Here is a 52,056-nt window from a genome sequence, read left to right on the forward strand (position 1 = left end):
CGTGGGTACTCCGGCGGTCGGGGATGTGCCTGGGAGTGGTCACGGGCCTGGGGCGTCGTCCTCGGACCGTGGGTACTCCGGCGGTCGGGGATGTGCCTGGGAGTGGTCACGGGCCTGGGGCGTTGTCCTCGGACCGTGCGTACTCGGCGGTCGGGGGTGCGCCTGGGAGTGGTCGCGGGCGTGCGTCCTCGGGCTGCCCGAGGACGCGCCCCGGAGCGGTCACGGGCCTGGGGCGTCGTCCTCGAACCGTACGTACTCCGGCAGCCGGATCCGGGCCTCGGCCCCGCCGTCCTCCGGGGTGCGGGTGAGGTCCAGCTCCGCGCCGATCACCTCCGCCTGGCCCACCGCGATCGTCAGGCCCAGGCCGTGCCCCTTGCCGCCGCTCTCGGTGCGGAAGCGCTGCGGACCGGAGGCGAGCAGGTACTCCGGGAAGCCCGGCCCGTGGTCCCGCACCGTCACCGTCGCCCCGTCCACGGTCACGACCACCGGCGGCCGGCCGTGCCGGTGGGCGTTGGCGACCAGGTTCCCCAGCACCCGTTCGAGCCGCCGCCGGTCCGTCTCGACGGTCGCGTCCCGCACGATCCGCACCTCGGTCGGCGTGCCGGAGGCGCGCACCACCCGCTCGACCAGCGGACCGAGTTCGTGCACGGCCAGGTCGACGGTCTCGTTGCGGGCGTCGAGCCGGGAGATCTCCAGGAGGTCCTCGGTCAGCCCGCGCATGGCCTTCACCCGGTCCCGTACGAGCTCCGCCGGCCGGCCCTCCGGCAGCAGTTCGGCGGCGGCCGACAGGCCCGTCAGCGGGGTGCGCAGCTCATGGGCTACGTCCGCCGTGAAGCGCTGCTCGTTCTGGAGCTTGCGCTGGAGCGAGGAGGCCATCGTGTCGAGCGCCCCGGAGACCGCCGCCACCTCGTCCTGCGGCCGCCGGGGGTCCCTCGTGCGGGGGTCGTCGACCCGCGCGTCCAGGTCGCCGGCGGTGATCCGGCGGGCCACCCGCGCGGTGGCGTGGAGCCGCCGGGTGACCCGGGTGACGGCCACGACGCCGACGGCCAGCGTCGCCGCGATCGCGAGGATCGAGGAGCCGACGATCGACCGGTCCAGGGCGTCGATGGTCCCCGCGCCCACGCTGTGGTCCACGCGGACGGCGAGGGCGTGCCCGTCCGCCGGACCCGCCGCCCACATGGTGGGCCGCCCCTCGTGGTCGGAGGTCATGGTGCCGCGCTCGCCCCGCGCGGTGAGCCGCCGCAGCGGCTCCGGCAGCCCCTCGGGATCGAGCCCGGCGAACGGCGGCAGAGGCTCGCCCGCCTCGTACGCCCGGGTGACGTCGGCGAGCCGGGACAGCGCCTTCTCCCGGGCGTCGCGCACGGTCTGCCCGGTCACGGAGACGTGCACCAGGGTGCCCAGCAGGGCGGCCAGGGCGCAGCACATCACGGCGATGAAGACCGCGGCCTTCCAGGTGAGCGTCGCGGTCCAGGCGGGCGCGCGGGGCCGCCGCGCGCGGCGCGGGCTCACGGAGCCGGCTCCGCGCGGGGGGAGGGCGCGCGCGGGGACTCCGTGGCGGGGCCACCCGTCGGGGGAGGGGCCGTACGAGGAGCGTCCGACGGGGGCCGTACGGGCACGATCTCGTCCCGCGCCGGCAGCATGCTGTGCTGGAGCCGGTCCCACGACCAGGCGGTGCGGTACTCGTACCCCGGGATCCCCGCCGAGGCGGCCCGCACGATCAGGTCCCGCCCCGCCAGCTCCACGCTGATCACCTGGTCGACGGTGGACATCACCCGGGTGAGGCCGCCCCGCTCGGCGAGGTACACCCGCACCGCGACCTGCTGCTCGGGCAGCCGGATGCCGACGATCAGCTCGTCCCGGCCGTTGCCCGTGAGGTCCCGGTAGTACGGCGAGAGCACCGGGCACCGGGCCGGCGCGGTGTCGCAGGCGAGCACCGCCCGCGCGGTCCGCTCGTCCATCCCGTCGCCCCCGGCGTCCGCGGCGACCTCGGCCCGCACCACCGCGACCGGGTCCACGGTCCGCACGTCGGCGCCCCGCACGGTGATCCCCGGCACCCGCTCGGTGTCGGTCTCGCCGTAGTCGGCCGGCGGGTCCGAGGCGGGCGGCAGCTCGGGCCACAGCCGCACGGGCCCCACCGCCGTCTCCGCCGGCCCGTCGCTCTTGAGCCCGCCCTGGCCGCCGCACCCCGCGAGGAGCGCGAAGGCGCCCAGCGCGAGGGCTGCGGCGAGCCGGGCGGTAGGGGGTCTCACGCTGCTCCGCTGCTCCTCGGTGGGTGACCGGTCTTGAGCAGAACGATATGCGCTGTCCCCTATGAGGTGATTGTCGGAGAGGGCGGATGAGGGGGAGGCGGAGAGGGGAGAGGGGAGGAGGGGGCATCGCGATCCGGGCCGGGGGTGCGCGCGGCGCGGCGGTCCGGCCTGCGCCGGTCCTGCTGACATCGGTCCCGCCCACGGCAGTCCTGCCGGCTCCGGTCCCGGCTACGGCAGTCCCGCCGGCTCCGGTTCCGCCCGCGGCGGTCCCCCTACAGCGTGCCGCGCAGCTCCATCCGGGTCAGTGCCGCGCGGCACAGGGTGAGGAGCTTCTCGTCCTGGTGGATGTCGTGGCTGCCGGAGGCTCCCTCGCGGGCGTTGTGCCGGCGGCGGCGGGTCAGCTCGGTGAGGATCGGCAGCTGGGCGGCCGCGGCCTCCGGGCCCATCTCGGCCAGGCACTCGGCGATGTCCACGCGCGCGTGCCGGTTCTCCTCCCAGGCCGCGAGCAGCACCGGCAGCGTCCGGTCCGTCTCCCCGGACACCCGCCACAGCGCCGCCGCGCACCGCACCCGCTCCCACAGGTCCCGGGACGTCAGCCCCGGCCGCAGCGCCCTGGCCGCCCCGGCCGCGGCCGGGCCGATCGCCCCCAGCGCCTGCGCCGCCGCGCACCGGTCGGCGCCCGACGACCCGGGCCGCAGCCACCGCACCAGGACCGGCACCACCGCCTCCGCGTCGCCCTCCACCGCCCACAGGGCGCGCGCCGCCGTCGTCGCGACCGCCGCCGAGTCGGCGCCGAGCAGCTCCCGCAGGTCCGGTACGGCCTCCCGGGCCGCGGGCCCGAACGCGCCGAGGGCCCGCGCCGCGGCCTCCCGCACCCACGCCCGGCGGTGCTCCGGCGCCCCCCGCAGCACCCGCAGCACCTCGGGCAGCGCCTGGGTTCCGCGCACCGCCGCCAGCGCGTACAGCAGCGGCGACGCCCGGTCGTACAGGTCGTCGTCCAGCTCGACGGCCGCCAGCCGTCGCCGCAGCAGGGGCGCGAGGCCCGCCGCGGCGGGGCCCAGCCCGTCGACCGCGTACAGCAGCTCGCGCCGCACCTCGCCCGGGCCCTCCAGCGCCCGCGCGAGCAGCGGCACGGCGCGGGCGTCACCGCTCCGCGCCAGCGCGAGCAGCGCCCCGTCCCGCCCGGTCCGGCCCGTCAGCTCCCCGAGGCCGCCGGAGAGCGCCGCCGTCCGGCCCGTCCCGCCGGGATCCGCGGCGAGGGCGGCCGCGATCCCGTCGGCCGCCGGGGCGCCCAGCTCGAAGAGACGCTCCAGGAAGGAGGTGGCGGCGTCCCGGAGCCGCGCGTCCGGATCGCCCAGCTGTCCGCCGACGAGCCGCACGACCTCCTCGTACCGCCCCCGCCAGAGGCGTATCAGCCCCCCGCACAACCAGATCGCGTCCGCCCGCTGGCCCGGGTCGGGGCTGCGCAGCTGCGCCAGGATCAGCGCGATCCGGTCGTCCACCCGGTCGTCCAGGGCCCCGTGCAGGGTCCGCAGCAGCTCCTCCGTCCACGGGGTCCGCCGCCCCGCCACGTGCTCCTCCAGCAGCTCGCGCACCTGTCCCACCAGCGTCACCGGCATCCGTCCGGCACCCGGCTCGCCGTCCCCTTCGCCGTCCCTGGCGCCGGTCCCGTCGACGTCCCTCGCTCCGGTCCCGTCGCCGCCGGACGGCTCCGGCCGCGGCGCCGTGCGGATCTCCTCCAGGAGCTCCGTCACCCACCGCACGATGTCCTCCGGGATCCGCCCCGGCGAGCAGCGCGCCAGCTGTGCCAGCGCCGCGAGCCGCAGTCCCGGGTCCTGCGCCGCCCTCGCCAGCCAGCCCAGCCAGTCGACCGTCTCCGCACGCAGCGCCGCGTGCCGCAGCGCGATCCGCCCCACCGCGGCGACCAGGGCCAGCCGCACCTCCGTGTCCGGCTCCACGGTCAGCCGCTCCCGCAGCAGGGTCAGCACGCGCGCGGGGTCCGGGTGCAGCGAGGCGAGCGCCACCGGCGCGGCCAGCCGCGCCTCGGGGTCGGCGCCGTCGACCAGCCCGAGGAAGACGTCGGCGCCGGCGGCGACCGCGGCGGCGGCCATCGCGAAGTTCGCGGCCGGGACGAGACAGTCGTAGTCCGTGCCGGGTCCGTCCGGCCCGTCGAGGTCGTCGTCCTCGTCGTCCAGCTCGATCCCGCCGATGCTGGTGAGCAGCTCGACGATGCCGCCGCGGTCCTGGACGGCCGGGTCGGCGACGAGTTCCAGGAGGAAGGGGATGCAGGCGAGCGTGGAGTCGTACACGTCGCCCTGGTGGTGGACCGCCCCGTACATGCCGTCGAGGGCCGTCTCCCGCTCGGCGGGGTCGGCCGAGGCGAGGCCGCGCAGCAGCGCCGGCACGTCGTCCGCGGGGCCGTACGCGTGCCCCAGCGAGGCCCAGTCGACCTCCTCGATCCCCGTCAGCATGGCCAGGCCGCCTTCCCCGTGAGCGCTACCAGGCAGCAAGTGTGCACCACGGGAAGGACAACGAAGCCGAACGAGCGTCACGCACCGTGCGAACGCAGAACGTTGCGCTCGGTTTGCGCCATGTACCGTCGGTGGAGGGTCCGTTGCGCACGGTACGGACCCGCCGCGAGCGCGACGGGGGTACGCGCGCGCGTGCGGAGCACGACGGGACGTCCACGCGCGCGTGGCACCCTTCCGGACCGTCACCTTCGCCCCGACGTCACCGTCTGTCCCCGGCGTCACCCTCTCTCCCTGACGCCATGCTTCCCTCTGTCGTCAGACCCTCGCCCTGACCGACCGACGACCGCGACGCCTCCCTCCCCGACCGTCACCCCGTCCTCCCCGCCTCTCACACCCCCTCCCCCCGCAACCGCACGAACGAGGCCGTCTCGTGCCGCCCGGCCACCTGCCGCAGCTCCACCGCCGGCGGCCGCGCGATCCGCAGCACCGGGCCGTGCTCCGGGTCGGTGTCCGCCGTCAGCGCGCCGCCCGTCTCGGCGATCAGGGCGCCGACCTGCCGCGCCTGCGCAGGGGTGAGCCGGGGCGTGGTCGTCAGGGTGCTTCCGTCCGCCGGCCGGACCAGCAGCGCCCGCGGCCGGGCGGCTGGCCCGATGAGCCCGATCAGCTCCGCGTCCACCGTGTCGGAGTGCCGGACCTTCCGCCAGGACCAGGTGGAGCCGGAGCGGTACGTCGAGCCGGGCGACTTGGCCACGATCCCCTCCACGCCCGCCTCTCGCAGGTCCCGGAACCACGCGCGCGCGGTCTCCTCGTCCTGCGTGGCCGGCACCCGCTGGAGCGGCGGCCCCGCCTCGCCCAGCGCCGTGCCGAGCAGCTCCCACCGGTCCCGCGGCGGCAGCGCCCGTACGTCCCGGCCGGGCACCGCGAGCAGGTCGAAGACGATGTACGAGACGGGCACCCCGGCCTGTACCCGGTCGGCGTGCGAGCGCAGCAGGTCGGTGAAGCTGAGCCGGCCCTCGCGGTACGCGCACAGCTCGCCGTCCAGCACGATCCCGGGCGGCAGCAGCCGCGCCGGCGCCGCCGCGATGTCGGGGAACTCGGGGGAGAGGTCGCGCCGGGAGCGCGACTGGAGCACCACCCGTCCGCCCTCCAGGACGAACGCGAGCGCGCGGAACCCGTCCAGTTCGAGGGAGTACTGGAGCTCCCGCGGCGGCGGCGCCTGCGCGGGAACACCGTCCGCGGACCGCGGCCGCATCACCTCCACGGGCGGCACGAGCACGACCGGCCCCCCGCCGCCGCCCGCGCCCGCGGCGGAATCCGCGCCTCCCGTCCCGTGCGCTCTCCCGCCCCCTCCGCTCCCGCCGCTCACGGCACGTCCCCCGCCCGCCCCGCGTCGAACAGGGGCCCGAGCAGCTCCCCGTACCGCTCCAGACGTGGCGCGATGTCGCCCATCAGGAAAGCGAGATCGGCGGGGGCGGCACACGCCTCCACCTCCTCCCAGGTGACCGGCGCGGAGACGGCCGGCCGCTCGCGGGCCCGGAGGGTGTAGGGGGTGGCGGTGGTCTTGGCGGCGGCGTTCTGGCTGTGGTCGACGAAGACCTTCCCCGCGCGCAGGGCCCTCGTCATCCGGTGCGTGACCAGCCGCGGCAGCTCCGCCCCGGCCTCGACCGCGAGCCGCTTCGCGTAGGCGGAGACCCGCTCGGACGGCGTCGGCACCACGGGCACCAGCAGATGGAGCCCCTTGGAGCCGGAGGTCTTGGCGAAGGACTCCAGCCCGTCCGCGGCGAGCCGTTCCCGCAGGTGGAGCGCGACCCGGCAGCAGTCGACGACCGTAGCGGGCGCTCCTGGGTCCAGGTCGAGGACGAGCCGGTCGGCGACGGCGGGGGCGGCGGCGGTCCACTGCGGGGTGTGGAACTCCACGACCAGGTTGGACGCCCACACCAGCGACGGCAGGTCCTGCACCATCACCTGCCGGGCGCGCGGGTCCTCGGTGCGGGGCACGGGCGTGGTGGCGACCCAGGCGGGCGTGCCGGGGGGCGGGTTCTTGGTGAAGAACAGCTGCCCGTCGGGCCCGTCCGGATAGCGCAGGAAGGAGACGGGCCGGTCGCGCAGATGCGGCAGGAGCGCGGCCTCGACGGTGGCGTAGTAGTGCAGCAGCTCGTCCTTGGTGGTGCCCGTGGCGGGGTGGATGACCTTGCCGAGGTTGCTGAGCGTGATGCGCCGTCCCGCCACCTCTGTGATGGGCGTCATACGATGAGATTCCCACGTTTCCCGTCAAACAGGTACGAAGGGAATGAAGCGTGCGATCTATCTGGAACGGCGCCATATCCTTCGGTCTGGTCAGCATTCCGATCAAGCTCGTCAACGCCACCGAGAGCCGGTCCGTCTCCTTCCGTCAGGTCCACGTCGAGGACGGCGGCCGGATCCGCTACCGCAAGGTCTGCGAGCTGGACGGCGAGGAGGTCGCGCCGGCCGAGATCGGGAAGGCGTACGAGGACGCCGACGGGACCATGATCCCGATCGCCGACGAGGACCTGGCCGCGCTGCCGCTGCCCACGGCCAAGACGATCGAGATCGTCGCCTTCGTCCCGGCGGGCGGGATCGACCCGCTCCAGATGGACGCCGCGTACTACCTCTCGGCCAACGGCGTGCCGGCCGCGAAGCCGTACACCCTCCTGCGCGAGGCCCTGAAGCGCAGCGACCGGGTGGCCGTGGCGAAGTACGCCCTGCGGGGCCGCGAGCGCCTGGGCATGCTCCGCGTCGTCGACGACGTCATCGCGATGCACGGCCTGCTCTGGCCCGACGAGATCCGCGCCCCCGAGGGCGTGGCCCCCGAGACCCCGGTGACCGTCCGTGACGCCGAACTCGACCTGGCGGACGCCCTGATGGCCACGCTCGGCGAGGTCGACATCGACACCCTCCACGACGACTACCGCGAGGCGGTCGAGGAGATGATCGCGGCGAAGGCGGCCGGCGGCGAGGGCGTGGCGCCCCCGGAGCCGGGCGAGGAGGACGGCGGCGGCCAGGTGATCGACCTGATGGCGGCCCTGGAGAAGAGCGTCCGCGAGGCGAAGGAGACCCGGGGCGAAACGGCCAAGGTCACGGACATCACGAGCCGCCGCCCGGCGAAGAAGACCGCCGCGAAGAAGACCGCTCCCGCGAAGAAGACGACGACGAAGAAGACCACGGCGGCGAAGACGACCGCGACGAAGAAGACGACCGCAGCGAAGAAGACGCCGACCAAGAAGGCGACCCCGAAGAAGCGCACCGCCTGACCCCCGCCCTCCGAACTCCCCCGCATCCGAGGGCCTCTCCCTCCCCGCCCGCCCCCCCCCGCATCCGAAGGCCCCGCTCGCCCCCCCCGCATCCGAAGGCCCCTCCCACCCCCTCCCGAACTCTCCCCACACCCACGGGCCCCTTCCTCCCCCTCCCGGAGGAAGAGGCCCGAACTCATGCCCGTACAGGCCCGGTTGGGCTGCCGGATAGCGGACACGGATCCCCGTCCTTCGGACAACAGTTGGTCAAATCCTTGTTGCATACCTGTCAAAAACCCGGTGCTCCTGACACGCTCCCCTCCGCGTCACCCCCCACATCACCCCCACGCGTTTCAGCGAAGGAGCCCGCGTGATCCGCCAGCAGTCCTCGCACCGCCGGACCGTCGTCCGCACCGCCGCCCTCGTCGCCTCGGCCGCCATGGTCGTCGTCGGAGTCCAGACCGGAACCGCCGGAGCCGAGACCCGCGCCGCGTCCGCCACCGAGTCCGCGACCGGGGCCGCCACCCTCGCCCTCGCCGCCCCCCAGCGAGCCGCCGCCATCCGGGACGCCCAGGCGTCGGCCGCCGACACCGCGCGCGCGATCGGCCTCGCCGACCGCGAGGAGCTCGTCGCCCGCGACGTCGTCAAGGACGCGGACGGCACCGTCCACACCCGCTACGAGCGCACCTACGACGGCCTCCCCGTCCTCGGCGGCGACCTCGTCGTCCACCAGCGGAAGAACGGCGCCCGCTCCACCACCAAGGCGACCTCCGCCCGCATCGCGGTCCCGACCACGACCGCCGAGCGGGCCCGCGAAGGCGCCCGCAAGGTGATCTGGGCGGCCGGCGGCAAGCCCGTCCTCGCCTGGGAGACCGTCGAGAAGGGCCTCCAGCACGACGGCACGCCGAGCGAGCGCCACGTCGTCACGGACGCCGCCACGGGCAAGGAGCTCCACTCCTACGAGGCGATCGAGACGGGCGTCGGCAACACCCAGTACAGCGGCCAGGTCACCCTCGGCACCGCCCCCGGCTTCACCCTCACGGACACCGCGCGCGGCGGCCACAAGACGTACGACCTGGCCGGCGGCACCAACGGCACCGGCACCCTCTTCACCAACTCCACCGACACCTGGGGCAACGGCCTCGCGGGCAACCGCGAGACCGCCGCCGCCGACGCCCACTACGGCGCGGCCGTCACCTGGGACTTCTACAAGAACGAGCTCGGCCGCAACGGCATCCGCGGCGACGGCGTCGCCGCCTACTCCCGCGTCCACTACGGCAACGCGTACGTCAACGCCTTCTGGTCCGACTCCTGCTTCTGCATGACGTACGGCGACGGCACCGGCAACGCCAAGCCGCTGACCTCCCTCGACGTCGCCGGCCACGAGATGTCCCACGGCCTCACCGCCTCCACGGCGAACCTCCGCTACAGCAAGGAGTCCGGCGGCCTCAACGAGGCCACCTCCGACATCCTCGGCACCTCCGTCGAGTTCTACGCCGCGAACGCCTCCGACACCGGCGACTACCTCATCGGCGAGAAGATCGACATCCGCGGCAACGGCACCCCGCTCCGCTACATGGACAAGCCCAGCAAGGACGGCAACTCCGCCGACTACTGGTCCAGCAGCGTCGGCCGCCTCGACGTCCACTACTCCTCGGGCCCGGCGAACCACTTCTTCTACCTCCTCGCGGAGGGCAGCGGCACCAAGACGATCAACGGAGTCACCTACAACTCCCCGACCTACGACAGCTCCACCCTCGCCGGCATAGGCCGACAGAAGGCCTACAAGATCTGGTACAAGGCCCTCACCACCTACATGACCTCCTCCACCACCTACGCCGGCGCCCGCACCGCCACCCTCGCGGCCGCCACCGACCTCTACGGCGCGACCTCCCCCGAGTACAACGCGGTCAACGCCGCCTGGAAGGCCGTGAACGTCAAGTAGTCACCAGGCTCCGCCTCCCGGCCCCCGGACCCGTCCGGGGGCCTCTGGCGTCCGGCCCCCGAGACCTCGCACGGACGCCCTCCGGAACGGGACCCATCGGCGCCCGGTTCGTTTCGTATCCGGACGGGGGTGCGCATGCCCCCGCCGTTGCACGCCCGCACATACAACAAGACCCCGCGTTCAGCGTTTCCGCTGATCACGGGGTCTGTGTGGCACTTCCTGCGAAGTGCCCCCGGCAGGATTCGAACCTGCGCACACGGCTCCGGAGGGCATGGCTGGGACGAGGTGGACGGAGTCTCTGACCTGCACGTTCTCTCGGGCTGAGTTGCGGGGGAGGTGGCCTCACTCGCCACTCACTCGCAGAGGGTGCAGCCGAGGGGGAGATGGGTCTCGGTTGGCTGACCGATCTTCGAGCGCAAACGGAAGCGATGAGCACGGTCCCTCGGCCGGCTTCACTGGCAGAAGGCGACGGAGGCGTCATCTCCCGACTTGTATCGCGGCCACCGGCGGCCGGTCGGGTCCGTGGCCTCAACCTCCCGGACGTTGCTGATCAGCGCGCGCGGGCCACCGGCCCGTAGTGTCGCGAACACCTCGGCCCAAGTCGCCATGCCGTACTCCGTAACGAGACGTGAGGTGCCATCGGACAGCACTGCTGCTGAGCGGACGTTCTCTGCAGCGGTGGTGCCGACGATTGCGTGCGCCGCTGCTGTTGGGCTTCCGGCCGCCACCCAGTAGCCGCTCGGTGTGTTCCGGGTCTGGCGCTGAGCGGTCACGAATCGCTGTAGAGCCTCTTTGTGTTCTTCCGTATGGGTCTCGTACTGCTCGACCTCTGCGCGAAGATCCGGAAGTACGTCGTCGACGCGCAGGTCTGTGATCACGGTGAAGTCCTGGGGGCCTTCAAGAATGATCGGTGAGTCCGCCAATACGAGGTGGTCGTAGAACCCTTCCCGCTGGCGCAGGATGGCTACAGTCGCGGACGGGGTTCCGGGATTGGCCAAGTCGCACTCGGGGTGCAGCGTCGCCACTTGTTCTAGGGCAGTGGCCAGGCCGTCTGGGAGCGATTCCTTCGGGTCGGCCAGTGCAGTGACAAGGCGACTGCCGAGCTGAGAGACGTACCACGGGACGCCATGGCGGCATCCCGTGTCGAGACCTGCGGTGCTCACTCCGTCCAGCACGAGGGCGAGGGAAGCCGTGGCCGCCACCCAATCTTCGTTGGGGGCGGTTCCGCCGGGTTCGGTGTCGATGGCGACGCGCATGATCAGCCTTCGTGTCGGTAGAGAGGGGTGACGCGTCGACTCTCCAGCACTTCGAGCGTCTTCGGGTCGTAGCGGCAGGAGATCAGAGTGGAGAATCGACGAGTGCGGACCTCTCGGTAGAGCTCTGCCAGGTTGTTCTCCAAGAAGTGGATGACTCCGTTGGCTCCGATGGAGTGGATGCCGGCGACATAGAGGAAAGTCCCCTTGCCGTCCAAGCGAGGCAGGCGTCCCAGGTACCCGATGTCACCGGCCGATCCGTCCTCATCCTGAGGAGACCTGAATTCCTTGCCCGCGGTCTTGTCCAGCAGATGCCACGCGGTGTCCTTAGCGAACCGAAGGTTGTCGTCTCCTTCGAGTACCTGCGCGATGAGCGGAGAGAGCCGAGGGCCGCAGATGACGACGTGGTTGTCTCGGTTGAGGTTCACCATCCCCGAGGGCGGAATCACTTCGTACTGAGCGTCCAACTTCATCCCACCCAGCAGCTTCCTGAGGTGCTCGAAGTTGCCGAAGTCCTCCCGGGTGATCACCTCGCTGGGGAACTCGTCAGGCGCCTTCCCGGCCTCGTACTTGCCACCAAGCGAGACCGTGACCAGGTCCGTGCCGAAGAACGCGCGTTCCGGCGGCGGGCCGGCTGACGCGAGCTGTCCCACCCGCCCACGGCTGACGCCGAGGCGCTTGGCGATCTCTGCCTGCGTCATGCCCTTGGCCTGAGCTTCCTCGATGGCCTCTCGGCGGACGCGGGACAGCTCATTGACGTGGCTCTGGTACCGGGCCATCAGGTCGATTGCGGCTTTGGCGCGGTCGACGGGGTCCGCTACCCCAGCAACCTTCTCCATCTCGTGCTGCACGACTCTCCTTCGCCTAGGGGGGCTATCAGACTCTATCGCGAGAGGGGGTTGCGCGCAGTCCCGAGTTTGCCTACCGTACCTATCAAGCAAGACGGCAACCCCCCCTAGGCAACACTTCAGGTGGGCGTCTTCTTTGGTTTGACCTGCACTTATGTCGCCCGGAGAGGCCCGTGAAACGGCAGCGAAGGAAGCGATTGTCCCGGTTGAGAACTGAACAGTGGATCCAGGCATCTGCGACAAGCCGTAGGCCCTGCCGCACGCGAACAGCAAGCACCTTGCTCCGGCCGCCCTTCGGGGGCGACCACGGAGTCTTCTGCGTCGGTGAGACAGGGGCAAAGATCGCGAACTGCCATTACGCCATGTCCGCCCCTATGGAGGCCGGCGTGAAGCGATTAAGACCCTGGGCGCCCCTCCCGCTGGACCGGCGGAGTGGCCACGCCCACCGCGTCACCTGACTGCCGCAGCCGATCGGCTGCGGCCGGTTGCCTCCCTCGCCCGTCCGGGCCCCATGCGGGGTGCCGTACGGGCGGGGTCGAGGGGAGCCGGATGGTTCCAAACGGCGAGACCCCCCGGTGCTGGAACACCGGGGGGTCGGTTCGGGCCGTTCCTGTGTGAGAGGAACACACCCAATGAAGTCCATCGCTGCACTTCAGGCCGTTGTTACGGCCATCGGGTTCGACGGTGAACCGTCGGACGCGGAGCTGGACGCGATCGAGCGGGAGATGCCGCTGATCGTGGCGGAGCTCGACCTGCTGGACGTGGAGATCTGGATGCTGGACCGCCCGGCCACGGTGCTGGACGAGCGGCGGATCCGCCGGGCCCGTAACCGGGTCCTGGACGAGCGCCGCACCCTGACCAACCGCGCCGGCGTGGCGCAGTCGGGCGGTGCCGCATGACCCGCCTGACCGACCTCCCGGGCGAGGTCACCACCCTGGTGGCCGCAATCCTGGAAGCCCTCGACCTCCCGCTCCCCTCCATCGAGGACGCCGACGAGCGCAAGCACTACCGGGTCCTGGAGAAGCGGGCGCAGGACGTGAGCATCGGCCTGTCGATGCTGCTGAAGTACTCCGACGAGATGCCGGTCGAGGAGGCCGTCGTCTACGTCCGGGACTGGACGAAGCGGCACCCGGCCACCTACACCCCCTTCGACGTCACGAAGACGGAGGAGAAGGGGTGAGCGCCGCCGGCAGGGAGCTGGGAACGCTCCAGCGGGTGGTGCTGGGGGCGGCGTTCGTGCCGATGCTCGTCACCGGCGGCGCCGGCGGGTTCGGCACCTACACCAACATCAAGGCCGCCTACGGCTCCGGCACCGCCGTCGGAGCGGTCGCGGCCGGCGAGGGCGCCACCGCCGTCCTGGCGATCGTGCTGCTCGGGCTGACGCTGCTGGGCCAGTCCTCGCCCCGCGTGATCCGAGCGGGGCTGTGGGCTCTTCCCGCAGCCGCCGCCGCCATGTCGGCCACCGCCGCGAAGACCCCCGGTGAGATGGTCATCTACGCCCTCACCCCCATGGGCATGACCGCCTCCGCCGAGGGCGCCGCCTTTCTCGCTCGCCGGATCGTGGTCTACCGAGACGGCCGGGACGCCGAGGCCGAAGCCCACGCCGCGAACCTGGTGCAGGCGATCGCCTACCAGCGGGCCATGTCCGAGCGGCACCCCGACCCCAAGGTCCGCAAGAAGGCGGAGCTGGAGTACTGGAAGCTCGCGAAGAAGGTCGGCGCCGGGGACATCGTCCTGGGTACCCGACTGGTCGACGTCCAGCGTGAGAAGGTCACCGACGGCGCCCACGCCGCCCTCACCGCGATGTTCGGCGCCACCACCCTCGCCCCGGTTCTCACCGGACCGGTCGAGCCCGATGGCACGGTCACGGTGGAGCTGGAGGTCGACCGGTCCACCCGACCGATCCACCCCGCTAATGCGGAGGAATCGGAACGGACCGGTACGGAACGGTCTACCTCTGACCAGCCTCTTCCCGCTCTCGAACCTGCCCTGGTCGACCCCAGCCAGGCGGAGGAAGAGCCCACCCCGCCCGCTCCTGTCGAGTCGACCGGTCGGGCGGCCATGCGGGTCGTCGCGGCCGAACAGTCGACCCGGCCCGAACGGGTGACCCGCCGGGTGCCAGACGCGGCGAAGACGCCGGTGCCGCGCCGCACGCGAGATGAACTCCTCTCCGAGGCTCGGCAGTTGACCGAGTCGTGGCCGGTGGAGAACCTGACGGCCGACCGGATCCGGCGGGCGGTTCGTACGTCGGCGGAGAAGGGCCGGTGGCTGCGCGAGACCCTGCGCGCCGAGCGCGGTGAGGCCGCGTGAGCACGCTCCCGGTCTACCGTTGGCGCCTCGCCCCCGAGGGGCTGGCCACCTTCCGGCAGCTTCGGGCTCTGGGGCTGCGGCCGGGCGGTGCCCCGGTCGTGGCCCAGCTCGAACGCCCCCGCCGCCGGCGCGACCCGCTGATCGCCTACCTCTACCGCGTTGACACCGCCGTCCCCGTCCGGCCGATGACCCCCGCCAAGCGGGCGGCCCTCGCCGCGGCGAACGCCGCCCGGCAGATCTGCCCCGCCTGTGGGCGGGACGCCGGATACCGCATCCCCACCTCGCTCGGCATGTGCGTCCCCTGCGCGGACGCTCCCACTGAACTCGCCGCCTGAGCGGCACCGAGGAGACTCCCGTGTTCGCGACCGTGTTCGTGCTGCTCTACCTCGGTCACCTGCTGGCCGACTACCCCTTCCAGACCGATCACCAGGCCGCCCATAAGGCCGAGGGCGGCGCCGCTGGGTGGCGGGCCAACCTCACCCACGCAGCCACCCACGTGACCGCCTGCGGCATCGCCCTCGCGGCCGGCGCCGTCGTCCTCGACGTCACCCTGTCCGCGCCGGTCGCGCTGGCCGCCCTCGCATGGATCGGGTCGACGCACGCGTTCATCGACCGCCGCTGGCCGGTGCGCTGGTGGATGACCCGCATGCGCCAGACGTCCTGGGCCGACCACGGCGGGGCCGCGCACGTCGACCAGACCGCCCACATCCTCGCCCTCGCCCTCGCCGCCGTCGCTCTCGCGGTCTGACGACTGCCCGCCCGCCCCCGACCCGACCGGTCCGGGGGCGGAAGGGGAGCCGGGACAGCCCCGCCCTCACCAATCCAGGAGGAACCCCCATGGCGATCTTCAACTTCGGCGGCGTCTCCATCGACACCACGCAGACCGACAGCGCCGACCTCACCCAGGCCCTCAAGGACGCCGGCGTCACCATCAACGGCTCGATCGTCGGCGGCAACACCTACGGCGTCAGCGGCGGCACCCACCACGGCGACGTGTACGGCACCGAGCGCAAGAACGACTGACCCCACCCCTGCCGCCTTCACTCACCATCTGACCTGGGAGAACCCCATGAGCACCCTCCCCGAACCGGTCCGGGTCGTGCAGCTCCCGGACGGCACCTACACCTACGCCGACCACCTCCCCACCCCCCTCCACCCCGCACCGGGTGCGGCGCCGCAGGTAGTTCACCAGCACATCCACCAGGCCCCGCCGGACCGCACGGTGCAGCGGGTCGCGCTCGGCTCCGGGATCGGCGCCGGGACCGTCGCCGCCGGGGTCTACTTCGGCCCCCTGCTCGTCGGCGCGCTGACCGCGATCGCGGCGAACCTGGCGCTGCTCGCGTTCCTCGCCGCGGTCCTGGTCTGGGGCGTCCATACCGTCGTCCGCTCGGTCGGCGGCCCGGACGGGCAGCAGGCCGCGAAGGCCATCGGCAAGGCGCGCCGTTCCCGGAAGGGGAAGTGAGCCCATGTTCCGAGGCGGACAGAAGGTCCTGATCGTCGCCTGCGAGGACGACCCCCGCGCCGTCGGCAAGACCGGCCGCGTCCTGGACGAAGTACCCCCGGGCCCCCTCACCGAGGGCCGGTGGACCGTCGACCGGATCAGCATCTGGATCGCCCCGGTGCTGTGCCACACCCACGAACTCAGGGCCCTCGACTGACGACTGCCCGCCCACCCCCAGCCCTGCTGGTCGGGGGTGGAAGGGGAGCCGGGACAGCCCCGCGCCCACATCAATCACCGAGGAGCCGTTCATGGCCCGCTCTCGCTTCTTCGACTTCAACCACTGCCCCGGCTGCCGCCGCTCCGTGCCCAAGCCCAACCCCCGCGTCTGCCCCTACCCGCGCTGCGGGATGCCACTGAACCCCCACGCCGGCCGCTGACCCACACCAACCACTCGGAGGAGTCCTGATGGCCCGCAAGAACGACGCTTACGACCCCGACCACCCGCCGCTCACCGCCGGTGAGAAGGCCAAGTTCGCCTGGTACGTCGGCCGCATGTGCAAGCGCGGAATCGCCGGCGAGAACGTCTACCAGGGCGACCTGGAGAAGAAGGTCGACCGCATCCTCGACGGCGCCCGCGACCGCGCCGAGAAGAACGCGAAGAAGAAGTAGCTGTGCCCGGGGGCGGTCGTCCCGGCCAAGGAATCAGGCCGCCCCCGGGCCCTCCCTCCCACTCTTACGAGCAGCAGGAGACACTCAGCATGACGGAGAACGTGGTCCCCCTCTTCAAGGACCCCACCCAGGAACAGCCCGCCCTTGCCTCTGTGCCGCTCACGGTCGTCACGGACAAGCCCGAACCGGCGCGACCGGTCCGAGTGTTCGCCCGAGGCCGCCGCGCCGTCGTGGGCGCGGTGAAGCATGAGCGGACCCGCACGGTCGCGCGGGTCACCGTCCGGCACGGCGCCTACCTGGTCGGCGGTACGCGGATCACCGCCCGCCGGGCGTGGGACGGTCGGACCGGTGCCCGCTACCAGCGGATGATGCGGGCCGCCGAGGCGGGCGGGAACCACGAAGCCGCGGGCGAGTGGGAGGAGCGGCTGCACCGCTTCCGCGCCGAGCGGCACAAGCGGCGCATGGACCTGCTCAAGGCCCCCCAGGACATGGCCCGCAGCGCCGCTTATGGCGCCGGGACCGGGATAGGCGCGCTGATCGCCGTCGGTATCGCCCTCGCGGTCGCGACCAAGGACCCGGCGGACGTCTTCACCCCGCTGATGGCCCTGGTCGAGCTGGTGCGGCTGTTGGTCGTCTTCGTGGCCGTGGTGTGGGGTCCGCTGGTCGCCGTCGGGCCCTGGCTCGCGGTGGCCGGTCTGTGGGCTGTCGGCCGTCACCAGGCCGCCGCCCCGCAGTGGGCCCTTCCCGCGACCGCCCGCACCAGCGACGCCGGCGCGCCGATCACCCCGTCCATCGTGGTCACCGCGATGCGCGACCTGGGCATCCCCGCCCTGCGCAAGGCCATCAAGGAGATGGGCGACTCCGGGGCGGCGATGCTCGGGCCGATCCGGATCGCCGGATGCGGCGTGGAAGTCGACGTCACCCTCCCCTCCGGTGTCTCCACCAACGAGGTGCAGGCACGGCGGAAGAAGCTCGCCGAGAACCTGTCTCGCCACGAGCACGAAGTCTTCATCACCATCCCGGAAGCCGCCCGTACCGTGCGGCTGTGGATCGCCGACTCCGGCGCCCTGGACCAGCCGATCGGCCCGTCCCCGCTGGTCACCGACGAGACGATGACCGCCGACTACGCCAAGGGCCGCGCCCCCTGGGGCCAGGACCTGCGCGGGGACGCCGCCACCCTCAGCCTCTACCAGCGCCACATGCTCATCACCGGCCTGTCCAACCAGGGCAAGACCGCGTCCCTGCGCGCGCTCGCCCTGTGGCTCGCCCTGGACCGCCGGGTGGAGTTCCGGATCGCGGACCTCAAGGGTGTCGGCGACTGGGGCATGTTCGACGGCATCGCCACCGTCCTCATCCAGGGCCCCACCGACGACCACGTCATCGACGCCACCGAGATGGTCGAGGGCCTGGTCGAGGAGATGGAGCACCGCATCCAGGCCCCGCCCGGCACGAAGTTCGCCCCGCTCATCGGCATCGTCGACGAAGCACAGGTCGCGTTCATGTGCCCTGCGGTCGGCGACGACAAGCGCCCCTACGGCGGCTCCAAGGCCACCTCCCGCTACTTCATGGCCGTCCGCAAGATCCACAACCAGGGCCGGGCCGTGGACGTGCTGCTGTGGGAGGGCACCCAGGACCCCACCGACCAGAACCTGCCCAAGCTGGTCCGCGAGGGCGCCCACACCCGCGCCTCCCTCGTCCTGGGCACCGAGTCCCAGGCCCGCATGGCCCTGGGCGACAAGGCCATCGACGGCGGCGCCGCCCCGCACCTGCTGCGCCAGGGCATGGACAAGGGCACCGTCGTCGTCGCGTCCGACGGCATCAAGATCCCCGCCGGACAGGCATCCATCACCGTCCGCACCCACTTCATCGACGACACCGCCGCCGCCCAGATCGCCGACCGCGCCCGCGCCCTGCGCGACGGCGTCACCACCCTCACCGCCGTGGCCGACGACGAGGAGGAGCGCGACGCGCTCGCCGACATCGCCACCGCGATCGGCGACGAGCCGAAGATGCTCACCCAGGACGTCCTCAAGCGACTCGCCGCCCTCGCCCCGGCCGCCTACAACGCGTGGACGAACGGCGACCTGAAGCGGGTGCTGGAAGACGCCGGCGAGGAGCCGAAGAAGTCCCACGGCCGCATGGTCGTCCACCGCGACCACGTCCACCGCGCCCTCGCCAACCGCGACGCCGACGGTTCCGCTTCCGCGATCTGACCAGGGGAGGCGAACCCGCCCCGCCCGGGGAGGCGGGGAGAACTCCCCAACCCTCTCCCCAACCCGCATCCCCCGCGCTGATCAGCACAAACACCCATCCAGGGAGGCGGGGAGGCGCACCCCCGCCACCTGCGAAAACCCCCTCCAGGACATCCCCGACAGAGGGTGCCCCCGCCTCCCCGAGCGCCAGCCATGATCCGTTCCGCTTCACCTCAGGAACGCCGAAAGCGGCCCCCTGCATCCGCCAAGATCCGGGGCCGCTCTCGTCACCAGCAAACGAACTGGAGACATTCAGCATGACGCATCTCTTCCCCATCCGGCGAGACGGCGACCGGCCGTGGCTGCTGGACCTGTACTCCTGCGCCGGCGGCGCAGGAACCGGCTACCGGCGCGCCGGGTTCCACGTCGTCGGCGTGGACATCGCCCCGCGCCCGAACTACCCCTTCGCCTTCCACCAGGCCGACGCCCTTTCGTTCCTGGCGGACCTCATCGCCACCGGGGAGATCGAGCGGTTCTCGTTCGTCCACTCCTCGCCGCCCTGCCAGGACAAGTGCGCCCTGACCGTGGGTACCAACCGGGCCATGGGCTGGGGCGGCACCCACGTCGATCTCGTCGCCCCCACGCGGGTCCTGCTGGAGGCGTCCGGCCTGCCGTACGTCATCGAGCAGCCCAACGGGCGGGCGGAGATCCGCAAGGACCTCACCCTGTGCGGCGAGATGTTCGGCCTCGGCGTCCTGCGGCACCGCAACTTCGAACTCGGCCGCTGGAGCGTCACCCGGCCCGCCCACCCCAAGCACCGGGGACGGGTCCGGGGCTGGAGGCACGGAGAGTTCTTCGACGGCCCCTATGTGGCCGCTTACGGCAACGGCGGCGGCAAGCCCACCGTGGCCGAGTTGCAGGCCGCCATGGGCATCGACTGGACCGACGTCCGCGAGGAACTGACGGAGGCCATCCCGCCCGCGTACTCCCAGTGGATCGGCACCGCGTTCCTCTCCCAGGCCCGGGCGGGGGTGGCCGCGTGAACAGCCTCGCCATCAACGCCATGGCCCTCGCCGACGGCCACCTCCCGGTCCTGCCCCTCGGCGCCGACAAGCGGCCCCTCGGGAACTGCCGCGACTGCGCCGACCTCGCCTGTGGCGGCCGGCCGAACATGAAGACCCCCGGGCCGTGCGTGTGCCCGTGGCCGTGCCACGGCTGGGCCGCCGCCACCACCAACCCCCACGTCCTCGCCTCCCGCCAGTGGGGCATGGCCTGGCGACGGGCACGGGCCATCGGCTACCACCCCGGCGGCGCCCTGGTCACCGTCGTCGACCTCGACAACCCCGACGCCGTCGCCTGGGCCCGCACCACCCTCCCGCCGACCAAGACCGTGGCCACGACCCGCGGGGAGCACTGGATCTACCGGGGTGCCATGCGCTCCGCCAACAAGGTCCGGCCCGGCGTGGACATCAAGTCCCTCATGTCCTACGCCCGCTGGCTCGGCCCCGGCACCGGCCCGATCGCCGCTCTGCCGCCGGCCGTCCTCGCCCTGGTCGAGAGGGAAGAGTCCACCCCCGCCCGCGCGGCCGTGGACTCTTCCACCCCGCCCCGGTGGGACCGCAGCGTCGCCACCGGCTGCCGCCACACCCCCACCTTCGTCCAGACCGGCCTGGAACGCGGACTCGACAACATCAGGGCCCACCCCGAGCAGGGCGCCGGCACCGCCGCCTACGGGGCCGCCCGCTTCCTCGCCACCCGGCACACCGCCTGCCCCGGCCCCTGCGGCCTCGACCGCATCGCCGAGGAACTGATCACCGCCGCCATCGCCGTCGGCGTCCCCGCCCCATACGCCCGCCGGTGCGTCACCAACGGCATGAACGCCGCCCTGGGGGCCGTCGCGTGACCGCCGGATCCACCAGCACCGGCCAGCCCCAGATCGTCGCCTTGCTGCGGATCTCCGCCCCGGGACGGGACACGACACCCTCCGCGCGGTCCTGGTGCTCCTGCGGGCGGAACCTGGCCGCGTTCGGACAGCGGAAGGTCACCGCGCTCATCGAGGACCACACCCGCCACCGCACCGCCTGCCCGCTGCTGACCGAGGGGAAGGAAGCCGCGTGACCGGCACCGAGGAACTGCCCTCGCCGTCCAACCCGATGGCCGTCGCCCGCAAGCTCGTGCCTGCCTGGCACACCGAGGACGGACACCTGCGGCTGCGCCGCTGGCGCGGGTCGTGGATGCGGTGGACCGGGACCTGCTGGCGGGAGTACGACGAGCAGCAGATGCGCGCCGGGCTGTACAAGCGGCTGGAGCACACCACCTTTTTCGCCGGCGTCGACAAGAACGGCGAGCCGGAGGTGCGGGAGTGGGCACCGACGAAGACGAAGATCAGCAACCTCCTCGACGCGCTCGGGGCCATCACCCTCCTGCCCACCGACACTGACGCGCCGTCCTGGATTGACGGCGAGCGTGGCAAGCACGACACGAGCCCGATCGTCGCTTGCCAGAACGGTCTTCTGCGCATCCGGGACCGGAAGCTACTTCCGCACGGCCCCGGCTTCTTCAACCTCGTCTCCGTCCCGTACGACTACGACCGGACCGCGACTGCCCCCGCCTGGGAGGCTTTCCTCCAGGGCATCTGGCCCGACGACCCCGACTCCATCGCAGCGCTCCAGGAGTGGTTCGGATACGTGCTCTCCGGCCGGACCGACCAACAGAAGATCCTGCTTGTGAAAGGTCCGTCCCGTTCCGGGAAGGGAACCATCGCCCGCGTCCTGAAAGAGCTGGTCGGCAAGGAGAACCTCGCCGGGCCGACACTCGCCGGCCTGGGCACGAACTTCGGGCTCTCCACCCTCATCGGCAAGCCGCTCGCAGTCATTTCCGACGCCCGTCTCTCCAACAAGGACGGAGGCGGACAGGTGGTCGAGCGGTTGCTCACCATCTCCGGCGAGGACACCATCGACATTGATCGCAAGTACCGCGAGCCCTGGACCGGGAAGCTCCCGACCCGGCTCATGGTGCTGACTAACGAGCTGCCGAACTTCGGCGACTCCTCCGGCGTCATCGCCCGCCGCTTCGTCGTGCTCAACATGACCGTCTCCTGGCTCGGCAAAGAGGACACCGCCCTCACAGGCAAGCTCTCCGCCGAGATGCCCGGCATCATCAACTGGGCCCTCGACGGTCTCGCCCGCCTGGAGCGCACCGGCCGGATCACCGAGCCTGCCTCCTCTCAGGACGCGGTCATCACCATGCAGGACACCGCCTCGCCCACGAGCGCGTTCGTCCGCGAACGCTGCACCACCGGGCCGACCCGCGAAGTGCCGGTGGACATCCTGTGGGCCGCGTGGCGGGAGTGGGCCGAGGACAACGGCGTCAAGGCCATCGGCACGAAGCAGATGTTCGGCCGCAATCTCCTGTCCGTCGTCCCCCAGCTTCACCGCTCGCGCCCCCGCGACGAGTACGGCCGACAGGTCACCACCTACACCGGCATCACCCTCAACCTCACAGATCCACATTCGTGAGAGTCGCGACTCAGCGCGCACACGCCCTCGAAAAGCGGCCTCTGTGCGCGCTGAGTCGCGACTCACAGCAATGTGAACCGGACTTCCCTGCGCAGGAGGCACTGTGCCCGCGACGCGTGACGAGATGCTCACCATCCCCCAGGTGGTGAAGGAGATCGGAGTTCCCCGAGCCACCTTCTACCGGTGGCGGCAGCTCAAGAAGGGGCCGAAGGCCATCAAACTCCCGAACGGTGCGGTCCGTATCCGCCGCTCGGACCTGGAGCGCTGGATCGAGACCCTGGAGGAAGCCGCGTGACCTACCGCAAGACCAGCAACACCTCGGGCGCCCGCAACAGCGGGCGCCCGCCCGTTTCCGGGGACGTGACCCTCTCCACGGACGTACGGGTCTGGAAGGTCAACCAGGTACGAAGCAAGAAGGCTCCTTACCAGATTCGCTGGACTGTCTCAGGAAAGGTGAAGGCTGCCAGCTTCGCCACCGTGGCCCTCGCGGAGAGCCGCCGCTCCGAGCTTTGGCAGGCGATGCGGAAGGGTGAGGCGTTCGATGTGGCGTCCGGCCTGCCGGAGTCGGAACTCCGGGCGGCTGCCGCGAAGGAGAGCCAGAAGCCTGATCCCTCGTGGTGGGATTTCAGCCGCGAATACATGGCGAGCCGGTGGCGTATGGCGGCGGCTAAGACTCGCGAGGGGCTGGCCGACAGCCTGGCCACGGTGGCGCTTGCGATGGTGGAGGGCGGTAAGAAGGCGCCTACTCCGGAGGAGACGCGGCTCGCGATGCGGTGGGCGGTCGTACCGGCACATCAGGATGAGGAGCCTCCGCCGGATCTCGTGGCGGCGTGCACATGGCTCAGCACCCGGTCGTTGGCGCTCTCAGCGCTCACAGACCCCAAGGTGGTGCGGGACGTCCAGTACCGGCTCTCGTTCAAGCTGGACGACACCCCGGCAGCGGGGGAGACCTACAAGCGCCGGCGCCGAGGCTTCAACACGGCCATGGAGTACGCCATCGAGTGCGGGTACTTGGAGGAGAACCCGCTCGTGGGAGTGAAGCGCGCAGGGGCCACCAAGGGCGACGTCGTGGACCCCCGGGTCTTGGTCAACGCCGTCCAGGGCGAACAACTCCTCACAGCCGTCTCCTACGTGGGATCCATCCACCGGAACCGAGGGCGCCGACTTGTCGCCTTCTTCGCCTGCCAGATGTATGCAGCGATGCGGCCGGCCGAGGCGGTGGGGCTAAGGAAGAAAGACTGCTACCTCCCTGAGAAGGGATGGGGGACCCTCACCCTCAAGGAGACCCGCCCCGTATCCGGCAAGCGGTGGACGGACTCGGGACAGCGTCACGACAAGCGCGGGCTCAAGTCCAGGGAACCCAAGGCAGATCGCCCCGTCCCGATCCCTCCGATGCTGGTCGCCATGCTCCGCGCGCACATGGCGGAGTTCGGCACGGCGAGGGACGGCCGGCTTTTCGCCAACGAGCGCGGCGCTGTGCTCGGGACCTCCAGCTACTGGAGGGTCTGGCAAGAAGCTCGACCGATCGCCCTCCCGCCGGACAGGGTGGAATCCCCGCTCGCCCACAGACCGTACGACCTCCGCCACACCTGCATCACCAACTGGTTGAACGCGGGAGTCCCTGTCGCCGAGGTGGCCCGCCGGGCGGGCAACTCGCCTGAGGTCATCCATCGCCGCTACGAGGGCTGCATCGATGGGCATGAGGAGCTAAATAACAGGAAGATCGAGAAGGCCATGGGCTGGTAGTCACAGCAAGCAAAAGCAACTACGCAGGGTGACTGATGCGTGGAGTGCTCCTGACTCCCCTGGATACGCTCCGTCGCTACGCTGATCTTCGATCACGGAGCGTATCCAGGGGAGTCACTAAACATCTACATCCACAGCAAAGATTGACCAAGTCTTTACCTTTTGGGGGATCCTTGCGTGTTCCCTCTCGCAGTCGAGAGGTTTGACGCAAGTCGCTGGGGAGGCGACACTAGTTGCGTGTTCTCTCTCGCTTTCGAGAGGGAAGTCGCAAGGAGGTGAGAACGTGGAATACGTATCTGTGAGGCAGGCCGCCGCAGGCTTGGGGGTACACGACTCGCGCGTGCGTCAGCTACTCCAGGCTGGCAAGCTGCAGGGTTCTCGGGTGGGCGGCCGATGGCTCGTCGAGGCTGACAGCTTGCAAGATCGCAAACGAGTGGCCTCCGACCCGGGGCGACCGCTGTCTGCGCGCAATGCTTGGGGTGCTTTGGCGATCTTGTCTGGCTGCCGCCCGTCAGGCTTGTCGCATCCGGAACGTTCCCGTCTTCTTGCGCGACTGCGGAGCCTTGCCGAGAGTGGCGAAGTTCCCGCGTCGCGGATCCAGAAGCTCCTTGCTTCAAGGGCTGATGTGAGGCGTTACAGGGTTCACCGTTCCTTGCTGCCAGCCTTGATCGAGAATGCGGACGTTGTGCGTGCTGGCGTGAGTGCAGCGCCGCGGGTGGGGGCTGACTACGTAGCCCCAGGCCGCGCCGAGGTCTACGTCCACCCGGAGCGGATTCAAAAGCTAGAGGAGACCTTCGGCCTAGTGCTCGACGCTAAGCGGGGAAACCTGATCGTTCGAGTGCCGCCGGCCAGCGCTTGGCCGTTCCTAGCGCCAGAGTCTCAAGCGTCGCGTGAGGGGCATGACGCTCCCGCCTCTGTGGTGGCGGCGGACTTGCTTGATGCCCATGAAGATCGGGCCAGCGTCGCGGCCGAAGCCATCTTGGAGCCGTTGCTGGCCTCCTCGGCGTGGGGCGGTCGGCGCAGCAGTGAGTGAGCCGAGAGTTCGCATCACGTCGGACTTGCTGACAGGGACGGTATCGGGGCTTTGGGGCACGCTCCTAGACCTGTCTGAGAGGGTGCAGGGCGACTGGACCCTGATCGGCGGGCAGATGGTGCTCCTTCACGGGTTGGAGCACGACAGGACTCCTCCCGGCGTGAGCCTTGATCTCGACGTGTTGGCCAACTTGCTTTCCAATCAAAGAAGCCTGCAAATACTGGTTTCCGCGCTGGAGGCGTTGGGTTTCGAGTCTGCGGGGTTGTCGCCTGAAGGTAAGGCGCACAGGTACAAGCGAGGTGATGGCGAAGGGGTGCTCGTGGTTGACCTCCTTGCTCCAGACAACCTCGGAGGGCGAGTCGATCTGACAACCACACCGCCAGGTTCGACTTTGGAAGTGCCCGGTGGCCGGCAGGCGGTGCATCGGACTGAAGCTGTGAAGGTGCAGCTGGATGACCGGGTCGGGGTTATCTATCGCCCTAACTTGCTGGGGGCGATCGTGGGGAAGGCTGCTGCCTTGACCATCCCTACTGCTCCGAAGGACAAGCACTACCGGGACTTGGCGTTTTTGCTCTCGCTCCCTGGTGACCCGATCGCAATGAGGGACGAGCTGGAGAAGGGGGACCGTAGGAAGCTAGCGGTGGCCCGGGCGCTGCACGACCCTACTCATGCTGCGTGGCGGCAACTGGGTGACCCCGAGGCTGAAGCCGACGGCCAGGCCATGTATCGCTTGCTGTCCCCTGCCTGAGTGTCAGCCGCCGCTCACTCGCCACTCACTCGCGATCAGCGACACACAACGACAAAGACCCGGACTCAGTAGGACTGAGTCCGGGTCTTTGTGCTTGGCACTCTCGCTGGTCAGCGCCTTGACCACGCTGTCCGAGCTGGAGTGCCCCCGGCAGGATTCGAACCTGCGCACACGGCTCCGGAGGCCGTTGCTCTATCCCCTGAGCTACGGGGGCTTCGTCGCTGCTTGGCGGCGACGGGTGAAACCTTACCAGCTGTCGCGGGGTGCCTGTGAACAGGTATTTCCGGGGCGTCACCAGGGGGGTGTTCGCTCGCACGGGTCGGAAGTGGGCAAAACCCGGACGCAGCCCCTCGGGGCGGCCTACTCTCGTTCACGTGTCAGGCGTGTCCGGGCGGGTGCTCGTTGTCGACGACAACAAGGTCATCCGGCAGTTGATCAGGGTCAATCTCGAACTCGAGGGGTTCGAGGTCGTGACCGCGGCCGATGGTGCCGAGTGTCTGGACGTGGTGCATCGCGTGCGGCCCGACGTCGTCACCCTCGACGTCGTCATGCCGCGGCTCGACGGCATCAAGACCGCTCAGCGGCTCCGGGAGGATCCGCGGACGCGGCATCTGCCCGTGGCGATCATCAGTGCCTGCGGCGAGGGCGAGGGGGCTCAGGCGGCGGACGCGTTCCTCGCGAAGCCCTTCGAGCCGGCGGAGCTCGTACGGGTCGTCCGGCAGCTGCTGCACCGGGAGCCCCGGCAGCGGCGTCAGGCCGGCGGGCCCGACGCGGGAGAGGAGCCGTCCGCAGGGGACGGTTCCCCGGGCAGACCAGCCGCCGGGAGCGTCTGCCCGGGGCGGTGAGCCCCCGCACGCTTCCCCGGCATCTAGCGTTCCCCCCGGGATCCCCGGCCGACCCGTGCGGTGAGTCCCGTCCCGCGCGCGCTTCCTCAGCATCTCGCGCTTCACCTGGGATCCCCGGCCCACCTGCGCTTTCCCCGCCCCTGCCGCCGCGGGTGCCCGGATGGCGAAACCGGTTCGCGTTTCGACCCCCCTCCTCCCCTAGGCTGGGACCGTGACCCCCGCGGACCTCTCCCTCACCGTGCAGCACGCCGTGCGCCGTGCGGTCGACGACGGTGCGCTGCGGGTCGACGTCCCTCCGCGCGTGAAGGTCGAGAAGGCCCGGCCGGGGGGCGTGGGGGAGTACGCCAGCAGTGTCGCCCTCACGCTGGCCCGGCCCGCGGGGCGGGCCGCACTCGATGTCGCCTCCGTGCTGAAGGAGCGGCTGGAGGGGGCCCGGGGGATCCTCGCCGTGGACATCACCGGGCCCGGGTTCCTGAACTTCACCCTGCGGCGCGACAGCGGCGCCGCGCTCGTCGAGGCCGTTCGTACCGCCGGACCGGGCTACGGGCGCGGTGACGGGCTGGCCGGGGACCTCGTGCGGTTCGAGCCGCCGGTCGAGGCACGCGCCCGCGTGGTCGTCGACTGTCTGACCGGGCTGCTGCTCGGGCAGGGGGCCGAGGTCCGCGTCGAGGCCGGCGGCGAGCGGCCGCACGTCCACCCCGGCGCGTACGACACCGAGCGGCTCGGCACCGACGCCGCCCGGTGGCGGCTGCTGCGGGCCGCGCCGCACGACCGGCCCCTCGACGGGCCCCCGCTCCTCGTACCGCACGAGCGCAACGCGCTCTTCCGCGTCCAGTACGCCCACTCCCGCGCCCGGCGGCTCCTCGTCAACGGCCGGCAGCTCCACGTCGCCCCCGCGTACGAGACCGAGGTCCACGACCCGCTCCTCGGGCTGCTCCGCGACCACCCCGACGTCCTCCTCGCCGCCGCCCGCCACCGCGCCCCCGACCGGGTCGCGCGGCACCTCGAAGCCGTCGCCGACGCGCTGCTCGGCTTCCAGCACACCGTTCTGCCGCTCGGCGACGAGAAACCCTCGGCCGCCCACCGCTCCCGGCTCGCGCTCGCCGAAGCCGCCGGGACGGTGCTCGCCGGTGGCCTCTCCGTGCTCGGCATCAGCGCACCCGACCGGATCTGAAAGAGCTGACCAGACATGAGCCGTTCCGCCCACCCCGCAGGCCCCCGCCACGCCGACGTGCTCCCCGAGGGCCACTACACCGCGCCGCCCGCCGACCTGAACACGCTCGACCCCAAGGTGTGGGCGCGGACCGTGGCGCGCGACGAGCAGGGCATCGCGACCATCGGCGGACTGCGCGTCACCGACCTCGCCGAGGAGTTCGGGACCCCCGCCTACTTCCTCGACGAGACCGACTTCCGCGCCCGCTGCCGCGCCTGGGCCGAGGCCTTCGGCGCCGACGCCGACGTCTTCTACGCCGGCAAGGCGTTCCTCTCCCGCGCGATCGTCCGCTGGCTGCACGAGGAGGGCCTCAACCTCGACGTCTGCTCCGGCGGCGAGCTGGCCACCGCCCTGTCCGCCGGGATGCCCGCCGAGCGGATCGCCTTCCACGGCAACAACAAGAGCGAGGAGGAGATCCGGCGGGCCGTCGAGGTCGGCGTCGGACGGATCGTCCTCGACTCCTTCCAGGAGATCGTCCGGGTCGCCCACGTCGCCCAGTCCCTCGGCAAGCGGCAGCGCGTGCAGATCCGCGTCACGGTCGGCGTCGAGGCGCACACCCACGAGTTCATCGCCACCGCCCACGAGGACCAGAAGTTCGGCATCGCGCTGGCCGGCGGGCAGGCCGCCGAGGCCGTGCGCCGGGCGCTGAGGCTGGACGGCCTGGAGCTCATCGGCATCCACTCGCACATCGGCTCGCAGATCTTCGACATGGCCGGCTTCGAGGTGTCCGCGCGGCGCGTCGTCCAGCTCCTCGCCGAGGTGCGCGACGAGCACGGCGTCGAACTGCCCGAGATCGACCTCGGCGGCGGCCTCGGCATCGCGTACACCTCCGAGGACGACCCGCGCGAGCCGTACGAGATCGCCAAGGCGCTCGGCGAGATCGTGACGCGCGAGTGCGAGGCCGCCGGGCTGCGCACCCCCCGGATCTCGGTCGAGCCCGGCCGCGCCATCGTCGGGCCGACGGCCTTCACGCTCTACCGGGTCGGCACCATCAAGCCGCTCGACGGGCTGCGCACGTACGTGAGCGTCGACGGCGGCATGTCGGACAACATCCGCACCGCCCTGTACGACGCCGAGTACAGCGTCAGCCTGGTCTCCCGCGTCAGCGACGCCGAGCCGATGCTCTCCCGGGTCGTCGGCAAGCACTGCGAGAGCGGCGACATCGTCGTCCGCGACGCCTTCCTCCCGGCCGACCTGGCGCCCGGCGACCTGATCGCCGTGCCCGCCACCGGCGCCTACTGCCGCTCCATGGCGAGCAACTACAACCACGCCCTCCGGCCGCCCGTGGTGGCGGTCCGGGACGGCGAAGCAAGGGTCATCGTCCGGCGTGAGACGGAGGAAGATCTCCTGCGTCTCGACGTCGGCTGATGAAATAGTCGGGTGGTGGAATAGATGTCTCAGGATCCGGACGGGCGGCTGAAACCTCCGTCCGGTGAGTGAGACTTGGTCCCCATCCCGTCAGAACCGTAGAGATACGAATCAGAAGTACGAGAAACGAGGTCGGATGATGCGTACGCGTCCGCTGAAGGTGGCGCTGCTGGGCTGTGGAGTTGTCGGCTCCGAGGTGGCGCGCATCATGACGACGCACGCCGACGACCTCGCCGCGCGCATCGGCGCGCCGGTCGAGCTCGCCGGCGTGGCCGTCCGCCGGCCCGACAAGGTCCGCGGCGGCATCGACCCGGCGCTGATCACCACCGACGCCACCGCCCTGGTCAAACGCGGGGACATCGACGTCGTCGTCGAGGTCATCGGCGGGATCGAGCCGGCCCGGGCCCTCATCACCACCGCCTTCGAGCACGGCGCCTCCGTGGTCTCCGCCAACAAGGCGCTGCTCGCCCAGGACGGCGCGACCCTGTACGCCGCCGCCGAGCAGCACGGGCAGGACCTGTACTACGAGGCCGCCGTCGCCGGCGCCATCCCGCTGATCCGCCCGCTGCGCGAGTCCCTCGCCGGCGACAAGATCAACCGCGTGATGGGCATCGTCAACGGCACCACGAACTTCATCCTCGACAAGATGGACTCGACCGGCGCCGGCTACCAGGAGGCCCTGGACGAGGCCACCGCGCTCGGGTACGCCGAGGCCGACCCGACCGCCGACGTCGAGGGCTTCGACGCCGCCGCCAAGGCCGCCATCCTCGCCGGGATCGCCTTCCACACGCGCGTGCGCCTGGACGACGTCTACCGCGAGGGCATGACCGAGGTCACCGCCGCCGACTTCGCCTCGGCCCGCCAGATGGGCTGCACCATCAAGCTGCTCGCGATCTGCGAGCGGGCCGCCGACGGCGAGTCCGTCACCGCGCGCGTGCACCCGGCGATGATCCCGCTGAGCCACCCGCTGGCTTCGGTCCGCGAGGCGTACAACGCGGTCTTCGTCGAGGCGGAGGCCGCCGGGCAGCTCATGTTCTACGGTCCGGGCGCGGGCGGTTCGCCGACCGCCTCGGCCGTCCTCGGCGACGTCGTCGCCGTCTGCCGCAACCGTCTCAACGAGGCGACGGGCCCCGGCGAGTCCGCGTACACCCAGCTGCCCGTGAGTCCCATGGGCGACGTGGTGACGCGGTACCACATCAGTCTCGACGTGGCCGACAAGCCGGGCGTCCTCGCCCAGGTCGCGACGGTCTTCGCCGAGCACGGCGTATCGATCGACACTGTGCGCCAGCACGGTCGACAGGACGGAGGCGGCGAGGCGAGCCTCGTCGTCGTCACCCACCGCGCGCCCGACGCCGCCCTCTCCGGGACCGTCGAGGCGCTGCGCAAGCTCGACACCGTGCGCGGTGTCGCCAGCATCATGCGTGTTGAAGGGGAGTAAGGACCCATGACCAACCAGGGCACCCACCAGTGGCGCGGCATCATCGAGGAGTACCGGGACCGCCTTCCGGTCACGGACACGACGCCGGTCGTCACGCTCCGTGAGGGCGGCACGCCGCTCGTTCCCGCTCAGGTCCTCTCCGAGCGCACGGGCTGCGAGGTGCACCTCAAGGTCGAGGGCGCCAACCCCACCGGCTCCTTCAAGGACCGGGGCATGACCATGGCCATCACCCGGGCCAAGGAGGAGGGCGCGAAGGCGGTCATCTGCGCCTCCACCGGCAACACCTCCGCCTCCGCCGCCGCGTACGCGGTGCGGGCCGGGATGGTCTCCGCGGTGCTGGTGCCGCAGGGCAAGATCGCGCTCGGCAAGATGGGCCAGGCCCTCGTGCACGGCGCGAAGATCCTCCAGGTCGACGGAAACTTCGACGACTGCCTGACGCTGGCCCGCAGCCTCTCGGAGAACTACCCGGTGGCGCTGGTCAATTCGGTCAACCCGGTCCGCATCGAGGGCCAGAAGACCGCCGCGTTCGAGATCGTGGACATGCTGGGCGACGCCCCCGACATCCACGTCCTCCCGGTGGGCAACGCGGGCAACATCACCGCGTACTGGAAGGGGTACCGCGAGTACGCCGAGGACGGCCTCGCCACCCACCGCCCCCGCATGTGGGGCTTCCAGGCGTCCGGTTCCGCCCCGCTGGTGCGCGGCGAGGTCGTCAAGGACCCGTCGACCATCGCGACCGCGATCCGCATCGGCAACCCGGCCTCCTGGGAGTACGCGATCGCCGCGCGCGACGAGTCGGGCGGCTTCATCGACGAGGTGACGGACCGTGAGATCCTGCGCGCCTACCGCCTGTTGGCCGCGCAGGAGGGCGTCTTCGTGGAGCCCGCCTCGGCCGCCTCGGTCGCCGGTCTGCTGAAGGCCGCCGAGCAGGGCAAGGTCGACCCGGGCCAGCGGATCGTCTGCACCGTGACCGGAAACGGTCTGAAGGACCCCGACTGGGCCGTCGCCGGCGCCCCGCAGCCGGTCACCGTCCCGGTGGACGCCGCGACCGCCGCGGAGCGGCTCGGACTGGCCTGATCCCGATGCCCCGGACGGGGGAACGGATGCTCGGGAACGAGCGGAAAGTTCCCCCGCCGGGGTGAGGGCCCTGGTCGAAACCCGATCAGGAACGTACATAGGCGCACAGGTTGGCTCGCGACACGCATCGTGCGCCTCCCGTGCGCCCTATGTCGCCACAGAACCTTCCTTCGATAGGCTGTACCGAACCCGCCCCGACGCATATGCGTGGTGTCGTTGCCGTTGTCGCCTCCCCGCGACCGAAGCGGCCGAAACGGTACTCCGGGTTCCCCAGCACTTCTCTTGAACACCACGTCGCCGCAGTCAAGGAGAGTCATCGAGCGATGGCCGGTCCCGCGTTCCGCGCCGCCGCCGTACGGGTGCGCGTCCCCGCCACCAGCGCCAACCTCGGCCCGGGCTTCGACGCCTTCGGCCTGTCGCTGGGCCTCTACGACGACGTGGTCGTCCGGGTCGCCGACTCCGGACTGCACGTCGACATCGCCGGAGAGGGCGCCGAGACGCTCCCGCGCGACGAGCGCCACCTGCTCGTACGCTCCCTGCGCACGGCCTTCGACCTGCTCGGCGGGCAGCCGCGCGGCCTCGAGGTCGTCTGCGCCAACCGCATCCCGCACGGCCGCGGCCTCGGCTCCTCCTCCGCCGCCATCTGCGCCGGCATCGTCGCCGCCCGCGCCGTGACCATAGGCGGGGACGCCAAGCTCGACGAGGCCGCCCTGCTGGAGCTGGCCACCGAGATCGAGGGCCACCCCGACAACGTCGCCGCCTGTCTGCTCGGCGGCTTCACCCTCGCGTGGACCGAGGCCGGCGCCGCGCGGGCGATCCGGATGGATCCCTCGGACTCCATCGTTCCGGTGGTCTTCGTCCCCGGGAAGCCGGTGCTGACCGAGACCGCCCGCGGCCTGCTGCCGCGCACCGTCCCGCACGTGGACGCCGCGGCCAACGCCGGGCGCGCCGCCCTCCTCGTCGAGGCCCTGACCCGTCGCCCCGAGCTGCTGCTCGCGGCCACCGAGGACCGGCTGCACCAGGAGTACCGGGCCCCCGCGATGCCGGAGAGCCTCGCCCTCGTGAACCGGCTGCGGGCCGACGGCGTGCCCGCGGTCATCTCCGGCGCGGGCCCCACGGTCCTCGCGCTGGCCGACAACGGGACGGCCGACAAGGTCGCCCTGCTCGCGGGCGAGGGCTGGGCCGCCAACCGGCTCGACCTCGACGCGCACGGAGCGAGCGTGCTGCCGCTGGCGCCCTGACGGCGCGGCGGCGGACGCCGTACGGGACGCCGGGCAGCGTCCTGGACACGCGATTGCCGGTGAGTGAGAGGGGGAATGTTTGTTGGAGCCGGTAGTGTTAACCTCAAGTCTGCACCCGACCTCTTTGTGGAGCGGTGCGGAGTGTCCCCTCAGGGACCACACATTCTTCCGGGAGCCTCCCCAACTGCCTGAGCAGCCTGCCTGAGCAGTTTCGAGCACGCTCCGGAACCGGCACGACACCCCTCGCTCATCGCACGCGAGGGCCGAGCAGGGGGCGCTCGGGCCGGACCCACAGCACGTTTTTCTCTCCTCTCGCCGCATCCCGGCGGGACCACCGCCCCGGACACGGTCCACCAACCAGGACCGCTGCCGGACAGCACAACCGGTCGCCGAGCCACAGGGCCGACGTCCGCTCCAGGGAAGGACCCTTCGTGAGCGACACCACCGATCTGATGGGCGTGACTGCCGACAGCACTGTCGACGCCGCCGCGCCCGCCGCAGGTGCTGCCAGTGGCGGCACCGCACGGCGCCGCCGCTCCGGCACCGGCCTCGAGGGCATGGTCCTGGCCGAGCTGCAGCAGGTCGCGTCCGGCCTCGGCATCAGGGGCACCGCGCGGATGCGCAAGAGCCAGCTGATCGAGGTCATCAAGGAGGCGCAGGCCGGTGGCGGTTCCGCCGCCCCCGCCCCCGCCAAGGCCGAGGCCGCCGAGACCAAGCCGAAGCGCCGCGCCACCTCCAAGGCCCGTACGGGCGAGTCCGCCGAGGCCGCCGAGCCGAAGGCGGAGAAGGCCGAGCAGGCCCCCGCCCAGCAGCAGATCGACATCCCGGGCCAGCCGTCGAAGTCGCCCGCCGCCGAGCAGGGCGACGAGCAGCCGGCCGGCGAGCGCCGCCGCCGCCGCGCCACCGCCCCCGCCGGTTCGCCGGAGGGCGCCGAGGGCGCGCAGGCCGTCAAGGCCGAGACCCGTACCGAGGTCAAGGGCGAGCCGCAGGGCGACAAGGCCGAGGCCGCCGTGGACGGCGCCGAGGGCCGCACCCGCCGGGACCGCCGTGACCGTCGCGACCGCCAGCGCGAGCGCGGCAAGGGCGACGACCAGCAGCAGGGCGGCGGTCAGCGCAAGGACCAGCAGCGCCAGGGCCAGGGCCAGGGTCAGGGCCAGCAGCAGGGCCAGGGCCAGGGTCAGGGTCCGCAAGGCGGTCCGCAGGACGACGACGACTTCGACGGTGGCCGTCGCGGCCGTCGCGGGCGCTACCGCGACCGTCGCGGCCGTCGCGGGCGTGACGAGTTCGCCGCCGCCGGCGAGCCGCAGGTCTCCGACGACGACGTCCTGATCCCCGTCGCGGGCATCCTCGACATCCTCGACAACTACGCGTTCATCCGGACCTCCGGCTACCTGCCCGGTCCGAACGACGTGTACGTCTCCCTCGCCCAGGTCCGCAAGAGCGGTCTGCGCAAGGGCGACCACCTCACCGGCGCGGTCCGCCAGCCGAAGGAGGGCGAGCGCCGCGAGAAGTTCAACGCGCTGGTCCGCCTCGACTCGACCAACGGCATGGCGCCGGACTCCGGCCGCGGCCGCCCCGAGTTCAACAAGCTGACCCCGCTCTACCCCCAGGACCGGCTCCGTCTGGAGTCCGACCCGGGCGTGCTGACCACGCGGATCATCGACCTCGTGTCGCCGATCGGCAAGGGCCAGCGCGGTCTGATCGTGGCCCCGCCGAAGACCGGCAAGACCATGATCATGCAGGCGATCGCCAACGCGATCACCCACAACAACCCCGAGTGCCACCTGATGGTCGTCCTGGTCGACGAGCGTCCGGAAGAGGTCACCGACATGCAGCGGTCGGTGAAGGGCGAGGTCATCTCCTCGACCTTCGACCGCCCGGCCGAGGACCACACCACCGTCGCCGAGCTGGCCATCGAGCGCGCCAAGCGCCTCGTCGAGCTGGGTCACGACGTGGTCGTCCTGCTGGACTCCATCACCCGCCTGGGCCGCGCGTACAACCTCGCGGCGCCCGCCTCCGGCCGCATCCTGTCCGGTGGTGTCGACTCGACCGCGCTCTACCCGCCGAAGCGCTTCTTCGGTGCCGCGCGCAACATCGAGGACGGCGGCTCGCTGACCATCCTGGCCACCGCGCTGGTCGACACCGGCTCGCGCATGGACGAGGTGATCTTCGAGGAGTTCAAGGGCACCGGCAACATGGAGCTCAAGCTCGACCGGAAGCTCGCCGACAAGCGGATCTTCCCGGCCGTCGACGTCGACGCCTCGGGCACCCGCAAGGAGGAGATCCTCCTCGGCAGCGACGAGCTCGCCATCACCTGGAAGCTCCGTCGCGTGCTGCACGCGCTCGACCAGCAGCAGGCCATCGAGCTGCTCCTGGACAAGCTCAAGCAGACGAAGTCGAACGCCGAGTTCCTGCTGCAGATCCAGAAGACGACGCCGGGAGGCGGCAACAACGACTGACGTCGTCGGTGACGCGGGGAGACCCTCGTCACACGGCGGGTGACGGCCTCGGAGCCGTGATCCGTTCGTGACCTGCGCAAACACCGTGCCCGCCACTCCCGAGTGGCGGGCACGGTGCGTTGTCGGCAGCTCGCTCACCGAAACCTCACAGGTCCCTATGCAACCCTTTCGGGTGCTTCGCCGTCACAAAAGGTGAACCATAGGCCCGAGGGAAGACGATGACCGAGCAGACCAGCAGCGGGCGCGCACGCGCGGGCGCCACCGGACGCCGCCGAAAACCGCCCGCCAAGCGCCGGCGCCGCGTCGCCATAGCCGTGTCCGGCGCCACCGCCGTGCTCGTCCTGGCCGGCGCCGGACTCGGCTACGTGTACCTCAAGCTCGACGGCAACATCCAGGGCGTCGACATCAACGCCCAGCTGGGCACCGACCGCCCCAAGAACATCGACAACGGCTCGATGGACATCCTCGTCCTCGGCTCCGACTCCCGCTCCGGCGACAACGGCGCCTACGGCAAGGACGAGGGCGGAGCCCGCTCCGACACCGCGATGGTCCTGCACGTCTACGAGGGCCACAAGAAGGCGAGCGTCGTCTCCATCCCGCGCGACACCCTCGTCGACCGCCCCGCCTGCACCGACGGCCAGGGCGCCGAGACGCCCGGCGAGACCCGCGCCATGTTCAACACCGCGTACGAGGTCGGCGGCCCCGCCTGCGCCGTCAAGACCGTCGAGGCCATGTCCGGCATCCGCATGGACCACTACGTCGAGGTCGACTTCACCGGCTTCAAGAAGCTCATCGACACCCTCGGCGGCGTCGAGATCACCACTACCCGGGCCATCAAGGACCCCAAGAGCCACCTCGACCTGGAGCCCGGCACCCACACCCTCGACGGCGAGCAGTCCCTCGGCCTGGTCCGCACCCGCAAGAGCGTCGGCGACGGCAGCGACCTCGGCCGCATCCAGCTCCAGCAGGCCTTCATGAAGGCCTTCATCGAGCAGATCAAGGACGTCGGCGTCGGCACCAACCCGAAGAAGCTCCTCGACCTCGCGGACGCCGCCACCAAGGCCATCACCCCGGACTCCGAGCTCGACTCCGTGCAGGAGCTGATGGGCTTCGCCCAGGGCCTCACCGGCATCCAGGCGCAGAACGTCCACATGGTGACACTCCCCGTCCAGTACGACCCCCGGGACCCCAACCGGGTCGTCCCCGTCGAGGAGAAGGCCCGGCAGGTCTGGAGCGCCCTGGAGCGCGACCTGCCGATCCCCGCCGCCGCCACCGAGGACACCGCCACCGGCCAGGCCGACGGCGTCGTGAAGTAGCCCCGGGACCCCCGGCGGGGCCCGGGGGAATACCGGCGGTCCCACCCCGGTTTGGGGAGATGCGGCCAGTCCTGGCAGACTGGTACGTCGGCCCCGGTTCACGTCCGCCGCAACCCGCGGCGACGACCCGGCGCCCTCCCGGAACTAGGAGACACCTTGAAGCGCGAGATCCACCCCGAGTACGTCGAGACCCAGGTCAGCTGCACCTGTGGCGCGTCGTTCACCACCCGCAGCACCCTGACCGAGGGCACCATCCGTGCCGAGGTCTGCTCCGAGTGCCACCCGTTCTACACGGGCAAGCAGAAGATCCTCGACACCGGCGGCCGCGTGGCCCGCTTCGAGGCCCGCTTCGGCAAGGCCGCCGGCTCCGCCAACAAGTAGCGAGCCCCCGCGCCGGTCATCGGCCGCCCCCGCGCGGGGCGGCCGGGACCGGCGCTTTGGCGTCCCCGTAGCACCCACGAAACCAGGAGCCCGAAGATGTTCGAGGCCGTCGAGGAACTGGTCGGCGAGCACGCCGACCTCGAGAAGAAGCTCGCGGATCCGTCGGTCCACGCCGACCAGGCCAACGCGCGCAAGCTGAACAAGCGCTACGCCGAGCTGACCCCGATCGTCGGCACGTACCGCTCCTGGAAGCAGACCGGGGACGACATCGAGACCGCGCGCGAGTTCGCGCACGACGATCCCGACTTCGCCGCCGAGGTCAAGGAGCTGGAGAAGCAGCGCGAGGAGCTCACCGAGAAGCTCCGCCTCCTGCTGATCCCGCGCGACCCCAGCGACGACAAGGACGTCATCCTGGAGATCAAGGCCGGCGCCGGCGGCGACGAGTCCGCCCTGTTCGCCGGGGACCTGCTCCGCATGTACCTCCGCTACGCCGAGCGCGTCGGCTGGAAGACCGAGCTCATCGACGCCACCGAGTCCGAGCTCGGCGGCTACAAGGACGTCCAGGTCGCCGTGAAGACCAAGGGCGGCAACGGCGCCACCGAGCCCGGCCAGGGCGTCTGGGCCCGCCTCAAGTACGAGGGCGGCGTCCACCGCGTGCAGCGCGTGCCCGCCACCGAGTCCCAGGGCCGCATCCACACCTCCGCCGCCGGCGTGCTCGTCACCCCGGAGGCCGAGGAGGTCGACGTCGAGATCCACGCCAACGACCTGCGCATCGACGTCTACCGCTCCTCCGGCCCCGGCGGCCAGTCGGTCAACACCACCGACTCCGCGGTCCGCATCACCCACCTGCCGACCGGCATCGTCGCCTCCTGCCAGAACGAGAAGAGCCAGCTCCAGAACAAGGAGCAGGCGATGCGCATCCTGCGCTCCCGGCTCCTCGCCGCCGCCCAGGAGAAGGCCGAGGCCGAGGCCGCCGACGCCCGCCGCAGCCAGGTCCGCACGGTCGACCGCTCCGAGAAGATCCGCACGTACAACTTCCCGGAGAACCGCCTCTCCGACCACCGCGTCGGCTTCAAGGCGTACAACCTCGACCAGGTCCTCGACGGCGAGCTCGACGCCGTCATCCAGGCCTGCGTCGACGCCGACTCGGCGGCGAAGCTCGCCGCGACCTGAGACGGCCCGGGACGCCGGTGCCGGCCGCCCGGCACCGGCGCTCCGGCACCCGCGTAAGGCACCTCTCCCGCCCCACCCCGCACCACGGAGGACCAGCGTGAACCTGCTGCTTGCCGAGGTGGCCCAGGCCACCCAGCGGCTGGCCGACGCCGGCGTTCCCTCACCGCGTTTCGACGCCGAGGAGCTCGCCGCGTTCGTGCACGGCGTCAAGCGGGGGGAGCTGCACAACGTCAAGGACGCCGACTTCGACGCCCGCTACTGGGAGGCCATCGCCCGCCGCGAGGCGCGCGAACCGCTCCAGCACATCACCGGCCGGGCGTTCTTCCGCTACCTGGAGCTCCAGGTCGGCCCCGGCGTCTTCGTGCCCCGCCCGGAGACCGAGTCCGTGGTGGGCTGGGCCATAGACGCCGTCCGCGCGATGGACGTCGTCGAGCCGCTGATCGTCGACCTCTGCACCGGCTCCGGCGCCATCGCCCTCGCGATGGCCCAGGAGGTGCCGCGCTCACGCGTCCACGCCGTCGAACTCTCCGACGACGCCCTCGTCTGGACCCGCAAGAACGCCGAGGGCTCCCGCGTCACCGTCCACCAGGGCGACGCGCTCACCGCGCTCCCGGAGCTCAACGGCCAGGTCGACCTCGTCATCTCCAACCCGCCCTACATCCCGCTCACCGAGTGGGAGTACGTGGCGCCCGAGGCCCGCGACCACGACCCCGAGATGGCGCTCTTCTCCGGCGAGGACGGCCTCGACACCATCCGCGGCATCGAGCGCACCGCCCACCGGCTGCTGCGCCCCGGCGGCCTCGTCGTCATCGAGCACGCGGACACCCAGGGCGGCCAGGTCCCGTGGATCTTCAACGAGGAGGCCGGCTGGTCGGACGCCGCCGACCACCCCGACCTCAACAACCGGCCGCGCTTCGCGACCGCCCGCAAGGCGATGCCGTGAGCCGGCACCGCACCACCACGACTGAGGAGGAGCGCGACTGATGGCACGCCGATACGACTGCAACGAGGCGACCGACCGCGCGACCGGCCTGCGCGAAGCCGCGTCGGCCGTGCGCCGCGGCGAGCTCGTCGTGCTCCCCACCGACACCGTGTACGGGCTCGGGGCGGACGCCTTCGGCAGCGAGGCCGTCGCGGACCTGCTCGCCGCCAAGGGCCTGGGGCGCAGCATGCCCACCCCCGTCCTCATCGGCTCCCCGAACACCCTGCACGGCCTCGTCACCGACTTCTCCGAGCAGGCGTGGGAGCTCGTCGACGCCTTCTGGCCGGGCCCGCTCACCCTCGTCGCCCGTCACCAGCCGTCCCTCCAGTGGGACCTCGGCGACACCCGCGGCACCGTCACCATCCGCATGCCGCTGCACCCGGTCGCCATCGAACTGCTCACCGAGGTCGGCCCGATGGCCGTCTCCTCGGCCAACCTCACCGGGCACCCCGCGCCGGAGGACTGCGACGCCGCCCAGCAGATGCTCGGCGACTCCGTCTCCGTCTACCTCGACGGCGGTCCGACGCCCGGCATCGTCCCCTCCTCCATCGTCGACGTCACGGGCAAGGTCCCGGTGCTGCTGCGCGAGGGCGCGCTGTCACCGGAGGAGCTCCGCAAGGTCGTACCCGACCTCGAGGTGGCCAGTTGACCGCCCCTGAGGGGCGTGGCATAGCGGGGTACGAGCACGTCGGCACCTTCCGCATCCTCCACGTCAGCACCGGCAACGTCTGCCGCTCGCCCATCACCGAGCGGCTGACCCGCCACGCCCTGGGCGAGCGCCTCGGCGAAGGGCTCGGCCGGGGCCTCATCGTGGAGAGCGCCGGCACCTGGGGCCACGAGGGCGCCCCCATGGAGACCAACGCGGAGCTGGTCCTCGCCGACTTCGGCGCCGACCACAGCGGCTTCGTCGGGCGCGAGCTCCTCGACGAGCACGTCATCCGCGCCGACCTCGTCCTCACCGCGACCCGCGACCACCGCGCGCAGGTCATCTCGATGGGCCACTCGGCCGGACTGCGCACCTTCACCCTGAAGGAGTTCACCCGCCTGGTCCGCGCCATCGACCCCGCCACCCTCCCGGACCCCCGCGACGGCGTGGTCGAACGCGCGCGCGCCCTGGTCCGCGCGGCCGCCGCTCTACGCGGGTGGCTCCTCGCCCCCTCCGCCGAAGCCGACGAGGTCAACGACCCCTACGGCGCCCCCATCACCGTCTTCCGCTCCATCGGCGACGAGATCCAGGAAGCCCTGGACCCGGTCGTCACGGCCCTGACGGGCGTCCCGACGCGGCACTGACGGACCCCCCGACGCGGCGCCGGCGGGCTGCCGGGCGCGCGTACGGCTCCGGGGGCGCGCCGGGGAGGCCGCGCCTACATTGGTGCTACGTCCCCCAGGCTCGGAGTCAGCCATGTCGGTCAGCGCGCCCCCGGAAGAGGTCCTCGACGTCCTGCGGCGGCAGGATCCGCAGATCGCCGACGTGCTGCTGGGGGAGGCGCGGCGGCAGGCCGAGACCCTCCAGCTCATCGCGGCGGAGAACTTCACCTCGCCGGCCGTGCTGGCGACGCTGGGGTCGCCGCTGGCCAACAAGTACGCCGAGGGGTATCCGGGCGCCCGGCACCACGGCGGCTGCGAGTACGCCGACGCGGCCGAGCGGATCGCCGTGGAACGGGCCACCGCGCTCTTCGGAGCCGATCATGCCAACCTCCAGCCCCACTCGGGCTCCTCGGCCGTCCTGGCGGCGTACGCGGCCCTTCTGAGGCCCGGTGACACGGTCCTCGCCATGGGCCTGGAGCACGGCGGGCACCTCACGCACGGTTCGCCCGCCAACTTCTCCGGCCGCTGGTTCGACTTCGTCCCGTACGGCGTCGACGCCGAGACCGGGCTCATCGACTACGAGCAGGTCGCCGCGCTCGCCCGCCACCACCGGCCGACGGCGATCGTGTGCGGCTCGATCTCCTACCCCCGCCACCCCGACTACGCGCTCTTCCGCGCCGTCGCCGACGAGGTCGGGGCGTACCTCATCGCCGACGCGGCCCACCCCATCGGGCTCGTCGCCGGGGGAGCGGCGCCGAACCCGGTCCCGTACGCGGACGTCGTGTGCGCCACCACCCACAAGGTGCTGCGCGGTCCGCGCGGCGGGATGCTGCTGTGCAGGGCGGAGCTGGCCGAGCGGGTCGACCGCGCGGTCTTCCCCTTCACCCAGGGCGGCGCCCAGATGCACACCATCGCGGCGAAGGCGGTCGCCCTGGGGGAGGCGTCCACTCCGGCCTTCACCGCGTACGCCCATCGTGTGGTGGAACACGCGCGGGTCCTCGCGGCCGCGCTCGCGGCCGAGGGCTTCGCGCTGACCACCGGCGGCACCGACACCCACCTCATCACCGCCGACCCCGCGCCGCTGGGCGTCGACGGGCGCACCGCCCGGGCCCGGCTGTCCGCCGCCGGTCTGGTCCTCGACACCTGCGCGCTGCCCTACGGGGACGGGCGGGGGATCCGGCTCGGCACCGCAGCCGTCACCACCCAGGGGATGGGCGCCCCGGAGATGGCCGGGATCGCCGCGCTGTTCACCGCCGCGTTGCGCGACGAACCGGAGGAGACGGCTCGGGTACGCGCCGAGGTACGGCAGCTGACCAGCAGTTTTCCCCCGTATGGACGGTGAGCGGGAAGCGGTCGCAACCGTTCCGCGCCCCCTGGTGTCTCCCACCACATGGATGGCACGGCTAGGGTGTGGGGCTGAGATGGCCAGCGATTCCTGTGGGGACAGCCCGTGCGTGATTACCTGCTGACGCTCTGTGTCACGGCCGCGGTGACCTATCTGCTGACCGGTCCGGTGCGGAAGTTCGCCATCGCGACCGGCGCGATGCCCGAGATCCGCGCGCGCGACGTGCACCGAGAACCGACTCCGCGGCTCGGTGGCATCGCCATGTTCTTCGGACTCTGCGCGGGCCTGCTCGTCGCCGACCACCTCCAGAACCTGAACAGCGTCTTCGACCAGTCGAACGAGCCGCGCGCGCTGCTCTCCGGCGCCGCCCTGATCTGGCTGATCGGCGTCCTGGACGACAAGTTCGAGCTGGACGCGCTGATCAAGCTGGGCGCGCAGATGATCTCGGCCGGCGTGATGGTGGCGCAGGGCCTGACGATCCTGTGGCTGCCGATCCCGGGCGTCGGCACGGTCGCGCTGACCCAGTGGCAGGGCACCCTGCTGACGGTCGCCCTGGTCGTCCTCACGATCAACGCGGTCAACTTCGTCGACGGTCTCGACGGTCTCGCCGCCGGCATGGTCTGCATCGCCACCGGCGCCTTCTTCCTGTACGCGTACCGCCTCTGGTACGGCTACACGATCGAGGCGGCGGCCCCGGCGACCCTCTTCGCCGCGATCCTCATGGGCATGTGCCTGGGCTTCCTGCCGCACAACATGCATCCGGCGCGGATCTTCATGGGCGACTCCGGCTCGATGCTGATCGGCCTGATCCTGGCCGCCTCCGCGATCTCGATCACCGGCCAGGTGGACCCGGACACCCTGAAGATCTTCGAGGGCTCGACCCGGCAGGCGACCCACGCGGCCCTGCCCGTCTTCATCCCGCTGATCCTGCCGCTGACCATCATCGCGATCCCGATGACCGACCTGGTGCTGGCGATCGTGCGGCGCACCTGGAAGGGCCAGTCGCCCTTCGCCGCCGACCGCGGCCACCTGCACCACCGGCTCCTGGAGATCGGCCACTCGCACAGCCGGGCCGTGCTGATCATGTACTTCTGGTCGGCGCTGATCGCCTTCGGCACGCTCGCGTACTCGGTGCACTCGACGTCCATGTGGATCGTGCTGGCCATCACCGTGCTGAGCGCCCTCGGTCTGGTGCTGCTCCTGCTGCCGCGCTTCTCGCCGCGGGCGCCCCGCTGGGCGGAGGCTGTCGTTCCGCCGCGCTACCGGCGCCGCCGGGCGGTCTTGGAGCCGGAGCCGGAGCACGAGGTCGCGGAGGACGAGCGGGTGCCGGTGCCGGCCGGGCTGCACGGGTCGACGGCCATCGGTCACCGTTCGCGCTTCTCCGACCGGAGGAAGGCCGGGACGCGGAGTTGACGTCGCGTCACTGACGGCTGACGAAAGCCTCAGCGGGGCCCAATACCAGACAAGGTGCCCCGCTGTCGCGCACAACCGCGCGTTGTAACCCTCATGTGTGACAGTTGGCACACCCCATGAGTAAAGACCTATTCAAATAGTTTGTGATACGGTTCACGAGACCCGGCGACAGTGCCGAAAGACCGTAGTGCGACGGTCTGTTGGCCCCGAGACCCACCTCGGACCGGGCTTACGCTCGTCCCTGACGACACCATCGCCCCCTCCATCAAAAGCGGAGACACCGCCATGCCTTCCAGCGACGCACGCCTCCTTCTCTCGGCCGTCGTACCCACTGCCGCCGTCGGCGCCATCGCCACGGTGATCAGCGGCATCGTCGCCGGCGGGAAGGGCGCTATCGGCGCCGTCCTCGGCACCCTGGTCGTCCTCCTCTTCATGGGCATCGGGATGCTGGTGCTGCAGCGGACGGCGAAGAAACTTCCGCAGCTGTTCCAGGCCATGGGGCTCTTGCTCTACACGACCCAGCTGCTGGTTCTGTTCGTCTTCCTGGCCTTGCTGAAGGGCACCACGGTGTTCGACTTCAAGGCCTTCGCCTTCACGCTGCTCGCGGCGACCGTGGTGTGGGTCGCGGCGCAGGCCCGTGCCTACATGAAGGCCAAGATCGCGTACGTCGAGCCCGAGAAAACGGGTTCGAAGTCGTGAAGGGTAGGGCCGGGATAAAGAGCTGTTCGGCTTCCTGCTATCGTCCGGTGCCAACTGCGGCATTGCGGGCGCGGGCATCCGAAGCGGCGCCTGTCCCAGCGCGAGGCTCGATGCCTACCCGCCGCCCCCTTATCCGTAAGACCAGTCCAGTGCCGACCCGCGGCTGTGCGCCGCGCCGACACAACGAGGTTGCCGTACCTATGCGCCACGCTGAAGGAGCCCGCGGTGAGTGCTGACCAGACGCTTGCCTTCGACCCGGATTGCCACATCTTCACCGGATGCGGCTTCCCGGCTCCGGGCCTGCACACGTTCATCTACGAGCCGATCGCGACGTGGGGCAGCTTCGAGCTGACCAAGCCCATGCTGCTCGCGGTCCTGAGCTCCGTCGTGGTGGTCGGTTTCTTCTGGGCGGCCTTCCGCAAGCCGAAGCTGGTCCCCGGCAAGATGCAGATGATCGGCGAGGCCGGCTACGACTTCGTGCGCCGCGGCATCGTCTACGAGATCATCGGCAAGAAGGACGGCGAGAAGTACGTCCCCTTCATGGTCTCCATGTTCTTCCTCGTCTGGATGATGAACCTCTGGTCGATCATCCCGCTGGCCCAGTTCCCGGTCACCTCGCTGATCGCCTTCCCGGCGGCCCTCGCGCTGATCGTCTACGTGCTCTGGGTGTCGCTGACCTTCAAGAAGCACGGCTTCGTCGGCGGCTGGAAGAACATCGTCGGCTGGGACAAGTCCCTCGGCCCGATCCTGCCGCTGGTCGTCGTCCTCGAGTTCTTCTCGAACCTGATCATCCGGCCCTTCACGCACGCGGTCCGACTGTTCGCGAACATGTTCGCCGGTCACCTGCTGATCGTGATGTTCTCGCTGGCCTCCTGGTACCTGCTCAACGGCATCGGCGTCATCTACGCCGGCACGTCCTTCGTGATGGTGCTGGTCATGACCGCCTTCGAGCTCTTCATCCAGGCCGTCCAGGCGTACGTCTTCGTCCTCCTGGCCTGCAGCTACGTCCAGGGCGCGCTCTCCGAGCACCACTGAGCCCCCTGTCACGGACCAGCTCCACCACCCACCCCGCAGTCTCCGGTGGCCAACCCCCACCGGGTCCTTGAAAGAGAAGGAAGAACCGGCATGTCCGCTCTCCAGACCCTTGCTGCTGTCGAAGGCAACGTCGCCGCCATCGGTTACGGCCTCGCCGCGATCGGCCCCGGCGTCGGCGTCGGCATCATCTTCGGTAACGGCACCCAGGCCCTCGCCCGCCAGCCCGAGGCGGCCGGCCTGATCCGTACCAACCAGATCATGGGTTTCGCCTTCTGTGAGGCGCTCGCCCTCATCGGCATCGTCATGGGCTTCGTCTACTAAGCCTGCTTCTCGACGACAGCCACATTTACGGAAGGCACTGATGTGAACGCTCTGCTTCTTGCGGCCGAGGGGGAGCCCCAGCCCCCCCTCCTCCCGCATCTTGACGAGCTCGTCATCGGCCTGATCGCCTTCGTCATCGTCTTCGGCTTCCTCGCCAAGAAGCTCCTCCCGAACATCAACAAGGTTCTGGGCGAGCGCCGCGAGGCCATCGAGGGTGGCATCGAGAAGGCCGAGTCGGCCCAGATCGAGGCTCAGAGTGTGCTGGAGCAGTACAAGGCACAGCTTGCCGAGGCCCGCCACGAGGCCGCGCGTCTCCGCCAGGAGGCGACGGAGCAGGGCACCGCGATCATCCAGGAGATGAAGGCGGAGGGCCAGCGCCAGCGCGAGGAGATCATCGCCGCCGGCCACTCGCAGATCGAGGCCGACCGCAAGGCCGCGGCCACCTCGCTGCGTCAGGACGTCGGCAAGCTCGCCACTGACCTGGCCGGCAAGCTGGTCGGCGAGTCCCTCGAGGACGCCGCCCGCCAGAGCCGCACGATCGACCGCTTCCTCGACGAGCTCGAGGAGAAGGCTGAGGCCGTCCGATGAACGGAGCGAGCCGTGAGGCACTGGCCGCCGCCCGCGAGTCCCTCGACGCACTGACCGACAACACCCCGGTCGACGCGACGAAGCTGGCGGACGAGCTGGCCGCAGTCACCGTCCTGCTGGACCGCGAGGTGTCGCTGCGCCGTGTCCTGACCGACCCCGCGCAGTCGGGTGAGGCCAAGGCCGAGCTCGCGCAGCGACTCCTGAACGGTCAGGTGGGCGGCGAGACCGTCGATCTGGTGTCCGGCATGGTCCGGTCCCGCTGGTCGCGCTCGCGCGACCTGGTCGACTCGGCCGAGGAGCTGGCGAACACCGCCGACCTCACCGCGGCCCAGAAGGCGGGAACCCTCGACGACGTCGAGGACGAGCTGTTCCGGTTCGGCCGGATCGTGTCCTCCAGCCCCGAGCTCCGCTCGGCGCTGACGGACAAGACCGCGAAGGCCACCGCGAAGGGCGAGCTGCTCCGCAGCCTGCTCGGCGGCAAGGCCCACGCCACCACCGAGCGCCTGGTCGTCCGTCTGGTGACCCAGCCCCGGGGACGTAGCCTGGAAGCGGGACTCGAGTCCCTGTCCAAGCTCGCCGCGGCGCGCCGGGACCGGATGGTCGCCGTCGTCACCTCGGCGGTGCCGCTGTCCGACCAGCAGAAGCAGCGCCTCGGCGCCGTACTGGCGAAGCTGTACGGCCGCGCGATGCACCTGAACCTGGACGTGGACCCCGCGGTCCTCGGCGGGATCTCGGTGCGGGTCGGCGACGAGGTCATCGACGGCACGGTCTCCGAGCGCCTCGGCGAGGCGAAGCGGCGGCTGGCCGGCTGACGGCTTCGGCCGCCGGCAACACAACACGCATCACAGCGGCCCGGTTGGGCCGTGCAGAGATTGCAGAAGATTCCTGGGGGTCGGCCCCCAGACCCCTTAAGAAACTTCGGGCCCAACAAGGAGAGCAGGGAACCCAGATGGCGGAGCTCACGATCCGGCCGGAGGAGATCCGGGACGCACTGGAGACCTTCGTCCAGTCGTACCAGCCGGACGCGGCCTCGCGCGAGGAGGTCGGCACGGTCAGCCTGGCCGGTGACGGCATCGCGAAGGTCGAGGGTCTTCCCTCGGCCATGGCGAACGAGCTGCTGAAGTTCGAGGACGGCACCCTCGGTCTCGCGCTGAACCTCGAAGAGCGCGAGATCGGTGCGATCGTTCTCGGTGAGTTCAGCGGCATCGAGGAGGGGCAGTCGGTGCAGCGCACCGGCGAGGTCCTCTCCGTCGGCGTCGGTGAGGGATACCTGGGTCGCGTCGTCGACCCGCTCGGCAACCCGATCGACGGTCTCGGCGAGATCGCGACCGAGGGCCGCCGCGCCCTCGAGCTGCAGGCCCCGGGCGTCATGGCCCGTAAGTCGGTGCACGAGCCGATGGAGACCGGCTACAAGGCCGTCGACGCCATGACCCCGGTCGGCCGCGGCCAGCGTCAGCTGGTCATCGGCGACCGTCAGACCGGCAAGACCGCGCTGTGCGTCGACACGATCATCAACCAGCGCGACAACTGGCGCTCGGGCGACGTGAACAAGCAGGTCCGCTGCATCTACGTCGCCGTCGGCCAGAAGGGCTCCACCATCGCGTCCGTGCGCGGCGCCCTGGAGGAGGCCGGCGCGCTCGAGTACACGACGATCGTCGCCGCCCCCGCGTCCGACCCGGCCGGCTTCAAGTACCTCGCCCCGTACACCGGCTCGGCCATCGGTCAGCACTGGATGTACGAGGGCAAGCACGTCCTCATCGTCTTCGACGACCTGTCGAAGCAGGCCGACGCCTACCGCGCCGTGTCCCTGCTGCTGCGCCGCCCGCCGGGCCGCGAGGCGTACCCGGGTGACGTCTTCTACCTGCACTCGCGTCTCCTCGAGCGCTGCGCCAAGCTCTCGGACGAGCTCGGTGCCGGTTCGATGACCGGTCTGCCGATCGTCGAGACCAAGGCGAACGACGTCTCGGCGTTCATCCCGACCAACGTCATCTCCATCACCGACGGCCAGTGCTTCCTGGAGTCCGACCTGTTCAACGCCGGCCAGCGCCCGGCCCTGAACGTCGGTATCTCGGTCTCCCGTGTCGGTGGCTCCGCCCAGCACCCGGCCATGAAGCAGATCGCCGGTCGCCTCCGCGTGGACCTCGCCCAGTTCCGTGAGCTGGAGGCCTTCGCGGCCTTCGGTTCCGACCTGGACGCGGCCTCGAAGGCGCAGCTGGAGCGCGGTCAGCGGATGGTCGAGCTGCTCAAGCAGGCTCAGTACCAGCCGATGCCGACCGAGAACCAGGTCGTCTCCGTCTGGGCCGGCACCACCGGCAAGATGGACGACGTCCCGGTCGCCGACATTCGTCGCTTCGAGGCCGAGCTCCTGGCGTACCTCCGCCAGAACCACTCGGGTCTCATGACCTCCATCCGTGAGGGCAAGAAGATGTCGGACGACACCCTGACGTCCGTCGCCGACGCCATCGCGGAGTTCAAGAAGCAGTTCGAGACCTCTGACGGCAAGCTGCTCGGCGAGGACGCCCCTGCCGCCGTCAACGTCTCGAAGTGACGACGGAAGGGACCTGACTCATGGGAGCGCAGCTCCGGGTCTACAAGCGTCGCATCAAATCCGTCACCGCGACGAAGAAGATCACCAAGGCGATGGAGATGATCGCCGCCTCGCGCGTGGTCAAGGCTCAGCGCAAGGTGCAGTCCTCGACCCCGTACGCCACCGAGCTCACCCGCGCGGTGACCGCGGTGGCCACGGGTGCGAACGACAAGCACCCGCTGACGACCGAGGCCGAGAACCCGACCCGTGCCGCGGTTCTGCTCCTCTCGAGCGACCGCGGTCTGGCCGGCGCCTTCAACTCCAACGCCATCAAGGCGGCGGAGCAGCTCATCAAGCGGCTGGAGGGTGCGGGTCGCGAGGTCGACGTCTACGTCGTCGGCCGCCGCGGCATCGCGCACTTCAACTTCCGTGAGCGCAAGCTGGCCGGCACGTGGGCCGGCTTCACGGACGAGCCGTCGTACGCGGACGCCAAGAAGATCGGCGAGCCGCTGATCGAGGCGATCGAGAAGGCCACGGCCGAGGGTGGTGTGGACGAGCTCCACATCGTCTACACCGAGTTCGTCTCGATGATGACGCAGACGGCGGTCGAGGCCCGGCTGCTGCCCCTCAGCCTCGACGAGGTGGCGAAGGAGGCCGGCGAGTCGGACACGCTCCGTCCGCTGTACGACTTCGAGCCGTCGGCGGAGGACGTCCTGGACGCCCTTCTGCCGCGCTACGTCGAGAGCCGGATCTACAACGCGCTGCTCCAGTCGTCGGCGTCGAAGCACGCCGCGACGCGGCGCGCGATGAAGTCGGCGACCGACAACGCGGGAGACTTGATCAACAACCTCTCCCGACTTGCCAACGCGGCCCGCCAGGCCGAAATCACCCAGGAAATCAGCGAGATCGTCGGTGGCACCGCAGCCCTGGCCGACGCGACCGCGGGGAGTGACAAGTAATGACGACCACTGTTGAGACGGCCGCCGCCACGGGCCGCGTCGCCCGGGTCATCGGCCCGGTCGTCGACGTGGAGTTCCCCGTCGACGCGATGCCGGAGATCTACAACGCCCTGCACGTCCAGGTCGCCGACCCGGCCGAGGAGGGCGCGCTCAAGACGCTGACCCTCGAGGTCGCGCAGCACCTGGGTGACGGCGTCGTCCGCACCATCTCGATGCAGCCCACCGACGGCCTGGTCCGCCAGGCCCCCGTGGTCGACACCGGCGACGGCATCACGGTGCCCGTCGGCGACGTCACCAAGGGTCGCGTGTTCAACACGCTGGGCCAGATCCTGAACGAGCCCGAGGCGGAGTCGGAGGTCGGCGAGCGCTGGTCCATCCACCGCAAGGCCCCGGCGTTCGCGGACCTCGAGTCGAAGACCGAGATGTTCGAGACCGGCCTGAAGGTCGTCGACCTTCTCACCCCGTACGTCAAGGGTGGAAAGATCGGTCTGTTCGGTGGTGCCGGTGTCGGCAAGACCGTTCTGATCCAGGAAATGATCATGCGTGTGGCCAAGCTGCACGAGGGCGTTTCCGTCTTCGCCGGCGTCGGCGAGCGCACCCGTGAGGGCAACGACCTCATCGCGGAAATGGAAGAGTCCGGCGTTCTGGACAAGACCGCCCTGGTCTTCGGCCAGATGGACGAGCCCCCGGGCACCCGTCTCCGTGTGGCCCTCGCCGGTCTGACCATGGCGGAGTACTTCCGCGATGTGCAGAAGCAGGACGTGCTGTTCTTCATCGACAACATCTTCCGCTTCACCCAGGCCGGTTCCGAGGTGTCGACCCTGCTCGGCCGTATGCCCTCCGCGGTGGGTTACCAGCCGAACCTGGCCGACGAGATGGGTCTCCTCCAGGAGCGCATCACCTCGACCCGTGGTCACTCGATCACCTCGATGCAGGCGATCTACGTCCCCGCCGACGACCTCACCGACCCGGCGCCGGCGACCACCTTCGCCCACCTCGACGCGACGACGGTTCTCTCCCGTCCGATCTCCGAGAAGGGCATCTACCCGGCCGTGGACCCGCTGGACTCCACGTCCCGGATCCTGGACCCGCGCTACATCGCGCAGGACCACTACGACGCCGCCATGCGCGTCAAGGGCATCCTGCAGAAGTACAAGGACCTCCAGGACATCATCGCGATCCTCGGTATCGACGAGCTCAGCGAGGAGGACAAGCTCGTCGTGCACCGTGCGCGTCGTGTCGAGCGCTTCCTGTCGCAGAACACCCACGCCGCCAAGCAGTTCACCGGTGTGGACGGTTCGGACGTCCCGCTCGACGAGTCGATCACCGCGTTCAACGCGATCTGCGACGGCGAGTTCGACCACTTCCCGGAGCAGGCGTTCTTCATGTGCGGTGGTCTTGAGGACCTCAAGAACAACGCCAAGGAGCTCGGCGTCTCCTGAGCCCCGTGCTCGCCCGAGAGGGGGCGGGAGCCGTTCCCGTCCCCCTCTCCACGCCCCGTAGAATTGATCCCAACACCCGGCAGCACTGTCGGGTCGTGACCCGAGGAGCCCACCCTTGGCTGCTGAGCTGCACGTCGAGCTGGTCGCCGCGGACCGGAGTGTCTGGTCCGGCGAGGCCACCCTGGTCATCGCGCGTACCACCTCCGGCGACATCGGCGTCATGCCCGGTCACCAGCCGCTGCTCGGTGTGCTGGAGTCGGGCCCGGTGACCATCCGTACGAGCGAGGGCGCCACCGTCGTGGCCGCCGTCCACGGCGGTTTCATCTCCTTCGCGGACGACAAGCTGTCGCTCCTCGCGGAGATCGCCGAGCTGGCGGACGAGATCGACGCCCAGCGTGCCGAGCGCGCGCTGGAGCGTGCCAAGTCGGACGAGGACGGCGCCGCCGAGCGTCGCGCCGAGGTCCGGCTGCGCGCGGTAGCGGTCCGCTAGCGGACCCGCGACCGAAGAGTAGTGCCCTCAGCCGCGGCACGGCTGGAATGTTCCAGACCGTGCCGCGGCTGAGGCGATGCAGATGCAGGTTGTATTCGGTGAGGCCGGCGGCGCCGGTCACGGGACGCAGCGAGGAGGTCGGTGAAGATGTTCCTCGCGCTGTTCGTGTGCGGCCTGGTCGTCGCACTGGTGGTGATCGGGCTCTTCGTCTTCGGCTTGCGCCGCAGGCTGATCCAGCGGGCCGGCGGCACCTTCGACTGTTCCCTGCGCTGGGACGTCCCGGAGGAGCCGGACCTCTCCGGCAAGGGCTGGGTGTACGGCGTCGCCCGGTACAGCGGTGACGAGATCGCCTGGTTCCGGGTCTTCTCGTACGCGCCCCGGCCGCGCCGCTTCCTGGAGCGCTCGGCCATCGTGGCCCTGGAGCGCCGGATGCCGGAGGGCGAGGAGGAGCTGGCGCTGCTCTCGGACTCGGTGATCCAGCCCTGCATGTACAACGGCGTCCGGCTGGAGCTCGCGATGAGCGAGGACGCCCGGACGGGCTTCATGGCCTGGCTGGAGGCGGCGCCTCCGGGCCAGCGGGTGAACGTCGCGTAGGACGGTCCCGTCCGCACGGAAGCGGGGGACGGTGTGCTGCACCGTCCCCCGCTTCTTCGTGCCGGTGACCGTTAGCTCAGGCCGCCGTTGATCGCGGAGACCAGCTCGCCGTTGGTGGTGTCACCGCTGAACTCCCAGAAGAAGGCTCCGCCGAGGCCCTGGTTCTTG

Annotated in this window: 53 protein-coding genes and 1 tRNA gene; 46 read left to right on the forward strand and 8 right to left on the reverse strand. The window is 70.9% G+C overall.

Annotated elements, in window-relative coordinates; genetic code table 11:
* Positions 1 to 219: 219 nt before the first annotated feature.
* The 5 genes from IE321_RS13165 to ligD all read right to left on the reverse strand — a co-directional run bounded on the left by IE321_RS13165 (position 220) and on the right by ligD (position 6,967).
* A complete protein-coding gene (locus IE321_RS13165) occupies positions 220 to 1,509 on the reverse strand; it encodes an ATP-binding protein (RefSeq protein ID WP_226651358.1) in 1,290 nt (429 codons plus the stop codon).
* The gene (locus IE321_RS13170) at positions 1,506 to 2,249 is read right to left on the reverse strand and encodes a hypothetical protein (protein ID WP_190223001.1); all 744 of its coding nucleotides are present in this window, start codon (positions 2,247 to 2,249) and stop codon (positions 1,506 to 1,508) included. Before IE321_RS13170 ends, IE321_RS13165 begins: the two co-directional genes overlap by 4 nt.
* A gap of 272 nt (positions 2,250 to 2,521) precedes the next feature.
* A complete protein-coding gene (locus tag IE321_RS13175) occupies positions 2,522 to 4,720 on the reverse strand; it encodes a HEAT repeat domain-containing protein (RefSeq protein ID WP_190223002.1) in 2,199 nt (732 codons plus the stop codon).
* Positions 4,721 to 5,108: 388 nt separating this feature from the next.
* Entirely contained in the window at positions 5,109 to 5,996 is an 888-nt protein-coding gene (locus IE321_RS13180; RefSeq protein ID WP_226651359.1) for an ATP-dependent DNA ligase, read from the reverse strand.
* Positions 5,997 to 6,082: 86 nt separating this feature from the next.
* On the reverse strand, positions 6,083 to 6,967 hold the full coding sequence (gene ligD / locus IE321_RS13185) for a non-homologous end-joining DNA ligase (protein WP_190223003.1): 885 nt from the start codon (positions 6,965 to 6,967) through the stop codon (positions 6,083 to 6,085).
* A 50-nt stretch (positions 6,968 to 7,017) separates the two neighbouring features.
* On the opposite strand from ligD, the gene ku reads away from it, so the two are divergent.
* Positions 7,018 to 7,992: a non-homologous end joining protein Ku gene (gene ku / locus IE321_RS13190; RefSeq protein WP_190223004.1), complete on the forward strand. Its 975-nt coding sequence runs from the start codon at positions 7,018 to 7,020 to the stop codon at positions 7,990 to 7,992.
* A 418-nt stretch (positions 7,993 to 8,410) separates the two neighbouring features.
* Positions 8,411 to 9,916, forward strand: coding sequence for a M4 family metallopeptidase (locus tag IE321_RS13195; RefSeq protein WP_190223026.1), 1,506 nt, complete (start codon positions 8,411 to 8,413; stop codon positions 9,914 to 9,916).
* 452 nt (positions 9,917 to 10,368) lie between these two features.
* On the opposite strand, the gene IE321_RS13200 is transcribed toward IE321_RS13195, so the two are convergent.
* Both IE321_RS13200 and IE321_RS13205 read right to left on the reverse strand, forming a co-directional pair.
* Positions 10,369 to 11,172: a protein phosphatase 2C domain-containing protein gene (locus IE321_RS13200; protein WP_190223005.1), complete on the reverse strand. Its 804-nt coding sequence runs from the start codon at positions 11,170 to 11,172 to the stop codon at positions 10,369 to 10,371.
* A gap of 2 nt (positions 11,173 to 11,174) precedes the next feature.
* Positions 11,175 to 12,020, reverse strand: a complete 846-nt coding sequence (locus IE321_RS13205) for a sigma-70 region 4 domain-containing protein (protein ID WP_190223006.1) — start codon at positions 12,018 to 12,020, stop codon at positions 11,175 to 11,177.
* A 629-nt stretch (positions 12,021 to 12,649) separates the two neighbouring features.
* Here IE321_RS13205 and IE321_RS13210 point away from each other — a divergent pair.
* The 19 genes from IE321_RS13210 (at position 12,650) to IE321_RS13295 (ending at position 25,674) form a co-directional block, all read left to right on the forward strand.
* A complete protein-coding gene (locus IE321_RS13210) occupies positions 12,650 to 12,916 on the forward strand; it encodes a DUF6284 family protein (RefSeq protein ID WP_190223007.1) in 267 nt (88 codons plus the stop codon).
* Positions 12,913 to 13,197 carry a hypothetical protein gene (locus tag IE321_RS13215; protein ID WP_190223008.1) on the forward strand — a complete coding sequence of 95 codons (285 nt, stop codon included), beginning with the start codon at positions 12,913 to 12,915 and terminating at the stop codon, positions 13,195 to 13,197. The genes IE321_RS13210 and IE321_RS13215 overlap by 4 nt, the downstream gene beginning before the upstream one ends.
* A complete protein-coding gene (locus IE321_RS13220; protein WP_308076531.1) occupies positions 13,194 to 14,327 on the forward strand; it encodes a conjugal transfer protein in 1,134 nt (377 codons plus the stop codon). The genes IE321_RS13215 and IE321_RS13220 overlap by 4 nt, the downstream gene beginning before the upstream one ends.
* Positions 14,324 to 14,662, forward strand: a complete 339-nt coding sequence (locus tag IE321_RS13225; protein ID WP_190223009.1) for an RRQRL motif-containing zinc-binding protein — start codon at positions 14,324 to 14,326, stop codon at positions 14,660 to 14,662. Before IE321_RS13220 ends, IE321_RS13225 begins: the two co-directional genes overlap by 4 nt.
* A 20-nt stretch (positions 14,663 to 14,682) precedes the next feature.
* The gene (locus IE321_RS13230; protein ID WP_190223010.1) at positions 14,683 to 15,075 is read left to right on the forward strand and encodes a DUF3307 domain-containing protein; all 393 of its coding nucleotides are present in this window, start codon (positions 14,683 to 14,685) and stop codon (positions 15,073 to 15,075) included.
* 89 nt (positions 15,076 to 15,164) lie between these two features.
* Positions 15,165 to 15,350, forward strand: a complete 186-nt coding sequence (locus IE321_RS13235; protein ID WP_190223011.1) for a hypothetical protein — start codon at positions 15,165 to 15,167, stop codon at positions 15,348 to 15,350.
* A 46-nt stretch (positions 15,351 to 15,396) separates the two neighbouring features.
* The gene (locus IE321_RS13240; protein WP_190223012.1) at positions 15,397 to 15,789 is read left to right on the forward strand and encodes a DUF6251 family protein; all 393 of its coding nucleotides are present in this window, start codon (positions 15,397 to 15,399) and stop codon (positions 15,787 to 15,789) included.
* Between the two features lie 4 nt (positions 15,790 to 15,793).
* Positions 15,794 to 15,985 carry a hypothetical protein gene (locus IE321_RS13245; RefSeq protein WP_043231631.1) on the forward strand — a complete coding sequence of 64 codons (192 nt, stop codon included), beginning with the start codon at positions 15,794 to 15,796 and terminating at the stop codon, positions 15,983 to 15,985.
* Positions 15,986 to 16,076: 91 nt separating this feature from the next.
* Positions 16,077 to 16,205, forward strand: a complete 129-nt coding sequence (locus IE321_RS42825; RefSeq protein WP_264202425.1) for a hypothetical protein — start codon at positions 16,077 to 16,079, stop codon at positions 16,203 to 16,205.
* Between the two features lie 28 nt (positions 16,206 to 16,233).
* Positions 16,234 to 16,437, forward strand: coding sequence for a DUF6257 family protein (locus IE321_RS13250; protein WP_190223013.1), 204 nt, complete (start codon positions 16,234 to 16,236; stop codon positions 16,435 to 16,437).
* Positions 16,438 to 16,526: 89 nt separating this feature from the next.
* Complete coding sequence (locus tag IE321_RS13255; protein ID WP_190223014.1) at positions 16,527 to 18,650, forward strand: FtsK/SpoIIIE domain-containing protein; 2,124 nt, start codon at positions 16,527 to 16,529, stop codon at positions 18,648 to 18,650.
* Between the two features lie 296 nt (positions 18,651 to 18,946).
* The gene (locus IE321_RS13260; RefSeq protein ID WP_190223015.1) at positions 18,947 to 19,672 is read left to right on the forward strand and encodes a DNA cytosine methyltransferase; all 726 of its coding nucleotides are present in this window, start codon (positions 18,947 to 18,949) and stop codon (positions 19,670 to 19,672) included.
* A 20-nt stretch (positions 19,673 to 19,692) separates the two neighbouring features.
* Positions 19,693 to 20,532, forward strand: coding sequence for a bifunctional DNA primase/polymerase (locus tag IE321_RS13265; protein ID WP_190223029.1), 840 nt, complete (start codon positions 19,693 to 19,695; stop codon positions 20,530 to 20,532).
* Positions 20,529 to 20,747 (forward strand): hypothetical protein, encoded by a 219-nt coding sequence (locus tag IE321_RS13270; protein WP_226651360.1) that lies wholly within the window; start codon positions 20,529 to 20,531, stop codon positions 20,745 to 20,747. The genes IE321_RS13265 and IE321_RS13270 overlap by 4 nt, the downstream gene beginning before the upstream one ends.
* Positions 20,744 to 22,147 carry a DNA primase family protein gene (locus IE321_RS13275; RefSeq protein ID WP_226651361.1) on the forward strand — a complete coding sequence of 468 codons (1,404 nt, stop codon included), beginning with the start codon at positions 20,744 to 20,746 and terminating at the stop codon, positions 22,145 to 22,147. The genes IE321_RS13270 and IE321_RS13275 overlap by 4 nt, the downstream gene beginning before the upstream one ends.
* Positions 22,148 to 22,250: 103 nt before the next feature.
* Complete coding sequence (locus IE321_RS13280) at positions 22,251 to 22,442, forward strand: helix-turn-helix transcriptional regulator (RefSeq protein ID WP_226651362.1); 192 nt, start codon at positions 22,251 to 22,253, stop codon at positions 22,440 to 22,442.
* On the forward strand, positions 22,439 to 23,893 hold the full coding sequence (locus tag IE321_RS13285; RefSeq protein WP_190223016.1) for a tyrosine-type recombinase/integrase: 1,455 nt from the start codon (positions 22,439 to 22,441) through the stop codon (positions 23,891 to 23,893). Before IE321_RS13280 ends, IE321_RS13285 begins: the two co-directional genes overlap by 4 nt.
* 298 nt (positions 23,894 to 24,191) lie before the next feature.
* Positions 24,192 to 24,926, forward strand: a complete 735-nt coding sequence (locus tag IE321_RS43175; protein WP_226651482.1) for a type IV toxin-antitoxin system AbiEi family antitoxin — start codon at positions 24,192 to 24,194, stop codon at positions 24,924 to 24,926.
* 160 nt (positions 24,927 to 25,086) lie between these two features.
* A complete protein-coding gene (locus IE321_RS13295) occupies positions 25,087 to 25,674 on the forward strand; it encodes a hypothetical protein (protein ID WP_190223018.1) in 588 nt (195 codons plus the stop codon).
* 142 nt (positions 25,675 to 25,816) lie between these two features.
* On the opposite strand, the gene IE321_RS13300 is transcribed toward IE321_RS13295, so the two are convergent.
* Positions 25,817 to 25,888, reverse strand: a tRNA-Arg gene (locus IE321_RS13300).
* 160 nt (positions 25,889 to 26,048) lie between these two features.
* Here IE321_RS13300 and IE321_RS13305 point away from each other — a divergent pair.
* The 25 genes from IE321_RS13305 (at position 26,049) to IE321_RS13425 (ending at position 51,888) form a co-directional block, all read left to right on the forward strand.
* Positions 26,049 to 26,519 carry a response regulator gene (locus tag IE321_RS13305; protein ID WP_043219668.1) on the forward strand — a complete coding sequence of 157 codons (471 nt, stop codon included), beginning with the start codon at positions 26,049 to 26,051 and terminating at the stop codon, positions 26,517 to 26,519.
* Positions 26,520 to 26,730: 211 nt separating this feature from the next.
* Positions 26,731 to 27,693: an ArgS-related anticodon-binding protein NrtL gene (gene nrtL, locus IE321_RS13310; RefSeq protein WP_190223019.1), complete on the forward strand. Its 963-nt coding sequence runs from the start codon at positions 26,731 to 26,733 to the stop codon at positions 27,691 to 27,693.
* A gap of 15 nt (positions 27,694 to 27,708) precedes the next feature.
* Positions 27,709 to 29,100 (forward strand): diaminopimelate decarboxylase, encoded by a 1,392-nt coding sequence (gene lysA / locus IE321_RS13315; RefSeq protein ID WP_043219672.1) that lies wholly within the window; start codon positions 27,709 to 27,711, stop codon positions 29,098 to 29,100.
* Positions 29,101 to 29,236: 136 nt separating this feature from the next.
* Complete coding sequence (locus IE321_RS13320) at positions 29,237 to 30,538, forward strand: homoserine dehydrogenase (RefSeq protein WP_190223020.1); 1,302 nt, start codon at positions 29,237 to 29,239, stop codon at positions 30,536 to 30,538.
* 6 nt (positions 30,539 to 30,544) lie between these two features.
* Positions 30,545 to 31,615 carry a threonine synthase gene (gene thrC, locus IE321_RS13325; RefSeq protein ID WP_043219674.1) on the forward strand — a complete coding sequence of 357 codons (1,071 nt, stop codon included), beginning with the start codon at positions 30,545 to 30,547 and terminating at the stop codon, positions 31,613 to 31,615.
* A gap of 323 nt (positions 31,616 to 31,938) precedes the next feature.
* On the forward strand, positions 31,939 to 32,856 hold the full coding sequence (gene thrB / locus IE321_RS13330; protein ID WP_043219676.1) for a homoserine kinase: 918 nt from the start codon (positions 31,939 to 31,941) through the stop codon (positions 32,854 to 32,856).
* 431 nt (positions 32,857 to 33,287) lie between these two features.
* Entirely contained in the window at positions 33,288 to 35,315 is a 2,028-nt protein-coding gene (gene rho, locus IE321_RS13335) for a transcription termination factor Rho (RefSeq protein WP_190223021.1), read from the forward strand.
* Positions 35,316 to 35,533: 218 nt separating this feature from the next.
* Positions 35,534 to 36,631, forward strand: coding sequence for an LCP family protein (locus tag IE321_RS13340; RefSeq protein ID WP_190223022.1), 1,098 nt, complete (start codon positions 35,534 to 35,536; stop codon positions 36,629 to 36,631).
* A gap of 156 nt (positions 36,632 to 36,787) precedes the next feature.
* Positions 36,788 to 37,012 (forward strand): 50S ribosomal protein L31, encoded by a 225-nt coding sequence (rpmE, locus tag IE321_RS13345; protein WP_043219680.1) that lies wholly within the window; start codon positions 36,788 to 36,790, stop codon positions 37,010 to 37,012.
* Between the two features lie 96 nt (positions 37,013 to 37,108).
* The gene (gene prfA, locus IE321_RS13350; RefSeq protein ID WP_043219681.1) at positions 37,109 to 38,185 is read left to right on the forward strand and encodes a peptide chain release factor 1; all 1,077 of its coding nucleotides are present in this window, start codon (positions 37,109 to 37,111) and stop codon (positions 38,183 to 38,185) included.
* 97 nt (positions 38,186 to 38,282) lie between these two features.
* Entirely contained in the window at positions 38,283 to 39,128 is an 846-nt protein-coding gene (prmC, locus tag IE321_RS13355) for a peptide chain release factor N(5)-glutamine methyltransferase (RefSeq protein ID WP_043219682.1), read from the forward strand.
* Positions 39,129 to 39,168: 40 nt separating this feature from the next.
* Positions 39,169 to 39,816, forward strand: a complete 648-nt coding sequence (locus tag IE321_RS13360) for an L-threonylcarbamoyladenylate synthase (protein ID WP_043219684.1) — start codon at positions 39,169 to 39,171, stop codon at positions 39,814 to 39,816.
* The gene (locus IE321_RS13365) at positions 39,813 to 40,457 is read left to right on the forward strand and encodes an arsenate reductase/protein-tyrosine-phosphatase family protein (RefSeq protein WP_043219686.1); all 645 of its coding nucleotides are present in this window, start codon (positions 39,813 to 39,815) and stop codon (positions 40,455 to 40,457) included. Before IE321_RS13360 ends, IE321_RS13365 begins: the two co-directional genes overlap by 4 nt.
* A 112-nt stretch (positions 40,458 to 40,569) precedes the next feature.
* On the forward strand, positions 40,570 to 41,817 hold the full coding sequence (gene glyA / locus IE321_RS13370; RefSeq protein ID WP_043219689.1) for a serine hydroxymethyltransferase: 1,248 nt from the start codon (positions 40,570 to 40,572) through the stop codon (positions 41,815 to 41,817).
* Between the two features lie 108 nt (positions 41,818 to 41,925).
* Positions 41,926 to 43,233, forward strand: a complete 1,308-nt coding sequence (locus IE321_RS13375; protein WP_190223023.1) for an MraY family glycosyltransferase — start codon at positions 41,926 to 41,928, stop codon at positions 43,231 to 43,233.
* Positions 43,234 to 43,518: 285 nt separating this feature from the next.
* The gene (locus IE321_RS13380) at positions 43,519 to 43,932 is read left to right on the forward strand and encodes a Cg1360 family ATP-synthase-associated protein (protein ID WP_043219692.1); all 414 of its coding nucleotides are present in this window, start codon (positions 43,519 to 43,521) and stop codon (positions 43,930 to 43,932) included.
* Between the two features lie 225 nt (positions 43,933 to 44,157).
* Positions 44,158 to 44,967, forward strand: coding sequence for a F0F1 ATP synthase subunit A (atpB, locus tag IE321_RS13385; RefSeq protein WP_043219694.1), 810 nt, complete (start codon positions 44,158 to 44,160; stop codon positions 44,965 to 44,967).
* 90 nt (positions 44,968 to 45,057) lie between these two features.
* On the forward strand, positions 45,058 to 45,288 hold the full coding sequence (gene atpE, locus IE321_RS13390; RefSeq protein ID WP_006346597.1) for an ATP synthase F0 subunit C: 231 nt from the start codon (positions 45,058 to 45,060) through the stop codon (positions 45,286 to 45,288).
* Positions 45,289 to 45,330: 42 nt separating this feature from the next.
* Entirely contained in the window at positions 45,331 to 45,876 is a 546-nt protein-coding gene (locus IE321_RS13395; protein WP_043219700.1) for a F0F1 ATP synthase subunit B, read from the forward strand.
* On the forward strand, positions 45,873 to 46,688 hold the full coding sequence (locus tag IE321_RS13400) for a F0F1 ATP synthase subunit delta (RefSeq protein ID WP_043219703.1): 816 nt from the start codon (positions 45,873 to 45,875) through the stop codon (positions 46,686 to 46,688). Before IE321_RS13395 ends, IE321_RS13400 begins: the two co-directional genes overlap by 4 nt.
* A 137-nt stretch (positions 46,689 to 46,825) precedes the next feature.
* Positions 46,826 to 48,424 (forward strand): F0F1 ATP synthase subunit alpha, encoded by a 1,599-nt coding sequence (atpA, locus tag IE321_RS13405; protein ID WP_043219706.1) that lies wholly within the window; start codon positions 46,826 to 46,828, stop codon positions 48,422 to 48,424.
* Between the two features lie 20 nt (positions 48,425 to 48,444).
* Positions 48,445 to 49,362, forward strand: coding sequence for a F0F1 ATP synthase subunit gamma (locus tag IE321_RS13410; RefSeq protein ID WP_043219709.1), 918 nt, complete (start codon positions 48,445 to 48,447; stop codon positions 49,360 to 49,362).
* On the forward strand, positions 49,362 to 50,804 hold the full coding sequence (gene atpD / locus IE321_RS13415; RefSeq protein ID WP_043219711.1) for a F0F1 ATP synthase subunit beta: 1,443 nt from the start codon (positions 49,362 to 49,364) through the stop codon (positions 50,802 to 50,804). Before IE321_RS13410 ends, atpD begins: the two co-directional genes overlap by 1 nt.
* Positions 50,805 to 50,919: 115 nt before the next feature.
* Positions 50,920 to 51,294 (forward strand): F0F1 ATP synthase subunit epsilon, encoded by a 375-nt coding sequence (locus IE321_RS13420; RefSeq protein WP_043219713.1) that lies wholly within the window; start codon positions 50,920 to 50,922, stop codon positions 51,292 to 51,294.
* A gap of 147 nt (positions 51,295 to 51,441) precedes the next feature.
* Entirely contained in the window at positions 51,442 to 51,888 is a 447-nt protein-coding gene (locus tag IE321_RS13425; RefSeq protein WP_043219714.1) for a DUF2550 domain-containing protein, read from the forward strand.
* Positions 51,889 to 52,056: the final 168 nt, after the last annotated feature.

This window comes from Streptomyces hydrogenans, assembly GCF_014656075.1.
Taxonomy (GTDB): Bacteria; Actinomycetota; Actinomycetes; order Streptomycetales; family Streptomycetaceae; genus Streptomyces; species Streptomyces hydrogenans.

Excerpts from the sequence above, each read along its gene's own strand:
- IE321_RS13175 (WP_190223002.1), bottom strand. The coding sequence starts at position 4,720 with ATGCTGACGGGGATCGAGGAGGTCGACTGGGCCTCGCTGGGGCACGCG.
- ligD (WP_190223003.1), bottom strand. The coding sequence starts at position 6,967 with ATGACGCCCATCACAGAGGTGGCGGGACGGCGCATCACGCTCAGCAAC.
- IE321_RS13195 (WP_190223026.1), top strand. The coding sequence starts at position 8,411 with ATGGTCGTCGTCGGAGTCCAGACCGGAACCGCCGGAGCCGAGACCCGC.
- IE321_RS13200 (WP_190223005.1), bottom strand. The coding sequence starts at position 11,172 with ATGCGCGTCGCCATCGACACCGAACCCGGCGGAACCGCCCCCAACGAA.
- IE321_RS13210 (WP_190223007.1), top strand. The coding sequence starts at position 12,650 with ATGAAGTCCATCGCTGCACTTCAGGCCGTTGTTACGGCCATCGGGTTC.
- IE321_RS13215 (WP_190223008.1), top strand. The coding sequence starts at position 12,913 with ATGACCCGCCTGACCGACCTCCCGGGCGAGGTCACCACCCTGGTGGCC.
- IE321_RS13235 (WP_190223011.1), top strand. The coding sequence starts at position 15,165 with ATGGCGATCTTCAACTTCGGCGGCGTCTCCATCGACACCACGCAGACC.
- IE321_RS13240 (WP_190223012.1), top strand. The coding sequence starts at position 15,397 with ATGAGCACCCTCCCCGAACCGGTCCGGGTCGTGCAGCTCCCGGACGGC.
- IE321_RS13245 (WP_043231631.1), top strand. The coding sequence starts at position 15,794 with ATGTTCCGAGGCGGACAGAAGGTCCTGATCGTCGCCTGCGAGGACGAC.
- IE321_RS42825 (WP_264202425.1), top strand. The coding sequence starts at position 16,077 with ATGGCCCGCTCTCGCTTCTTCGACTTCAACCACTGCCCCGGCTGCCGC.
- IE321_RS13250 (WP_190223013.1), top strand. The coding sequence starts at position 16,234 with ATGGCCCGCAAGAACGACGCTTACGACCCCGACCACCCGCCGCTCACC.
- IE321_RS13255 (WP_190223014.1), top strand. The coding sequence starts at position 16,527 with ATGACGGAGAACGTGGTCCCCCTCTTCAAGGACCCCACCCAGGAACAG.
- IE321_RS13260 (WP_190223015.1), top strand. The coding sequence starts at position 18,947 with ATGACGCATCTCTTCCCCATCCGGCGAGACGGCGACCGGCCGTGGCTG.
- IE321_RS13265 (WP_190223029.1), top strand. The coding sequence starts at position 19,693 with ATGGCCCTCGCCGACGGCCACCTCCCGGTCCTGCCCCTCGGCGCCGAC.
- lysA (WP_043219672.1), top strand. The coding sequence starts at position 27,709 with ATGAGCCGTTCCGCCCACCCCGCAGGCCCCCGCCACGCCGACGTGCTC.
- IE321_RS13320 (WP_190223020.1), top strand. The coding sequence starts at position 29,237 with ATGATGCGTACGCGTCCGCTGAAGGTGGCGCTGCTGGGCTGTGGAGTT.
- thrC (WP_043219674.1), top strand. The coding sequence starts at position 30,545 with ATGACCAACCAGGGCACCCACCAGTGGCGCGGCATCATCGAGGAGTAC.
- thrB (WP_043219676.1), top strand. The coding sequence starts at position 31,939 with ATGGCCGGTCCCGCGTTCCGCGCCGCCGCCGTACGGGTGCGCGTCCCC.
- IE321_RS13340 (WP_190223022.1), top strand. The coding sequence starts at position 35,534 with ATGACCGAGCAGACCAGCAGCGGGCGCGCACGCGCGGGCGCCACCGGA.
- prfA (WP_043219681.1), top strand. The coding sequence starts at position 37,109 with ATGTTCGAGGCCGTCGAGGAACTGGTCGGCGAGCACGCCGACCTCGAG.
- IE321_RS13360 (WP_043219684.1), top strand. The coding sequence starts at position 39,169 with ATGGCACGCCGATACGACTGCAACGAGGCGACCGACCGCGCGACCGGC.
- glyA (WP_043219689.1), top strand. The coding sequence starts at position 40,570 with ATGTCGGTCAGCGCGCCCCCGGAAGAGGTCCTCGACGTCCTGCGGCGG.
- IE321_RS13380 (WP_043219692.1), top strand. The coding sequence starts at position 43,519 with ATGCCTTCCAGCGACGCACGCCTCCTTCTCTCGGCCGTCGTACCCACT.
- atpE (WP_006346597.1), top strand. The coding sequence starts at position 45,058 with ATGTCCGCTCTCCAGACCCTTGCTGCTGTCGAAGGCAACGTCGCCGCC.
- IE321_RS13400 (WP_043219703.1), top strand. The coding sequence starts at position 45,873 with ATGAACGGAGCGAGCCGTGAGGCACTGGCCGCCGCCCGCGAGTCCCTC.
- atpA (WP_043219706.1), top strand. The coding sequence starts at position 46,826 with ATGGCGGAGCTCACGATCCGGCCGGAGGAGATCCGGGACGCACTGGAG.
- IE321_RS13410 (WP_043219709.1), top strand. The coding sequence starts at position 48,445 with ATGGGAGCGCAGCTCCGGGTCTACAAGCGTCGCATCAAATCCGTCACC.
- atpD (WP_043219711.1), top strand. The coding sequence starts at position 49,362 with ATGACGACCACTGTTGAGACGGCCGCCGCCACGGGCCGCGTCGCCCGG.
- IE321_RS13425 (WP_043219714.1), top strand. The coding sequence starts at position 51,442 with ATGTTCCTCGCGCTGTTCGTGTGCGGCCTGGTCGTCGCACTGGTGGTG.